This window comes from Chryseobacterium salipaludis, assembly GCF_022968825.1.
Classification (GTDB): domain Bacteria; phylum Bacteroidota; class Bacteroidia; order Flavobacteriales; family Weeksellaceae; genus Kaistella; species Kaistella salipaludis.
This window is the reverse complement of the sequence record NZ_JALHKS010000004.1, coordinates 173,014-222,997: the sequence shown is the minus strand read 5'-3', so window position 1 is coordinate 222,997 and position 49,984 is coordinate 173,014. Positions and strand designations below refer to the sequence as shown.

The 49,984-nt window shown below is 44.0% G+C and carries 45 protein-coding genes and 2 pseudogenes (1 of these 47 cut by a window edge); 28 read left to right on the top strand and 19 right to left on the bottom strand.

Going from position 1 to position 49,984, the window contains the following annotated elements; genetic code table 11:
• A pseudogene (locus tag MVI27_RS08795) lies at positions 1 to 323 on the bottom strand (hypothetical protein); the annotation flags it as partial.
• A 119-nt stretch (positions 324 to 442) separates the two neighbouring features.
• Between MVI27_RS08795 and MVI27_RS08790 the strand changes: the two are divergent.
• The 4 genes from MVI27_RS08790 to MVI27_RS11865 all read left to right on the top strand — a co-directional run bounded on the left by MVI27_RS08790 (position 443) and on the right by MVI27_RS11865 (position 3,718).
• Positions 443 to 1,036 (top strand): master DNA invertase Mpi family serine-type recombinase, encoded by a 594-nt coding sequence (locus tag MVI27_RS08790; RefSeq protein WP_246960908.1) that lies wholly within the window; start codon positions 443 to 445, stop codon positions 1,034 to 1,036.
• Positions 1,037 to 1,063: 27 nt separating this feature from the next.
• On the top strand, positions 1,064 to 1,978 hold the full coding sequence (locus tag MVI27_RS08785) for a DUF5655 domain-containing protein (protein ID WP_246960905.1): 915 nt from the start codon (positions 1,064 to 1,066) through the stop codon (positions 1,976 to 1,978).
• 328 nt (positions 1,979 to 2,306) lie between these two features.
• Positions 2,307 to 3,179 carry a hypothetical protein gene (locus MVI27_RS08780; protein ID WP_246960902.1) on the top strand — a complete coding sequence of 291 codons (873 nt, stop codon included), beginning with the start codon at positions 2,307 to 2,309 and terminating at the stop codon, positions 3,177 to 3,179.
• Positions 3,180 to 3,586: 407 nt separating this feature from the next.
• Positions 3,587 to 3,718, top strand: a complete 132-nt coding sequence (locus MVI27_RS11865; RefSeq protein ID WP_266213264.1) for a hypothetical protein — start codon at positions 3,587 to 3,589, stop codon at positions 3,716 to 3,718.
• A 388-nt stretch (positions 3,719 to 4,106) separates the two neighbouring features.
• Here the strand turns inward: MVI27_RS11865 and MVI27_RS08775 are convergent, their stop codons facing one another.
• Entirely contained in the window at positions 4,107 to 4,334 is a 228-nt protein-coding gene (locus MVI27_RS08775; RefSeq protein WP_246960900.1) for a hypothetical protein, read from the bottom strand.
• The gene (locus MVI27_RS08770) at positions 4,312 to 5,082 is read right to left on the bottom strand and encodes an HNH endonuclease (RefSeq protein ID WP_246960897.1); all 771 of its coding nucleotides are present in this window, start codon (positions 5,080 to 5,082) and stop codon (positions 4,312 to 4,314) included. The genes MVI27_RS08775 and MVI27_RS08770 overlap by 23 nt, the downstream gene beginning before the upstream one ends.
• A gap of 317 nt (positions 5,083 to 5,399) precedes the next feature.
• Between MVI27_RS08770 and dndC the strand changes: the two genes are divergently transcribed.
• The 7 genes and pseudogenes from dndC to MVI27_RS08735 all read left to right on the top strand — a co-directional run bounded on the left by dndC (position 5,400) and on the right by MVI27_RS08735 (position 10,819).
• The gene (gene dndC, locus MVI27_RS08765; protein ID WP_246960895.1) at positions 5,400 to 6,764 is read left to right on the top strand and encodes a DNA phosphorothioation system sulfurtransferase DndC; all 1,365 of its coding nucleotides are present in this window, start codon (positions 5,400 to 5,402) and stop codon (positions 6,762 to 6,764) included.
• 1 nt (position 6,765) lies between these two features.
• Entirely contained in the window at positions 6,766 to 8,847 is a 2,082-nt protein-coding gene (gene dndD, locus MVI27_RS08760) for a DNA sulfur modification protein DndD (protein ID WP_246960892.1), read from the top strand.
• Complete coding sequence (locus tag MVI27_RS08755; protein WP_246960889.1) at positions 8,840 to 9,232, top strand: DndE family protein; 393 nt, start codon at positions 8,840 to 8,842, stop codon at positions 9,230 to 9,232. The genes dndD and MVI27_RS08755 overlap by 8 nt, the downstream gene beginning before the upstream one ends.
• 48 nt (positions 9,233 to 9,280) lie before the next feature.
• Positions 9,281 to 9,694 carry an HTH domain-containing protein gene (locus MVI27_RS08750; RefSeq protein ID WP_246960886.1) on the top strand — a complete coding sequence of 138 codons (414 nt, stop codon included), beginning with the start codon at positions 9,281 to 9,283 and terminating at the stop codon, positions 9,692 to 9,694.
• A gap of 12 nt (positions 9,695 to 9,706) precedes the next feature.
• Positions 9,707 to 10,066: pseudogene (locus MVI27_RS08745) on the top strand (restriction endonuclease); the annotation flags it as partial.
• Positions 10,067 to 10,113: 47 nt separating this feature from the next.
• Complete coding sequence (locus MVI27_RS08740; RefSeq protein ID WP_246960882.1) at positions 10,114 to 10,596, top strand: nucleotidyltransferase substrate binding protein; 483 nt, start codon at positions 10,114 to 10,116, stop codon at positions 10,594 to 10,596.
• 4 nt (positions 10,597 to 10,600) lie between these two features.
• Entirely contained in the window at positions 10,601 to 10,819 is a 219-nt protein-coding gene (locus tag MVI27_RS08735) for a nucleotidyltransferase domain-containing protein (protein ID WP_343217662.1), read from the top strand.
• Positions 10,820 to 10,949: 130 nt separating this feature from the next.
• Here the strand turns inward: MVI27_RS08735 and MVI27_RS08730 are convergent, their stop codons facing one another.
• The 3 genes from MVI27_RS08730 to MVI27_RS08720 are packed head-to-tail and all read right to left on the bottom strand — an operon-like array spanning position 10,950 to position 14,303.
• Positions 10,950 to 11,723 carry a DUF2971 domain-containing protein gene (locus tag MVI27_RS08730; RefSeq protein ID WP_246960880.1) on the bottom strand — a complete coding sequence of 258 codons (774 nt, stop codon included), beginning with the start codon at positions 11,721 to 11,723 and terminating at the stop codon, positions 10,950 to 10,952.
• Complete coding sequence (locus MVI27_RS08725) at positions 11,710 to 13,941, bottom strand: DNA sulfur modification protein DndB (protein ID WP_246960878.1); 2,232 nt, start codon at positions 13,939 to 13,941, stop codon at positions 11,710 to 11,712. Before MVI27_RS08725 ends, MVI27_RS08730 begins: the two co-directional genes overlap by 14 nt.
• Before the next feature lie 17 nt (positions 13,942 to 13,958).
• Complete coding sequence (locus MVI27_RS08720) at positions 13,959 to 14,303, bottom strand: hypothetical protein (protein WP_246960876.1); 345 nt, start codon at positions 14,301 to 14,303, stop codon at positions 13,959 to 13,961.
• Between the two features lie 2,181 nt (positions 14,304 to 16,484).
• On the opposite strand from MVI27_RS08720, the gene MVI27_RS08715 reads away from it, so the two are divergent.
• The 3 genes from MVI27_RS08715 to MVI27_RS08705 all read left to right on the top strand — a co-directional run bounded on the left by MVI27_RS08715 (position 16,485) and on the right by MVI27_RS08705 (position 22,398).
• Positions 16,485 to 17,777: a redoxin domain-containing protein gene (locus tag MVI27_RS08715; protein WP_246960874.1), complete on the top strand. Its 1,293-nt coding sequence runs from the start codon at positions 16,485 to 16,487 to the stop codon at positions 17,775 to 17,777.
• A gap of 71 nt (positions 17,778 to 17,848) precedes the next feature.
• Entirely contained in the window at positions 17,849 to 21,037 is a 3,189-nt protein-coding gene (locus MVI27_RS08710) for a SusC/RagA family TonB-linked outer membrane protein (protein WP_246960872.1), read from the top strand.
• 11 nt (positions 21,038 to 21,048) lie between these two features.
• Positions 21,049 to 22,398 (top strand): RagB/SusD family nutrient uptake outer membrane protein, encoded by a 1,350-nt coding sequence (locus MVI27_RS08705; RefSeq protein ID WP_246960870.1) that lies wholly within the window; start codon positions 21,049 to 21,051, stop codon positions 22,396 to 22,398.
• 55 nt (positions 22,399 to 22,453) lie between these two features.
• Here the strand turns inward: MVI27_RS08705 and MVI27_RS08700 are convergent, their stop codons facing one another.
• Both MVI27_RS08700 and MVI27_RS08695 read right to left on the bottom strand, forming a co-directional pair.
• On the bottom strand, positions 22,454 to 22,768 hold the full coding sequence (locus MVI27_RS08700) for a hypothetical protein (protein WP_246960868.1): 315 nt from the start codon (positions 22,766 to 22,768) through the stop codon (positions 22,454 to 22,456).
• 300 nt (positions 22,769 to 23,068) lie between these two features.
• Positions 23,069 to 23,518 (bottom strand): MauE/DoxX family redox-associated membrane protein, encoded by a 450-nt coding sequence (locus MVI27_RS08695; protein ID WP_246960866.1) that lies wholly within the window; start codon positions 23,516 to 23,518, stop codon positions 23,069 to 23,071.
• Positions 23,519 to 24,108: 590 nt separating this feature from the next.
• Between MVI27_RS08695 and MVI27_RS08690 the strand changes: the two genes are divergently transcribed.
• A complete protein-coding gene (locus tag MVI27_RS08690; protein ID WP_246960864.1) occupies positions 24,109 to 24,312 on the top strand; it encodes a hypothetical protein in 204 nt (67 codons plus the stop codon).
• Between the two features lie 647 nt (positions 24,313 to 24,959).
• On the opposite strand, the gene MVI27_RS08685 is transcribed toward MVI27_RS08690, so the two are convergent.
• A complete protein-coding gene (locus MVI27_RS08685; RefSeq protein WP_246960862.1) occupies positions 24,960 to 26,162 on the bottom strand; it encodes an aminotransferase class I/II-fold pyridoxal phosphate-dependent enzyme in 1,203 nt (400 codons plus the stop codon).
• A gap of 157 nt (positions 26,163 to 26,319) precedes the next feature.
• Between MVI27_RS08685 and MVI27_RS08680 the strand changes: the two genes are divergently transcribed.
• Positions 26,320 to 26,781 carry an Lrp/AsnC family transcriptional regulator gene (locus MVI27_RS08680; protein ID WP_246960860.1) on the top strand — a complete coding sequence of 154 codons (462 nt, stop codon included), beginning with the start codon at positions 26,320 to 26,322 and terminating at the stop codon, positions 26,779 to 26,781.
• Here MVI27_RS08680 and MVI27_RS08675 read toward each other — a convergent pair whose 3' ends face one another.
• The 7 genes from MVI27_RS08675 to MVI27_RS08645 all read right to left on the bottom strand — a co-directional run bounded on the left by MVI27_RS08675 (position 26,782) and on the right by MVI27_RS08645 (position 33,556).
• Entirely contained in the window at positions 26,782 to 27,420 is a 639-nt protein-coding gene (locus tag MVI27_RS08675; RefSeq protein ID WP_246960858.1) for an alpha/beta hydrolase, read from the bottom strand. It lies immediately after the preceding gene.
• A 577-nt stretch (positions 27,421 to 27,997) separates the two neighbouring features.
• Complete coding sequence (locus MVI27_RS08670; RefSeq protein ID WP_246960856.1) at positions 27,998 to 28,750, bottom strand: acyl-CoA desaturase; 753 nt, start codon at positions 28,748 to 28,750, stop codon at positions 27,998 to 28,000.
• 97 nt (positions 28,751 to 28,847) lie between these two features.
• Positions 28,848 to 30,143 carry a tyrosine--tRNA ligase gene (tyrS, locus tag MVI27_RS08665; RefSeq protein WP_246960854.1) on the bottom strand — a complete coding sequence of 432 codons (1,296 nt, stop codon included), beginning with the start codon at positions 30,141 to 30,143 and terminating at the stop codon, positions 28,848 to 28,850.
• A gap of 130 nt (positions 30,144 to 30,273) precedes the next feature.
• A complete protein-coding gene (locus MVI27_RS08660) occupies positions 30,274 to 30,762 on the bottom strand; it encodes a CinA family protein (protein ID WP_246960852.1) in 489 nt (162 codons plus the stop codon).
• A gap of 57 nt (positions 30,763 to 30,819) precedes the next feature.
• Positions 30,820 to 31,359, bottom strand: coding sequence for a hypothetical protein (locus MVI27_RS08655; protein WP_246960850.1), 540 nt, complete (start codon positions 31,357 to 31,359; stop codon positions 30,820 to 30,822).
• A gap of 58 nt (positions 31,360 to 31,417) precedes the next feature.
• Complete coding sequence (locus MVI27_RS08650; RefSeq protein ID WP_246960847.1) at positions 31,418 to 32,977, bottom strand: Rne/Rng family ribonuclease; 1,560 nt, start codon at positions 32,975 to 32,977, stop codon at positions 31,418 to 31,420.
• A gap of 288 nt (positions 32,978 to 33,265) precedes the next feature.
• Positions 33,266 to 33,556 carry an HU family DNA-binding protein gene (locus MVI27_RS08645; protein ID WP_039346147.1) on the bottom strand — a complete coding sequence of 97 codons (291 nt, stop codon included), beginning with the start codon at positions 33,554 to 33,556 and terminating at the stop codon, positions 33,266 to 33,268.
• A gap of 47 nt (positions 33,557 to 33,603) precedes the next feature.
• Between MVI27_RS08645 and mutY the strand changes: the two genes are divergently transcribed.
• The 5 genes from mutY to MVI27_RS08620 all read left to right on the top strand — a co-directional run bounded on the left by mutY (position 33,604) and on the right by MVI27_RS08620 (position 39,533).
• Complete coding sequence (gene mutY, locus MVI27_RS08640) at positions 33,604 to 34,641, top strand: A/G-specific adenine glycosylase (protein WP_246960845.1); 1,038 nt, start codon at positions 33,604 to 33,606, stop codon at positions 34,639 to 34,641.
• Between the two features lie 73 nt (positions 34,642 to 34,714).
• Positions 34,715 to 35,269, top strand: coding sequence for a gliding motility lipoprotein GldD (gene gldD, locus MVI27_RS08635; protein ID WP_246960842.1), 555 nt, complete (start codon positions 34,715 to 34,717; stop codon positions 35,267 to 35,269).
• Positions 35,270 to 35,292: 23 nt separating this feature from the next.
• Entirely contained in the window at positions 35,293 to 36,213 is a 921-nt protein-coding gene (locus MVI27_RS08630; protein ID WP_246960840.1) for a PfkB family carbohydrate kinase, read from the top strand.
• A gap of 56 nt (positions 36,214 to 36,269) precedes the next feature.
• Positions 36,270 to 38,096, top strand: a complete 1,827-nt coding sequence (locus tag MVI27_RS08625; protein WP_246960838.1) for a peptidylprolyl isomerase — start codon at positions 36,270 to 36,272, stop codon at positions 38,094 to 38,096.
• A 66-nt stretch (positions 38,097 to 38,162) separates the two neighbouring features.
• Positions 38,163 to 39,533 carry a peptidylprolyl isomerase gene (locus MVI27_RS08620; protein WP_246960836.1) on the top strand — a complete coding sequence of 457 codons (1,371 nt, stop codon included), beginning with the start codon at positions 38,163 to 38,165 and terminating at the stop codon, positions 39,531 to 39,533.
• Positions 39,534 to 39,583: 50 nt separating this feature from the next.
• Here MVI27_RS08620 and MVI27_RS08615 read toward each other — a convergent pair whose 3' ends face one another.
• Positions 39,584 to 39,802, bottom strand: a complete 219-nt coding sequence (locus tag MVI27_RS08615; protein ID WP_246960834.1) for a hypothetical protein — start codon at positions 39,800 to 39,802, stop codon at positions 39,584 to 39,586.
• Between the two features lie 152 nt (positions 39,803 to 39,954).
• On the opposite strand from MVI27_RS08615, the gene MVI27_RS08610 reads away from it, so the two are divergent.
• The 4 genes from MVI27_RS08610 (at position 39,955) to MVI27_RS08595 (ending at position 43,015) form a co-directional block, all read left to right on the top strand.
• Positions 39,955 to 40,491 carry a DUF421 domain-containing protein gene (locus MVI27_RS08610; RefSeq protein ID WP_246960832.1) on the top strand — a complete coding sequence of 179 codons (537 nt, stop codon included), beginning with the start codon at positions 39,955 to 39,957 and terminating at the stop codon, positions 40,489 to 40,491.
• A gap of 49 nt (positions 40,492 to 40,540) precedes the next feature.
• Positions 40,541 to 41,545 carry a TlpA disulfide reductase family protein gene (locus MVI27_RS08605; RefSeq protein ID WP_246960830.1) on the top strand — a complete coding sequence of 335 codons (1,005 nt, stop codon included), beginning with the start codon at positions 40,541 to 40,543 and terminating at the stop codon, positions 41,543 to 41,545.
• Between the two features lie 9 nt (positions 41,546 to 41,554).
• A complete protein-coding gene (locus MVI27_RS08600; protein WP_246960828.1) occupies positions 41,555 to 42,001 on the top strand; it encodes a hypothetical protein in 447 nt (148 codons plus the stop codon).
• Between the two features lie 75 nt (positions 42,002 to 42,076).
• On the top strand, positions 42,077 to 43,015 hold the full coding sequence (locus MVI27_RS08595) for an NAD(P)H-dependent flavin oxidoreductase (protein WP_246960826.1): 939 nt from the start codon (positions 42,077 to 42,079) through the stop codon (positions 43,013 to 43,015).
• Between the two features lie 2,008 nt (positions 43,016 to 45,023).
• On the opposite strand, the gene MVI27_RS08590 is transcribed toward MVI27_RS08595, so the two are convergent.
• Positions 45,024 to 47,333 (bottom strand): polyribonucleotide nucleotidyltransferase, encoded by a 2,310-nt coding sequence (locus MVI27_RS08590; RefSeq protein WP_246960823.1) that lies wholly within the window; start codon positions 47,331 to 47,333, stop codon positions 45,024 to 45,026.
• Positions 47,334 to 47,682: 349 nt separating this feature from the next.
• On the opposite strand from MVI27_RS08590, the gene MVI27_RS08585 reads away from it, so the two are divergent.
• The gene (locus tag MVI27_RS08585) at positions 47,683 to 47,925 is read left to right on the top strand and encodes a GlsB/YeaQ/YmgE family stress response membrane protein (protein WP_246960820.1); all 243 of its coding nucleotides are present in this window, start codon (positions 47,683 to 47,685) and stop codon (positions 47,923 to 47,925) included.
• 69 nt (positions 47,926 to 47,994) lie between these two features.
• Here MVI27_RS08585 and rpsO read toward each other — a convergent pair whose 3' ends face one another.
• Complete coding sequence (gene rpsO, locus MVI27_RS08580) at positions 47,995 to 48,264, bottom strand: 30S ribosomal protein S15 (protein WP_246960817.1); 270 nt, start codon at positions 48,262 to 48,264, stop codon at positions 47,995 to 47,997.
• A 260-nt stretch (positions 48,265 to 48,524) separates the two neighbouring features.
• Here rpsO and MVI27_RS08575 point away from each other — a divergent pair, with 260 nt between their 5' ends.
• Together MVI27_RS08575 and MVI27_RS08570 are read left to right on the top strand one after the other, a co-directional pair.
• Positions 48,525 to 49,049: a pyruvate decarboxylase gene (locus MVI27_RS08575; protein ID WP_246960815.1), complete on the top strand. Its 525-nt coding sequence runs from the start codon at positions 48,525 to 48,527 to the stop codon at positions 49,047 to 49,049.
• 680 nt (positions 49,050 to 49,729) lie between these two features.
• Positions 49,730 to 49,984, top strand: the 5' portion of a protein-coding gene (locus MVI27_RS08570) for a single-stranded DNA-binding protein (RefSeq protein WP_246960812.1). The gene runs 75 nt beyond the window's last position; the window shows 255 of its 330 coding nt (coding positions 1-255); its start codon is at positions 49,730 to 49,732; its stop codon lies beyond the right edge, outside the window.

The window sequence follows — 49,984 nt, the reverse complement described above, 5'->3', positions numbered from 1 at the left end:
ACAGCGGGATACTTATCAATATCAATTTTTAAACTCGGAAAAGTTGTGATGATATATAAATCTGCGAACTCAAACGTATATCGCTTTATGTCACGGCCTCTAAGAATCGGTCGAATAATCTCGGCACTTTTAGCATCTTGCTCAATAAGTTCGTTTCGCTTCTCACCGGTTATAATGAAAGCATCATTGAATCCTGTTTTAATACCGTAATTAATGGAAATGTCCCAGTCTTTCAGCGGAGTGCCGACACGTTCAATCTTTTCCTTTATGCTCTTCTCGATTTCCGACAAAATCACCCAGGAATTTGAGTCGCTAAATGTCATAACAGAGCTATGCTGTCTAACAAAAACGCTGGTTTACCTTGTAGAAAAATAAGCTATGTTTTCTATGCGGCATTTTTGGTTTATTTTAATCAGATCTAACCCCTTTAAAATAAGCAATTATGATCTACGGCTACATCCGTGTAAGTACCGACAAACAAACAGTAGAAAATCAGCGATACGAAATCAATCAATTTTGCCAACGGCAGGAAATTATTGTTGACAAATGGATTGAAGAAACCATCTCCGGCGCAAAAAATGTGGAAGACAGGAAACTGGGTAAACTCCTGAAAAAAATGAAAAAGGAAGATGTACTGATTTGCTCAGAACTTTCGCGCCTGGGCCGAAACCTCCTCATGATTATGGGCGTGCTCAATGAATGTATGAACCGCGATATCCAGGTATGGACCATCAAAGATAATTACCGGCTGGGCAGTGACATCAGCTCAAAAGTGCTCGCCTTTGCTTTTGGTCTTTCAGCAGAGATCGAACGGAACCTCATCTCTCAGCGGACAAGGGAGGCACTGGCGCGCAAGAAAGCAGAAGGTGTCATTTTAGGACGGCCCAAAGGCAGTAAGTCCGCTAAAACCAAACTGACCGGCCAGGAAAAGAAAATTCAGGAACTGCTCGATAAGAAAGTTTCATATAGCGCCATCGCACGGATACTTAATGTGCATAGGTTAACTGTCTCAGCCTTTGTGAAGGAAAGATTATAATTGCTACATTTGAGAAACACAAATTCTATGCGGTTATTCAGGAACGGGAAAAGCATATTGTCTGAGCTACGGGAAAAACCTTTTAAGCTCGAAAAAGAAATACAGACTCTATTTGAACACAATCTGCATTACATCAGTGGATTACAACTTGTTAAATCTGAATTCACCATTCGGAATAACCGGATTGACACGCTGGCTTTTGATCCTGAAATTGGTGCTTTTGTGATTATAGAGTATAAGCGCGGGCAAAACTACAGTGTGGTTGACCAAGGCGTTTCTTATCTTAATCTCATGCTGGAGCATAAAGCAGAATTCATTGTCGAATATAATGAAACCCAGAATAAGGCGCTCAAGCGGCAGGACTTTGATTGGACCCAAAGCCGCGTGCTTTTTGTCTCGCCGGCATTTAATAGCTTCCAGAAACAATCCTCTAATTTTAAAGATCTCGCAATTGAACTGTGGGAAATTAAAAACTATGAAGGAGGAATTGTCGTCATTAACCCAGTTAAAAAATCAGGTTTTGCACCGAGTATAAAGCAGGTTCAGAAAAATGAATCAGCTGAAATAGCAAATGTGGTACGCCAAACTAAAGTGTACCAGGAAGAAGACCTCTTGAAAGGAAAATCTGACCACATCGTGGAGCTTTATGAAACCTTTAAAGAGGGAATTCTGCATCTCGCTCCCGACCTGGAGATCAGAGCAAAGAAAAACGAAATCGGTTTCACTGCAAAAGGTCGGGTTTTCGCGGACATTTGCCTGCAGAAGACAGCCCTTAAGATTTGGATTAACCTGAGAAAAGGAAAACTGGATGATGCGAAAGAGCTGGCAAGAGATGTTTCATCAGTCGGCCATTGGGGTAATGGCGATTATGAATTGTTGGTAAAAGATACAGAAAATCTGGAGTACATCATGAGCTTAATAAAACAGGCGATTAATAAATAGCGATACATACTGGAAGAAGTCTCAAAAGAATAAGCGAGGCTATTTTAATTTTTTAGAGTTCTAAGACATTAACAATAGTAATTTTCGGTAAGCAATTATCCTCCGGATGATAAGCACTTTGTAATTTTGCAGACCCAACTGAAATATTTAACTTAGATCAGTCAATAGTAGCGGCAATGGACCAATCGCTATCATTGTTAGATGATATTTTTAAACAGATTCCGGCGGAATTCGGATTAAGCAAGGCCGGAAAGGAAAAAGTTAGGGAGGTTTTGGCCGATAAGGTAAGAAATGCCAGGCTTTCAAAAATATATATAAATTACCGGAAATGAAATCTTTTTACAGCATCGTTCGATATGTAAATAACTCAGTTACTAATGAAAATTTAGCGATTGGGATCATTATGATTTCCGGCCATCGGCTCATGTATAAATTTTCCAAGGAAAAAATTGCCCTGACTTCAAAACTGAATAATAACAATTCCAGACTATTAGAGTACGCCATTGAAAATATCAGCTTCGGAATAGAGCAGGATTTGAAAAATGCAAAATCTCTTTTTGAGAATGAACATCATTATAACTTAGAGTTCCTGAAGAATATTTCAGTGTATTCTAATAATTTCCTGAAGTTTGATCATCCTGCAGCAATCGATATGGATTTTGATGAGCAGTCTTTTGCACGTTTTTTTGAAAGATTTATCGATATCGCGGCCAAGTCCAGACAGGAAAACAAAGAAGATAAGAGTTTTGTAAACAAAGTTTATTCGAAATTCATCAGTCCGTTAAAAGATATTATTGATACCAATTACAGGGTCAGGAAAGGAACGCTTCCCAAATTGTTTTTTGATTATACCTTGGATGGTATCGGGGTAAACGGAGTCATATACTCTGTCAAGTCGGTGGATATCAATTCCGATAAAGCCATTGACAGTTTACGCAGAGATATTTCAGAACTGGAGAACCTTACCTTGCGACTGGACAGTTTTGCAGACGAGCGAGGCATCGACTCAAATAAAAATAAGCATTATCTGGTCGTTGATCCCTATGCTGGTGAGAAGCATACGCATCACGATCTTTATGATCTGTTGACCGAAAATGCCAATTACGACGTACCGTATCAGATAATCAATACTTCAGACCTTCCTCAAGTGGTAGAGAAAATAGAACAGGCAAAGGCTCAGAAATTCTCCTCTATGTTTTAAAAGTTTGCGCAGCTGGGCTCAAGTTAGAACAGTTAGCGCAGCTAGGAGTATGTTAACCAGTTGTGACAGAATCAAAAACAGAAACAGATGGTTTCACACGAACCTACGTGTTTGATGGTCCACATAAGTTCGATTTATTCGCAGGTACAACACCCATGTCCGGCAATTGGCAATTGGCGAAAGAGATGCAATATTTTTTGGGCAGGAATCAGCGAATTTGAGGGTGGGTAAGATTAAGAATTAAATGAGATATTGAAATTTGAAGACAACTTCGCCCATAATTTTTATAAAAAAACCTTTGTGATTAGAATAATTAGAGCCCAATTCAAACATTTGTTGTGGAAATTATTTGAACGTTAATATGTATTTATTTAATTTGTATTTTAGCAATACTAAAGCACCGCAATATGGCACCAAATAGAGATGCAGAAACAGGAAAATATGTTTCTGAGGAATACGCTAAAAAGCATCCCAAAACGACTGTAAAAGAAGTTGATAAAAAGAATAAGTCAAAAGCTAAACCTCCGAAGAAAAAGTAGAGTTATTTTTTTTTTGGTGAGATCGGATTCTTAATTCGGTGTATAACTCTTAATCATCGCTTAAACCTCTTGGACCTGCACCTATTTATAATGAAAAATTTAAGGAAGCAAACTTTTTATTATACAGAAATTTAAATAAGTAAATTTGCAACGTCAAGTAAAATGTTGTAATCTTTAAAATGCAGCAGATTAAAAGAAAAAAAAATATAAAGGAGTGATGATGATATTATTGATCTTTATAGTTAAGAAGACGGGTCGCAACGCTCCTGGGTAATCGGTTTCAGTTGAGGTAAAGATTCAACAGTTTTACTCACTTTGGTATGGATTACACTCCAGCTGCACAAGCTGTCCTCACTTTGAGTCTGTACTTATCACTACTTTCCATTTGTTAATACTCATGCCACATCCTTTCTTCGCTGTCATCCAAAACCGGCAGCTGCACCTGCTCCGCATAAAAATACGCATCGTCAATCAGGATTCGGCGCAGGTCGCCATCAATCCCCTCCAGACTTTTACCGCTGGGATTTCTCAGGATGACAAAACCGAACGTTTTATAATTTCCGGCGTCGCGGAACAGGTAGCAGAGTTTAATGTTACGGGATAAATCTTTCTTCATAATGGTACCTTAGGAATTCAAGATCCGGCAGGAACTTTTGCGGCAGTATGATGGGCTTGTCGTGATATTTTTTAAAGTAATCAGTAGCGTGTTGGCTGCGGTCTTCCAGGATCTCGCCGGATACTTTCACTTTATATTCAGGAGTGATGGTGATTAGGCCCGCTTCAAAAGCTTTGTCGTGAAGCGCGTTGATCGCAATGCCATTCTCTGGGTTCAGCCGGTTCTTTTCGTCCAGCGCCCATGGTATTATGTGTCCTGCGATAAGCATCTGCGGGTAGGTGATGCCTGTAATACAACAAGTGTAATTGTACGCTGACATCACCGCACGGCGGAAAAATGTTTGATTTACGCGGGCTTTCACAGTTTGTTCGCGTTCTTTGCCTTCGCGTGGGAGCATTTGTTCCGTGATATCGCTCATTTCTTCTATGGGCTTGCCTTCAAAACTGGCCAGCAACTGTTCGCTTTCATAGGGCAGAATATCCCAGTGTTCATAAAACTCGTTCCACACTTCCGCGTCCAACTTGCTGGCGTTGGAAGCCCCTCTGATTCCTCTCGCTCTGAGGGCAGGGTCAAGGCTGGCCAGATTGACCAGCTTAAACGCCACCGAGCCGGGCGTACGTTCGAGCAATTCCCCAAGATGTACAACCTCCGGATTGCTGCGGTGCATTTTTCCGAACGGCAACTTGCAATACAGGTTCATTACAAGAATCAATTCGTTGCGGGTCCAGAGGCGTTGACCGGTTTTCATAGTGCTATATTTAATAACATAAGCATAATTCTGTGAACGATGCAAATGTAAGATACTGTATTTATTTGAGCGCATGTTTTCTTATCCTCGAGTAATCCTAGAAGATCTTATAAAAATAATTCTTGATTATCTGTTGTGAAATGAAGTGCACAGGTCTATATGACGCGGTTAAACTGTTGAGTTTAAAATATAGGTGGCTAAGACTGGGGTAATTTGTTTATTATCAATGTTTTAGATTGTTACTATAGTCTTGTGATTTTTGAACTAATTATTAGTAATTTTGACTGTTGAAATTAAACCTTAAATTGTAAGTATCCATGGTGAAGATTAAAAGCAGAAAAATTGAGGGTGTAATTGATGAAATCATTGATCAGTATACATATGCAGACAGGTCAGAGCGGCCTTGGATTATTGGATTTAGCGGAGGCAAGGACTCTACTGTACTATTGACCCTGGTTTGGATCGCGCTCCAACGGATCCGGGAGGAATTGCCTTTTCCTTTCCAGTTGAAGAGAAAAGTGTATGTAGTTTGTAATGACACAATGGTTGAAAATCCTGTTCTTGCTGATTACGTACAGGAGGTCTTGAAAAAGATTGATGAAGAAGCTAGGAATCAGGACCTTCCCATCTTTGTAAAAAGAACAACTCCGCAACTGGAAGAAACTTTTTGGACCAATGTAATTGGTAAAGGATATCCGGTTCCAAATAATTCCTTTAGATGGTGTACAGATAAGCTCAAAATTAGGCCCACATCTAACTTTCTTCTGGAGCAAATTGATGAAATGGGTGAAGCAATCGTGTTACTCGGCACTCGATATGACGAAAGCCTTACCAGAGAACGTTCTATTAGACGACATGAAGTCGCAGGCAGAAGGCTGTCAAAGCATAAGACCTCAGCTAATACGTATACTTATGCGCCAATCAAAGAACTAATGGTTGAGGAAGTATGGTATGTAATCAATACTGTCGCGTCGCCTTGGGGATATGATAATAATATTTTATTTCAGATATATGCTGATGCCAGCGCTGATGATTATGAATGTCCAACAGTGATCACCGATAAAAAACATACTTCTTGTGGCCAGAGCAGATTTGGATGTTGGACATGTACTGTCGTAAAAAACGACAAGTCTATGACCGCTCTTGTTAATAATGGCAGAAACTGGATGCAGCCTTTAATGGATTTTAGAAACAAACTGGTTGAAAATAGAAATCTTCCCGAAAATAGAATGGACCGCAGGAGAAACGGGCAATTGGCCAAAAATAAAGATGATGAGAATAACGGGACCTATAACATTAACTATAGATATCAGATACTTAAAGACCTGCTTACTGTTCAAAAACAAGTACAGCAAGAACGCCCGGATGTTAATCTTATTAATAACCAAGAGCTTATTGCTATTCAGGTATTATGGAACAGAGACGGATATTTTGATCATACTGTAGGCGAAGTATACAAAGCTATATATAATAAGGACATAAGTACAAACAACATTAAAACTTTAGATTATACCGAAAAAAGGATTATAAGAGAGGTATGCCAGGACGATGTTGAATACTACAATCTGATTGACAATTTGATTTCTCTTCAGGAAACGAAAACTTTGCTCATATCTAAGTATGGGCTACATAACGACATTGAGAGGAGAATTGAAAAATTTGCCACGGGAACCAACTTATAGGATGAAAATTAGCAAGATAACATTCGAGAATTTTAGAGTGTACAAAGGTGTCAATGAAATCATTTTTGACACAGTACCGTCATCAAAAAATATTAACATTATTGCAGGAAAGAATGGTTTCGGAAAAACCACTTTCTTAACAGCTATGATATGGTGTTTGTATGGAAAGATGATGCTTGAGGTTGAAGAGAAATACAAGAAAGATATTAAAAATGCGGGAGGATATGATAAGTATCTTATAACCTTGCTTAATCGTGCTATAAAAGACGATTTTGAGGCGGGGGAGTTGATCGAACCAGCGATGTCAGTTGAGTTGGAGTTAACTGGTGTAGCGATCCCCTCAATGCCGTGTGAACGCGTGCTGATTAGAAGGAGTTTCAGTATATACAAACAGCATGAGCATCTGGAAATCTATATAGATGGGCTGGAAAATGAGTTAACAAAGGAAGTAGGGTCAGAGCTGTTTATTAATGACTTCATTTTACCTAGAGAAATTGCTAAGTTCTTTTTCTTTGATGCCGAAAAAATTGTAACACTTGCCGAAGCAAAATCGAAATCTGAACTTAAGAATTTAAGTAGCGCTTACGCCGAGGTTTTGGGAATAAAGAAATACGAAGACCTTAAAAAAAATCTCGAAACGTTACTTATTAAGCTTCGCAGAAATGGCGCAAAGCCACATCAGAAAGAAAAGCTGCAGCAGTTGATTGACGAAGCAGCCCAACTGGGGCATCTCATTGAAATTAGTAGGAATAAATTAGACAGAATAGATATTCAGATTTCGGAATTAACTGTTCAAAGTGCGGATTATCAAGAAAAGCTTATTCGTGAGGGAAGCGGTATAACTTCTGAAGAATTAGCTGAACTTCGGATGGAGCAAAACTTGCTAAAGGAGAGTTCAATAGAGATCAGAGATCGGCTGAAAAGAATGATTGATCTGGTTCCTTTAGTTATGGCAGGTTCTAAACTGTTAGAATTAAATACTCAATTGGAAAAAGAAAGTTTTTCGGATACTCATTTTAATATCAATATTTCATCTGTAGCTACTTTAAAAACATCTATTCTTGAAAGATTAGAAACATTAGAGATTCCTACACAAATGGGTGCGCAAATAATCACTGTGTTTCAACAGACTCTGGAAGATTACACAATCAAAAACAATCAAAATACCGAAGTCTTGCTGGATTACAGCCCAGAACAAACCCGTACAGTTAAGAAAATAATCGACGATCTTAAGAATGGCTTCAACATAAAATTTCAGAGTATTGTCAGAGAGGAAAAAAACAATCGTCTGGCAGGATCAAGAGTCTACTATAAAATAAAACAAGCAGAAGCCCGAAAGACCAATGCAGTTTCTGAAAAACTACGAGATGAAAAAGCAAAGATAGATGCGGATATTCTTCGGCTATCTGAGGAGAGGGGTAGCATAATAGAGGAGTTAGGCAGACTTGAGAACGACATGGCTGCAAAACGCAAGGTTATCTCGGAATTCGAGAAGAAATTTAAATTCATAGAAGCAGATATAGCTAAAAGCAAAGTAACGAATAAGATTTTGGAAAAAATCAATCTTATTTCCTATAGAATAAAAGAGGAGAAAAAGCACTCGCTTCAAAAGGCCATTCTTTTAGGACTCAAAAAGATTATGCATAAAAATAACTTCGTGCAAAATGTAAGAGTTAACGTATATGAAGACGTGATGGATATCGATTTGTTAGACGCTAATGATCGGATTATTGATAAAGACTCTCTGTCCAAAGGAGAACAACAGTTATATGCAACGGCTTTACTTAAAGCCTTGGTTGATGAATCAGGTATAAATTTTCCCATTTTTATAGACAGTCCATTGCAGAAATTTGATAAACATCACTCTCAAAATATTATTGAGCAGTTCTACCCGCTTGTGTCAGATCAGGTAGTTTTGTTTCCGTTGCTAGAAAAGGAACTGTCGGAAGCAGAATACAACTCTTTAAAACCCTTTGTTAACAAAGTCTTCGTGATCGAAAACATGGCAGGCTCTTCATTATTTAAGCCTCTAAATGCAGATCAACTCTTCGAATTTAACGTCAATCAGAACAGCTATGTTTAAGACTATTAAAACCAGCGAAGAAAATAGGGATGTGGTAGCACAGCTTACCAGAAAGCTGAATTTGGGCGCTGAAAATCTCATTGCGCGTATGGCATATACCTATTCTCTTTCACAAAACAGAAAACTCCATTTAAAAGATCTGCAGGACTCAAGGGGAAAAGAATATTCCCGCACAGTGCTTTTTGGTGAATATGATGATATTTATTTAGGCCTAATCTGCGTTCATTATAATATTTATAAAACGCACAGGGATCTGTCGAAATATATCAAGTTGCATGTTGATGATGGTTTGCAATTAATCAACAAAGAAATTTTAAAAGCTCCCAATATTGACGGCTTTGACTTCTTAGTAGAGCTGGTTGCAGGTAAAATCAGTGAAATCTAAATTTATATTATCGCAAAATTTTTATTACCTTGTCTAAAATAGAAATTGATGACAATAAAAGATGCTGTTTTTTCAGTTCTGAATGATGCCGGTAAACCCCTAGGAGTTAAGGATATTTACTTGCGAATTGTCGAAAATCAACTTTATAATTTTAGATCGGATAATCCTGAGCATATCGTACGCACTTTATTAAGAAGACATAGTGATAACATAAATTTTCCTTCATCAAGGAAAGAAAGACATTTTACTTTCATGGCGGATGGTACTTTCTGGTTTAAGGATAGGGCGGCCGTGAATGTGCAGAAAACCAAGATCTTATCGAAAGAAAATTTGCCGTATAAGGAAATAATTGAATTACAAAAGAAATATAACTCCATTTTTAAAAAGTCAATTTTGAACCAACTTTCGAATATTGAACCCGAAGATTTTGAAGAATTTTGCAGACAATTATTGGTAGTGTAAGGTTTTAAAAATGTCAAAGTAACTCGCAAAACGAAGGATGGTGGTATTGATGGATATGGCGAACTAAAAATAGGTATTGCCACCATGCCGGTCGCTTTTGAATGTAAAAAGTGGCTCCAAACAGTTGGCCGACCTAAAGTAAGTCAGTTCAGAGGTGATATTCAAGGCAAATATCAACAGGGGATTTTTTTCACAACTTCTCAATTTTCTACTGAAGCAAAGGATATTTCCTTACAGCCAGGTGCTGTACCAATTGTTTTGATTGATGGGAGTGGAATAGTGGATTTAATGATGAGTAAAGAATTTGGTGTGGAAAGAATTGAGTTGCCTATTTATTCAAATGCTCTAGATTTGATCTTACAGAGAGAATAGCGACAAGTAAATGATCCATAAACTATAATACAACCTAATTCATTCAAATGAAAGATATACGTTGGGAACAAAGATTTGGTAATTACAGAAAGGCTTTAAAGAGACTATTAAATAATATTGCATTTGTAGTTTCTGGGGAGGATACAGAATGGGAGGATGACGAAGACATTGTCTTGGATATCCTTTTAGCAACGCCAGACATCATAAAACAAGGTTTAATACAAAGCTTTGAATTTACGCATGAGTTAGCTTGGAAAGTAATGAAAGACTATGCCGAGTTTCAGGGCAATACTGAAATTAAAGGCAGTCGTGATGCAGTGTTGTATGCGGCGCAGGTGGCTCTCATATCAAAAGCACATGTTTGGATGGAAATGATGAAAAGCAGGAACAGCACTTCACATACTTATAATGAAGATACGGCAAATGAAATCACAAAATATATTTTGTTTCAATATAAAGAGGAGTTCGTTAAATTTGAGTATAAAATGGAAAGCTTAAGAAGTGGAGAGCAGGGAAATCTTTTTGAATAAGAAAATGTTTGGATTAGCCCCCAGTGAAATTAAGATGATAAAAGGTGTATTTGAAAAGTTCCCTCAGGTGCATGAGGTGGTTATTTATGGCTCGCGTGCTAAAGGGAATTTTAAGCCCTACTCGGACATTGATCTTTCGTTGATAGGTAATGACTTATCGCAGAAAGTGTTATTTAGAATTGAATTAAGCCTTGATGATTTAATGTTACCCCTATGTCTTTGATCTGAATATCAACAGGAAAATTTCCAATGAAGAATTATCGGATCATTTTTTAAGAATGGGAAAAACTTTCTACAATAAAAATTCAATATAATTTAGGTTTAATTTTTCACCAATTTAATCTAACTGACATTTATACATAATCTTCTATATTGATTTTATATCTTTCTATATCCAAAACTGCTTGTCTATAAGACGGGCTCAAGCCAACAGCTTGACATTCTTTAATAATTTCATCTTTATCATCTTTTGACATTCGTGAACCAAAAATAATTTCCTTTAACGTATCTTGAGAAAATTTCCGGACGCATGGTTCATCAGTAACGATCCTATACTCATCCTCATACCTCCAATCAGCTGCCTTAGCAAAAAGAATTCTATCAACAATCTCCTCATCAGTATGCAGCCAACCCCAAATATCATCATAGTGAGATTGATACCTTACCCTTTTCGATTCAGCAAAGTAGTCTTGAGTAGCATCGAAGCCAAAGCAGACTCCTTGATGGTTAAATGTATAATGAGACCACATTAAAATATTATCATTTTTAGAACTTAAAGATAGTATACCTTTTTTGTCATGCAAATCCTGTATTCTTTCAATAATAGCATGCTTCTCAGTTTCATCTTCGACAAAAGCTTGGCTAAACTTCTCGTCTATTAGTTTATGTGCTTGGTCAAATGTTATACCTTCATATTTTTCTTCTTTCTTAAGTGCCATTGTATACTGCGAACGAATTTGAGCAGCTTTGATTTCATTTAATTTCCCATTAAAATGTAAAAATACTTTTCCGTCAAAAGGATCATTAAAATTATCAATATTAGAAAAGTACAGCTCCTGTTTGTTGATGATTTGCAGAACTCTTTCCTTTGATTCAGTATTAAAATTGCGATATTTATAAAGAATCATTCTCCGTAATATAAAAATGTTTAACAACTTGCTCCAATGCTATGCCGCCCAGCAGCTTTACTAGTACACTATGCACCTTGGGTGTTAATTGATCACCTGAATCAAATATTTCGGTAATAGTTTCAATATCTTTACTATTTAGATAATTATCTAAATCTGCATAGTCTTTTGCGATACTATATAATTGAAATATCAGATTTGAATCACCGTTCGCAATTCGGCCAAAAATCTCTTGCCCATACGATTTTTGCAGTTTATCTAACAGTCTATAGTATGAAGTACCCACAGTTCTATTGAAAATGTTTTTTCTCACAACAATAATAAGTTGAGAACCCTTTGTCGCATTTGCAAGACCTGGTTTCATACTATCTCCTTTCATGGTGATTTCCGACCACTGATTAAAGTCTGGAACATCATAGGATGGGGTGTCGAAGAATTTTAATTCTAAATGGTAATCACTGTTGAAAAACTTTTTCATTCCTAAATCATTAAGGAAATTTATGCTGTCATCAATGTTTATATTGTTCAGCTTGCCTCCTACCTCTTTGAGAAATAGAAATAACATTTCTTGTCCAACTACTGTTCTTAACAAGTTGTTCTTTTGTGTGTTCTCAAGATTTCCAGCCCATTCCGTTAGCACTCGCCTTCGGTTTTCCACCCCTTCCTCTGCTTCACTAAGGAAGGCCTTAATTTGTTTTTCTACTTTATCCGTTCTTCGTCTGATATTACTATCAACTTTTAAAGATTCGTGTGCATTAATTATAAAATTGAAAATTAGTTTTCTGTCATCAATTTCATGATTGAGAATCGAATCTTTAATTTGGGAAGTAAACCACAATCTATTATAAACACTTGAAAGTAATTTAATGAAAATTGAACATTTTTCATTTAGAATATTCGTAATTGTATCCGCGCTTAGCTCAAAAGCTGCATCTTTTGAACAATCTTGATTATAAATATTACCCAGTAAATTAATAAAGTCGGTACGGTCTTGATTCTCATCATCACTTGCTAACGCACCCATAAAAAACTCTCCTTGTGCTTGCTGTATTTCTTCGAGATTTTTTGCCTTTATTCGAATTAGAATTGTGAATATTTCTAGTTCAGAATCTGTTATTCCCGCATTTGTCAACCTCTCCATTAGATGACTTATTTTACGCTCATCTAGTTCTTCAACTGATTGTGAATTATTTATTTCATCCAAGATAGTGCTGTTAAGCAATAAGCAAATACTTCTAATATCTCTCATCTTATCCACATCAAAATATTTTAGTAAAATATTACCTAAAATATTTCTGTGAATTGTCATTATGTTTGATAACTCCCAGGGGAATAACGAATTGTGGTTTGTAAGAAACCCTCTGTTTTCCTCATCGTCCTTGCCTGATTCCTCTAAAAAATAACGATTTATGAAATCATTATTATTAATCATAAAATCATCTTCTTCCAACATTTTTTGGTAAACATCATCCTCTTCTATACCAGGGATATTTGCCCCCAAAGTTTGCGCGGTAATTCTCCTGTGAATATTCCGATCATCAATGAAAATTAATTTTTCTTCGGATACCAAACGGGGAGTATTGTTCACATCAATAAAAAGAGCCCTCGTTGCTTGAATTAAGTCTAAATCAAGGCTGTTTTTAAATATAACAAACGTTACGGGGATACTAATATCCTTATACGAACTTTCGTTTTTTGCTTCATAAAAACTCCTTATTGCGCTTACTCTATGTTGTCCATCAATAACTAGTGCGGAAATACCATTTTTGTCCCATTTTAATTCAATTGGGTGGTCAAAAATGAAATTTTCACTTTCATATGTTTTCTCTACAACAATACCCGAAATGCTGTCAAAAAATCCCTCAGAACTATTATATTGCTTACTGGGTTCGCCATTTGTTTTTGGCAATAATACAACTGTGATTGCTGGAAAGAATTTTATAGCTCTGTTGTGGGAGTCAAGGTATTCATTTCTTATTTCATTAACTCTTTTTGTAGAAATATTTCTTTGAATGATCTTATTCATTCCCCATCTCGCATCTCCTCTTAAATCATCAACTAGCAAGATATCTCGATTTTTCAGCAATTGCGCTACCGGAATATTCGATGTAAAGACACTTGTGTCGAATTTAGAATTCAGTCTTTGTATTGAATGAATACAGAAATAGTCGCTTGAGTAATTTAAGTTATTCTGTATTTTTATATTTAATTTTGCCATTGTATTATTTTTAACACTTAAAAGGGCTTTTCGTGCTTGTTAGCAATAATTTTTTCTTTAAATTCGGACACCTCTTTATCGGAAATATTACTGTAGGTTTCCCCAAAATCAATCATCGTAAATCCCATTGCTTCAACAATCAATATAATAGTAGTCATAGCGGATCTTGTTTTCCCATCAAATGCACTTGTGACTGTTGCTTTTCGCATTTCTCCGGCACTATTTAGGGCAATCTTCTCATAACTATTAACACGTTCTTTGCTATCGGTAATTCCTATTTGATCTTCTTTATTTCTTTGATGCAGCACGCGTAATGCAATCGCTATTTTGATTATAATTAATTCTTCACTCTTCGTAGTCATAACTGCAATTAACCACAATTAGAATTTTATTTCGGAACGGTATTGCGTACCATTGTTTTTTATTTTATATTTGTACTATAAGTTACGAATAAGTAATCTTGCGATACTTCAAAAAATATTAGAAGCTATTCGCTTAGAATCTCGAAGCAGAAAACTGGTAATTTTCAAAATAACAACGAGAGGATAAGCAGAAGGCTCACGTCCGCGGCGTGGCCTCTCTCTATCTGTTGTTATGGGTATACCAGTGCCTCTGCTCGGATATTGTAGAGTTCCATGCCGTTTTTATTTCCGGCAAGATCCCAATTCTAAGCACAGACATCGCACGACGGTAACGGCGCTCAACCCGCCGCGGCAGCAATGCCTTTGGGAAACATTCATTTTTCATTTCACTGTGTAACAGCCGGTACCGGCTGCGCTCACCCCGCAGCCACCCACCGGTAAACAAAAAGCAACGGCATGATAAAATTACTAACACATGACCACCTTACAATGACATCGTACGGTTTCGACAGAGCGTAAGTCCGTCATTGCGAGGAGGCGCAAGCCGGCGCGGCAAACCCCTGAGCGGCAGCACACCTCTGGAGAGACAACCCACCCCCGTCACTGCGAGGAGCGCACCAGCGCGACTCGGCAGACCCGTGAACGGCATCGCTCATTTTGTTCCTGCACCCACACCCGTCAGTTCGAGTGTTTTTTCACAGCAACGCGCAGAAAAAATGTATCGAGAACGCTTGTGGTTACTGCATTTTCACCAAACACTTCTCGATACACGCTCCTCACGTCGCGCACTCGAGGTGACGTACGCAGCCTCCCGGACAAGAAACTTTCGTCAGTTCGAGTGGTTTTTCGCAGTAACGCGCAGGAAAAATCTATAGGGAACCGCACCCGCACCCTGCACCCTACAGCTAATAACAAATAAACAGATAAACAAATAAACGACTAAACAACTTAACGACTAAACAACTTAACGACTAAACAACCTCCAATCTCCAACCGCTAACCCTCTACCTTCTAACCCTCTTATTTCCAACCTTCTTATTTCCAACCCTCATGAGTACTATACACCCTCCACATAAAAACGTCACCATTCCCCTCCACCGGAGGGGTGGGCCTTCCGGTCACGGAAGGGTCGGGGTGGTTACCGCAGATCCTGCACCCCGTCAGTTCGAGTGTCCGCCAAAAGCGGATGTATCGGGAACAGCGCGCCCTGCACCTTGCACCTAATAACAAATAAACAGATAAACAAATAAACAACTAAACAACTTAACGACTAAACAACCTCCAACCTCTAACCTCTAACTTCTAACCCTCTAAAATCTAACATCTAATAAAAAGATCCGCCCACCACGGGAAAGCCGCACTTTCTTCATAATCACCAACGGTTTTCCCCGGGCAGATCGACTAAGGAGTGAGGAGTGAGGAGTGAGGAGCAGTAGGGAGAGAAAAAAGAAAAAAGAAAAAAGGAAAGACCTAAAGATAATAGACTGATAGATAATAGACCTTGGCCTCCTGCCTATCGTTATACATTGTACATAATACATTATACAGAACCACCAAATGACCCTAAAAACTCAAACCTACCCGGTGCCTATAGCATACAGCATACAGCGTAAAGCAGATAACCTCCCGCCTATCATTATACATTGTACATAATACATTATACAGAACCACCAAAAAAACCAAACAGCATGAAAACCTAAAACCGAAACCACTTAAGGCGAATAGCCTAAAGCCTCCTCCTATCATTGTACTTTGTACAGAATACATTGTACAGCAAAAAAAGCCCTTTCCCTCCAGTTTTGCCGACCTTGGAAAAGAGCAAATTTTAAGTAATCAATAACCTAAAAACCTAAACAAAACCATGAACACCACTTCAACCTAACACTAAACAGTTCCGGACACAGGAAACGGAGGCGGTTAAAAATTGGGAATTATTTTCGTAAAGAAATTTACCTGTCCGAGTGGCGGCCAAAACCCACCATCGAAGACAAATATTTATTTCCGCCCGAGTTCGGTAAATTTTAGGAAATAATTTTCAATTTCAGCCGAGTTTCCAGTCCTTGATCTTTTGCTTCTTTTGCATCAAGGCAAAAGAAGAAAAAAGCCCTTTCCCTCCAGTTTTGCCGACCTCGGGAAAGAGCAAAATTTTAAGTAATCAATAACCTAAAACCAAACAAAACTATGAAAAAAAAGTTTTGCAGGGGCATCCTGGCCCTTACCTTCACCTTCCTCTGCCTCAAAATCCCCGCGCAGCAGGCCCTCAAAATCGGAGACACCCTCCCCGAATCCTTCTGGACCACGCCTTTACAAGTGGTCAACCATCCCGAAAAAACCATCACTCTCGACAAAGACCGCGGCAAACTCATTCTGCTGGATTTCTGGAATACCTGGTGCAGTGCATGCTTACTAAGCCTTCCTAAGATAATGACGCTCCAAAAACAGTTTGGTGATCGTCTTAAAATAATACCGGTCACAGATCAGAAACGATCGGAAGTAGAAAAGTTTATGGAGAGCAGGAATGGTCAGCGCTTTTCTGACCTGCAGTCTGTAATCGGAGATCATTTGTTGAAAACAATGATCCCTCGCCTGGGAGTGCCGTTTATTGCCTGGGTTAAAGACGGTAAGCTGCTGAATACGACAGACGCTGAACAGGTAACTGGGGAAAATATCAGCAAAATATTCAGCGGGGATGCTAATACGCTCCAGGCGGTTATTCAGATGGACAGGAGCAGACCACTATTTCTATCTGATGCCTATGATCGGCAAAAAAATACCTCGCTCCTCAATTACTCAGTTTTTATCAAAGGTTCCGTCCCTGATATAGGCTCGGGCGGAACTTATCGTTATGGTGCAGATAAAAAAGTACACGGCCGCCAGTTTACCAACCTTTCTTTGGCAGATATCTATTATGCAATCGCATATCAGCTTTTTCAGGCTGCAGAGGAAAAGGAAAATTTTTCCCGAAAACGGATGATTACTGAGATAAACAACCGTGCAGAGCTGGAAGGAGTTGTTCATGAAGACGGTACACTCGACGAAAAGTATCTCTACAGTTATGAACTTATTGTTCCTGCACACCGGGCCGACTCACTGTATAGCGATATGCTTCGGGACCTGAACCGCTACAGTCCGTACAGCGTAACAGTTGAGAAGAGAGCAGTGAAGTGTTTGGTACTGAAAAGAACTTCAGCCAAAGACAGGTTGGCAAGCAAAGGAGGAGAGCCACTTTCTACCTTTCCGCGCAGCCCGTCCGAACTTCGGAATATGCCACTGAAGGTAATGGTCAATATGCTGAACGGGAATACTGCTATTGAGCTGCCGGTCGTCGATGAAACAGCATATACGGGAAGGGTTGATTTGAAAGTTTCAGGCGTCAGTAGCCTAAGCCAGCTAAAGAAAGAACTTGCCGCCTACGGTTTGGATTTGGAGGAGAGCGTTCGCGATCTCAACATGCTCATCGTAAAAGACCGCTGATACCTCTCGAAAATTTAACAAAAGAAACAATTCGTAAACAGTTGCCGACCGGCACTAAAAATATTTTTGAAATGAATAAAACTTTAACAGCTGCTGTCTTATGCTGCGGTTTTTGGGCCAGCGCTCAGTATACCGTAACAGGACGCGTTACGGACGAGGTCACCTCCTCGCCGCTGAATCAGGTCGTTGTAGGTATACAAAACACAAAACACGTTACCGTCACCGACCAGAACGGCAGGTTTGAGATAAAATCAGAGGAGAAAAATCCTGTGCTTGTGTTTTCACGCGCAGACTTTGAACAGCAGATGATTCCGGTGAAAATGCCGATTACTGCTTCTTTAGATATCCGGCTGACCGGAAAAGTAGCTGAGGTGGAAGGAGTGGTCCTTACAACAGGATATCAGAAACTGCCTAAGGAAAGGGCTACCGGCTCTTTTTCTACTGTAAATAATGAGTTACTCAGTAAGCAGGTGACTGTCAGTATACTCGACAGGCTACCGGGCGCAGCCAATGGAATATTGTTGAATAAAGGACTTGGACAAGGCCCCGGCCAGTTAATGGTCAGAGGCCTGAGTACCATCAAAGGACCGCGGTCGCCCCTTATTGTTCTGGACAATTTTCCGTATGAAGGCGATATTAATAACATTAATCCAAACATAGTCGAAAGTATAGTTGTACTTAAAGATGCCGCTGCCTCCAGCATTTGGGGTGCGCGAGCGGCTAACGGTGTTATTGTGATCACAACAAAGAACGGAAGGCTGAATCAGCCTCTCACGGTTGATTTTAATACCTCCATAACACTCAGGGATAAGCCCGATCTGTACAGGTCGCCGCAAATGAACAGTTCTGACTTTATTGATGTAGAACGTACATTGTTTGAAAAAGGGTTTTATAACAGTCAGATCACTTCGACGCAACGGCCCGTGTTGTCACCCGTGGTGGATTTGCTGAACAAAGCGAGATCCGGCGTGTTGAGCCAGCAGGAAGCGGATGACATAATTGACAGGTTTCGAGCGGTAGATGTACGTGAACAATATCTGAAATATATGTACAGGCCCATGGAAAACCGGCTGTATGCTCTGAACATGTCTGGCGGATTTCCCACCTTTTCATGGTCTTCATCTTTGGGGTACGATGATAACTCCGGTAATCTGGACGAAAAATACCGTCGTCTCAACGTCAGTTTCCGAAATACATGGAAGCCATTGCAAAATGTAACAGTGAGTACCGGCGTCGCCTTTAACCAAACCCGGAATGAAAGCGGTCGAAGCGCGTACGGTACTGTAACTGTTAAAAATAACGGACTTCCGTATTTGAGTTTTGCAGATGAAAACGGAACTGCTGTGGCAGTGCCCAGACAATACAACCAGACTTATATCCACTCTCTGGGTGGCGGCAGATTATTGGACTGGAATTACTATCCCCTGACCGATTGGCAGCACAATCGAACATCCGACGAGAACGCGGAACTTATTCTTAACGCTTCCGTACAGTATAAAATCATAAAAGGATTGGATGCTGAAATGCGCTACCAGCACCATCGGCAAAACGGGCTTTCTGAAAACATGAGAGATATCGGGAGTTATTATACACGTGACTATATTAATCTCTTCACCAGCATCAGCCCTGCCGGCGCAGTAACCTATAACGTTCCCAAAGGTGACATTTTTGATCGGTCCTCGTCCCGGGTTTTAATCGACAACGTCCGCGGACAATTGAACTACAACCGCCAATGGGGTCGGCATCAGCTTTCAGCACTGGCAGGGGCAGAAAGTCGTATCTCAAACGTACAGTATATCAGCAATCGTTACTATGGCTATAACAGCGAAAGTCTCGCCTTTGGTACGGTCAATTTCAACCAGGCACTGCCGGTGATAACCGGCGGAACGCGATTTATTGAAAAGGGAACTTCTCTTAACGAATTCAATAACAATTTTGTTTCGGCGTTTGCTAACGCCAGCTATACTTTCAATAAAAGATACACTCTGTCGGCAAGTGCGCGCAGAGATGCAAGTAACCTTTTTGGACTTGCCACCAATGATCTTTGGAATCCCTTTTGGTCAGCCGGCGCAGCGTGGGAGGTGTCCAGGGAAGCTTTTTATAATATAAACTGGCTGCCATATCTGAAATTGCGGGGCTCGGTAGGTTATAATGGCAACATAGACCCATCAATGGTCGCAGTCACCACTATTAAATATTCCTCCTCTAATTCGCCGTTTACTAAAAGCCCGATGGCGCAGTTCAGCAATTATTATAACCCCAAGCTGCGGTGGGAATCCCTGCGGATGATCAATATTGCAGCAGAGTTTGAGAGTAATAATAAGAGGATTGGCGGCTACGTGGAATACTTTAAAAAAGACGGTGAAAACCTCTTTGGCTCTGCTCCTATGGATTATACAACAGGAATCAGCTCGCTGACCTGGAATGTGGCAGGCATGAAAGGGCACGGTTTCGATGTGCAGATCCGATCATTGAATATAGACCGTGCCCTGCGCTGGAACACTGTTTTGAATTTTAGCACTTATGAGGACAGGGTGACCAGGTACTATCTTGCTAACACATTCGGGCGGCAGTTCCTGCTCCCTACGGTTCCTGTCTCCGGTGTCGAAGGCTTGCCTGTGTATTCTGTGTTCGGATACAAGTGGGCGGGGCTTGATCCGGAAACGGGTGATCCCCGCGGGTATCTTAATGGTGAGGTCAGTAAAGATTATGCGAAAATAACGGGCACCGGTACGGATGTAAAAGATTTGGAATACTTCGGATCTGCTATTCCGACGGTTTATGGCAACCTTACCAACACATTCTCATACCGCCAGTTCAGTCTGGACGTGGGAATTTCATACAGACTTGGGTACTATTTCAGGAGATCCTCTATTAATTATACAGATCTCTTTACTGAATGGATAGGCCACAGCGATTATTCGCAGCGGTGGCAGAAACCGGGCGACGAAGCTTTTACTCAGGTGCCTTCCAATCTTTATCAGACCAATACCAACCGAGATGCTTTTTACGCCGGATCTGCTGTGCTCGTGGATAAAGGAGACCATGTACGCCTGCAGTACATAAACTTAACTTACCGGATCACCCGTAACATTTGGCAGAGTGCCCCTTTCAAAACCCTCGAATTGTATGCCAATGCAAGCAACCTGGGTATCCTGTGGCAGGCTTCCGCGAGCGGTATCGATCCCGATGTTAATCTTGGCTACAACACCGTGACTGACCGTCCCGCCTATACACTTGGTCTTAAAATTTATTTTTAAAAAAAAACATCATGAAAAGAATACTGTTAATTGCTGTAGTCACCGCACTACTCTTGCCGGCCGGCAGTTGTCGGGAACTTCTGGAGGAGAAATCTGATCTGAAACTGGCAACTCCGTCTACCGTGGAAGATAATCAGGCCCTTATCGACCAATACGGTTTTATGAATACGGATTTTGCCAGTATCGGCGAAACGAGTGCTGACGATTATTATATGACCGATGCTGATTACAACGGTTTATATTATGAACAGGATAAGAGGTTATATACCTGGATGCCGGATTATGTGACCAAACCTGTTTCTGCAGGAAATGCCTGGTCCAGATGTTATCGCGCAATTTATATCAGCAACGCTGTGCTGCATAACCTTGATACCTACAAACTCACCGGTCCGAAAGCAGATCACGTCAGGGGTCAGGCTTTGGCACTGCGGGCGGCCCGCTACCTGGATGCTTCGCAGCTATGGTGCCCGGCCTACCGAAAAAGTAGTGCCGGTACAGACTTGGGACTGCCTTTGAGGCTTGATCCGGATATGAATGTTGCCACAGTGCGTGCTTCCGTGCAACACACGTATGACCAGATTTTGGCAGACCTTCATGCGGCGCTTCCGCTGTTGCCTGCGCAACAGGTTTCCAAAATAAGAATTTCCGCAACCACTGTCCATGGCCTGCTCGCCCGCACCTACCTCTTTATGGGTGAATATGAAAAGGCGTTGCCGCATGCAAAACAGGCACTTGCACTACAGCCTGACCTGATGGATTTTAATACGATCAATCCGGATTCTGATTATACGATTGCTGATTTTAATAAAGAAATTACTTTTTGGGCCGCAATGAGTTATGAATATCACCTGATTCCTGCGAAAATACCACGAAGTATTTATGACTCCTATGAAACGAACGACTTGCGGAAGGAGGTCTATTTTACCGTCAGCCCTGCTGGTGAGATACTGTTCTCCGGATATTATAATAATGAAAATGGGCCTTCCGCAGCAGTGGCAGTTGATGAACTTTATCTGATGGCTGCGGAATGTTACGCCAGGCTTGGTCAGGTGCCGGAGGCTATGAATACTCTCAATCAGCTGCTTGTAACCCGATGGAAAGCAGGTACCTATGTTGAACGCACGGCTCAAAATCAGGATGAAGCATTAGCCATCATTCTTTCAGAGCGCAGAAAAGAATTGCTTATTCGTGGGTTAAGGTGGGCAGATTTGAAAAGATACAATCGTGATGGTGCCAACATCACCTTGACTAGGACGGTGAATGGCAAAGAATACGTCCTGCCGCCAAATGATCCGAGGTATGCTATCGCGATCCCGGAAGAAATAATTGAAATTACCGGTATTCCACAGAATCCCAGGTAAAGTCAGCAAACAAAAGAAGCTGGCCGATTGGCCAGCTTCCCTTTCAAAACTCCAGTTACGGACGTCTCTCGTCCGGATGGATGGCTAATACCTCGTCATTGGTTTTACCTCCGATCTGGTCATTCAGTGAACTGCCTTGCGGCACAACCATGCTGCATGGTCGTTTCCCGGTAGTAAGACAGGTCGGTTTAATGGCTGTGGTCCAGTTAGAAGCATTTGCAAAAGCACCTTCGCTTAGGTCACTGCTGTTATAGTAGTAAACCGTGTCTGCCTTATGGCTCTCAGCCACTTTAAAAGACATCGTGACACCTGCTGTAAGCAAGGCCACCATAAGCATAAAGTGGTTCTTTAAAAATGATATAGTTTTCATTTGACTGGTCTTTTTTATGTAAAAAAGATTACCGTAAAAACTTCAAAAGGTTAAAAAAATAAATAAAGCATTCTGCCTTTTGCAGACTCTTCGGCAACACAAGCAGAGATCAGCCTGTTGCGTTACTTCCTTGCAGCGCCTGAATTCATTGTGCTGCATCCCCTTCCGCCAATTGGTCCTGTGATTATGATTTGCCGGCTGTTCTCCTGTACGTAAGTGAAAAGACAGATCATCAGAATATTCAGCCTGATATCATATAAGGGAAACCAAAATCACCTGCTCCCGCTTTTCAGACAGTCATTATAAACGCTGACGGAAAATACGCTGCGGCTGTGGCTCCTTTCGCTTTTTTTTCGCCCCAAGGCTGATACCCGCCAGCAGAACCAAACCAAAATCGAGGACCATATTTTCTTTCCAGGTTAGTTTTTCAAAAAAACCGATGCACGCACAGGGCACCGGCTGCTCTGAACCTAAAATGAATACACTGTAAACCGCCAAAAGAGCAGCTGTACACAAAGCCAGTACCAGACCCCCTTGTCGCGTACGCGGCAGGCAGAGCAGCACAATGGCAACGGCATGGAGTGTTAAAAAAACCGTTGCCATCAGGACAGGGTGCTGCTGCCAGACCGGAGCCTGCGACAGCTGCTCAATAAAAATTTCCCGCTTCCACAGTTTCGTGATCAGCGAATAAAGCAGAATAGCCACAAAAATGGCGCTTACTGCTGCATGTACATAATGGGTCCGTTTCATAAATTCCGTATTTTAAAAACAAAATAGCAGTGCGACGAAGCAACCCCCTGCACGGCATCGCTCCCTTCAAATTACAATCCCCTCTATTCCTCTCCTGCGGAGGGGTGGGCTTTTTCGTCAGAAAAGGCGCGGGGTGGTTTACCTCACTGCAGCGCGCTCCACCTTTCCACCGCACACTCGTCATTGCGAGGAGGCGCCAGCCGACGAAGCAACCCCCTGAACAGCAGCGCTTCTTACAAACCACAATCGCACCTTATTCCCCTCCTGCGGAGGGGTGGGCCTTTTCATCAGAAAAGGCTCGGGGTGGTTCCCCTTCAATCTCTATTGTCCCTCAAGTCTATTTTCTCAAAGTCTATTATCTTTCCTCTTTATTCTTTCCTCCTTCCCCCTATCAAAGCCCAGTCCTAAGCATGGATAGTGCATGGATAATGCATGGAAAGGCATATCGGTACATCCATGCCGCTGCTGCCGTTTCTTCCGCTTTCTGCAGGCCTGCCCGATAGGTGGATAACTTTTCCCGCCGGTATACCGCCCAACTACCGGCAGCCCAACCAACCGAAGCACGAGCTTTACCTCATAAATAAAACATCATGAAAAAAAGAAATCAGCGTCTCTGCGTGTATCCTAAAGACATTCAGCGCATCACCGGCCGCAGCGACCGCTACAGCCGCCAGCTGTTGCATACCATAAAAAATCACTTCGGCAAGCAGGCCCATCAGGCGCTTTCTGCGGAAGAAGTCAGCACCTGTCTCTGCCTGACTCTGGAATCCGTCCGCGAAGCCTTATTGTACTAACCCCTGTTAGCGCTTGAAGCGCTAACAGGGGTCTCATTCCCCGAATATCACCGTTTCTGGTGCAACCTTGAAAACAATGATCTCACCGTCAATAAACTTTTCTCCTTTCTCCCCACTCAATTACTCAATCACTCCCTGCTCCCCCCAACTGGCCTCTTCAATCTCTCAGCTGCAAGTCTCTGCTCTTTCCTTTAGTATCTATTCTCTCAAAGTCTGTTATCTTAAAGTCTATTATCTATTGTCTTTCCTCACAACCCGGGCCTTGCACCTCGCATCCTGCACCCTGTGCCATCCAATCACTCAGTCTTTCACTCAGTCCCTGCCTCCCGGCTTCCATCTGCAATCGTTCATCATTGCCTTTCCTCTTTAGCACCCATTTTGCGCCACCGTCTACAAAACCGTACGCGCGTGCTGATTGACTTTCATTGTCGGGAAAATTTGGCGCTTTTCGCGACTGAAGCTTAAAAATGAAATTACGTTATAGCCTTATTTCTACCTTTACAATGTCTTTATTGTTAGGTGTTCTTATCTCGTGTAATATGTGTTGAGCCGCTTAAAATCGCTCACCTCCCCAACATATCCAACCCCAAAAAAATGCGAACCGCAACCGCCGTCCGCATTAAAATTATACAAGTCAACATTAATATCTACAAAACCCCCACTTGCTCCATACACGCCTTCATCTTCCGGTACGTTCTTTCAATATCGTCATCCAACCCTACGGACATCCGGATAAGGCCCTGCGACAGGCCCATTTCTTTTTGCTCGTCTTCCGGGATTTCCGAAGAGGTCGAGGTACCCGACACCGAGAATAAAGTTTTGTAGAAGCCGAGACTGACCGCCAGATATCCTAAGTTTTCGTTTTGCATCAGCTCCATCAGTTCATTGGCTTTTTCCACTGTGCCCACGTCCAGTGCGAGCAGGCCGCCATAGCCGTACTCCGGCATCATCATCGACTGATACAGCGCATGCTGCGGATGGTCCTTCAGGCCGGGGTATTTCACGATCAGGCCGTCCTGCTGGAATTGCTGCGCCAGGTACAGGGCATTCTCACTGTGCTTCTTCATCCGCAGGTGCAGCGTTCTCATATTCTTCAGAATACTTGCCGCCCGCAGACTGTCCAGCGTGGGGCCCAGCAGCATACATGCGCCGCTGTTCACGTCCTTAAGCGCATTGATAAATTCCGTACCGGCACAGACCACGCCGGCCACCGCATCGCTGCTGCCGTTGATGAACTTCGTCAGGCTGTGGATTACAATATCGGCACCCAGCTGGACCGGTGCCACCGCGAGTGGCGAAAAGGTATTGTCAACCACCAGTTTCAGCTGGTGTTTTTTCGCAAGGGCGGCCAGACCGCGCAGATCGGCAATCTCCAGCAGCGGGTTGCTCACCGTTTCGCAGAAAATAACTTTTGTTTCCGGACGGATGGCTGCTTCCACCGCCGCTAAGTCGGTGATGTCCACAAAAGAAGTGCTGATATGGTAACCGGGCAGAAAGTTTTTCATGAAGGCATACGTTCCGCCGTAAATCGTGCGGCTGGAAATGAGGTGGTCGCCGGTTTTGCAGAGTTGCAGCAGGGTAGAGGTGATCGCGCCCATGCCCGACGCCGTGACATTCGCATTCTCGGTGCCTTCCAGTTCTGCCAGCGCGTGTGCAAGGTACAGATTGCTCGGCGACGAATGCCGCGAATATAAATAACATCCCTCAGTGTTGCCTTCAAACGTGTCCGCCATGGTTTTAGCGGAGAGAAATGTGTAGGTGGAGCTGTCCGAAATCGACGGATTCACCCCGCCAAACTCCCCGAAATATTGCAGATCCTGAATCCGGTTGGCTGCTTCTGATTTTTTCATATCCTTCTATTTTAAGGAAATAAAAATGCAACCTTACCGATAAATAAACAAGATTCAGTACTTAATTTAGTTTTTAAATTGATGAAAGCCTTATTTAGCAGAACCATGTTCCGATATAGATGCTAAATCAGTAAATTCACCGAACAAAATTCAACCCATGCTCGACGAAAAAGACCAGCAGCTGCTCCGGCTGCTTCAAACGGATTCTAAAAAGACAACCCGCCAGCTCGCGCAGGAACTCAATCTCTCCGCTACGGCCGTTTTTGAACGCATCCGCAAACTGGAAAAGCGAAAGATTATTGAGAAGTATGTGGCGCTGGTGGATAAGGATTTACTGCAGAAAAGTTTTATCGTGCTCTGCCATGTGAAACTGGTGCAGCACCGCAAGGAATACATCGCACAGTTCGAACAGGAAATTACCCGGTTCCCCGAGGTGCTGGAATGTTTCCACGTGAGCGGTGATTATGATTATATCCTGAAAATATGCGTCCGCGACATTGCTGCCTACCGCGAATTTATGGTCAGCAAACTCACCAGCCTGCAGCATATTGCCAGTACCCAGAGTTCGTTTATGATAAAGGAAGTGAAAAACTCAACCGTGATTGAGCCCGGGAATTAATCAGGCATTGAAGAATTCCATCAGGTCCATATAATTTTTCTGGTTCACCGTATGGCCGCTCATATATTCCCGGAAGGTGAAGTAGGCGCCCAGGTCATAAAGCAGATCTGCCGCCTTACGTCCCCATTCCAGCGGGATGATCGGATCCTCGGTTCCGTGTGAGACGAAAAAGCGCAGTTTTTCTATTTTCTTTTTATCCTTTACGATGTCGGTGAGGAGTTTCTCTTCCGGATAGCAGCTCAGGCAGGCCACTTTGTGGAACAGTTCCGGATGGTGCAGCGACAGCGCATAGCCTAGGATACCGCCCTGGGAAAAGCCGGCCAGATGGGTCTGATTTTCGGTCAGGCCGTATTTGTTGGTCAGTGCCATGATGTTTTCAGTAATCATCTGCAGCGATTCGCGCGCCTGGGCGACATCGATCCGGTTTTCCTGGTTCATCAGGTCGATATCATACCAGGAGAATCCTTCCCACGCAGATTTCAGTGGAGCCCGAAAACTGACAATCAGCCAGTCTTCCGGCAGGGTCGGCGCAAAAGCAAAAAGGTCTTGTTCATTGCTGCCATAACCGTGCAGCAGCACGAGCAAAGTAGTTTCGGGGGTAATATTTTCGGGTTCGCGAACGAGGTATTGTAATTCCATACAACAAATATACGGATTTGCACCGGCGGAATGAGTATTAGTTTAAACGCAGGGAAAGCCAAAAGATTTTACAGTGATGCTTTCTTAAAAACCCAACACTTTCTGTAAGCGGTTCGATAATTTTTTCAACGAACAATATTTTAAACGCAAAGAACACCAAGGGTCTTTATTACCACGCCCTAATTAGGAACGCAAAGGGTTTCACTCAACAATGGCTTGCGCATCATAACTATTCTGCATGTTGTCAGAACCCTGCTTCTTCTCCAACTCCCAACTCCCGACTCCCAACTCCTTACTCCCGTCTCCCGGCTCCTTACTTCAAACTCCTTACTACTCATTCCCGACTCCCAACTCCCAGCTCCCAACTTCTAACCTCTGATTTCTGCCAAACGCTTTGAACGCAAAGGATTTTTATATCACTCTGCCCTAATTAGGTACGCAAAGGTATTTTACTCAGCAATGACTCGTTCCATCATAACTATTCTGCAAGTTGTAAAAAGCCTTGTCTTTTCTGTATCATCCGACTCCCGACTCCCAACTCCCAACTCCCAACTCCTCACTCCCGTCTTCCAGCCTCTCAATGCTCCCGAACCACAATCGCCACCGGCTTCAGCCTGATCAGCTTCATCTTGTCCAGCAGCACCATAATATAATACGTCACATCGATCTCATGCCAGCGCACGCCGCCGAAATTGGCACGTCCGCCATGGCGGTGATGGTTGTTGTGGTACCCTTCGCCCATCATCAGCCAGTCGAAGCGGAAAAGGTTTTTGGACGTGTCGCTTACCTTAAAGTTGGTGTAGCCATAGATATGGCCAAACCAGTTGATAATCACGCCGTGAATTGGCGCCATCAGGTAGGCTACCGGCAACAGCAGCCATTGCCACCACGCCGTCGCGAAGAAATAAAAGAAAACGGTGTACGCAAGAGCCCAGGCAATACGCGAACCCCATGAACTGGCGAACTTATCGAACTTTTCCCACTGCGGAACGTTCTTGGTGAACTTGTCCTCAATAGCAGCACGCTGCTCGTTAATGGAGGCATAGATCTTCTTGGTACGCCACATCATTGAGAACAGATTGTCATCGTATTTCGGCGAATGCGGATCTTTCTCGGTATCAGCGTAGGCGTGGTGCATCCGGTGCATAACGCCATACCCATAGGCAGACAGGTAGTTGGAACCCTGGGTAATCCAGGTCAGCACAAAACATACTTTCTCGCCGAAGCGTGACATATAAAAAGTCTGGTGTGCTGCGTACCGGTGCAAAAAGAAAGTCTGGAAAAACAGGCCCGAATACCAGAGTACCGCTATAAAAATAAGTATCGTCATTGTTTAAAATATAAGGGTGCAAAGGTACGCCGCTTTCGGCCAAAATAAAAGCCGGAACAGGTCCGGCTTCTGGTATTTACAGGTAGTTGCATAGCAGTTAGACTGCTTTTACAATAAAATAGTTTTTCTTTCCTTTTTGCAGGAGCAGGAACTGGCCGTCGATCAGGTCTTTTTCAGTTGCCTGAAATTCTTCGGTGATTTTTTCCTTGTTAATGGATATGGCCTTTTGCTGCAGTTCGCGGCGCGCTTCTCCTTTGGATTTCAGAAAGCCGGTTTGCTCGGACAGCAGGTCAATAATGTTTCCGCCTAGCACTTCAGCTTTCGGCAGTTCTTTCTGCGGTACACCATCGAAAATATCCAGGAAGGTAGCCTCATCGAGGTTGACCAGATCTTCTGCCGTAGAACGCCCGAACAGGATTTCCGAGGCTTTCAGTGCTTTTTCAAATTGCTCGCGGTTGTGCACCCACACGGTGACTTCCTCTGCCAGTTTCTTCTGCAGTTTTCTTTCGTGCGGTGCGGTGCGGTGCTCCGCGATCAGCTGTTCAATTTCTTCCCGGCCCAGGAACGTGTAGTATTTAATAAAGCGCTCTGCATCTTCGTCGCTCGCGTTCAGCCAGAACTGGTAAAAGCGGTAGGGCGAAGTGCGTTTGGCATCCAGCCAGTAGTTTTCGCCACTTTCAGACTTCCCGAATTTGGAGCCGTCGGCTTTTGTAATGAGCGGCACGGTCAGCGCAAAGGCTTCACCCTGCACTTTGCGGCGGATCAGTTCCGTCCCGGTGGTAATATTTCCCCACTGGTCGGAACCGCCCATTTGCAGTTTAATGTTTTTGGTTTTGTACAGATGCAGGAAATCATAACCCTGCAACAGCTGATAAGTAAATTCGGTAAAGCTCATTCCCTCGGCTCCGCCTTCACCGGTGAAGCGGCGTTTCACGGAATCTTTGGCCATCATGTAATTCACGGTGATGTGCTTGCCGATATCGCGGATGAAATCCAGGAAGGAAACATCTTTCATCCAGTCGTAGTTATTGACCAGCTCGGCGCCGTTCGGTTCGGTACCGTTAAAATCGAGGAAATGCGAAAGCTGGTTTTGAAGGCACTTCACGTAATAATTCAGTGTTTCCTCGTCCAGCGCATTGCGCTCATTAGACTTGCCGGAAGGGTCACCGATCATTCCGGTGGCGCCGCCTACCAATGCGATAGGCTTGTGGCCGTGCTGCTGTAAATGGGCGAGCACTTTGATCGGGATCAGACTCCCGATGTGCAGGGAATCTGCCGTCGGATCAAACCCGATATACCCGCTGGTCATCTCTTTACTGAGTTGTTCCTCGGTGCCGGGCATCATGTCCGCATACAGACCGCGCCATTTCAGTTCTTCAATAAAAGCATTCATTTTGAAAAAAATTAAAGACGCAAAGGTACGAAACACGATTGTGCTAATCCATCAATACAGCCGCTTTTATCAAGAAACGATGCTTTTTCTAAGGATAAGCAGGGCTGTTTATTAAACAGATGCCGGGATTTTACTGGACGGAGCTAAGAAACTGCGCCAGTGCTTTCTCTGCAAAAATATCCTGGTTGGCGCACAGGTCCTGCTCTTTGTTGCCGGTGATTTTTTCGGTGGAGATGATCTTTCCGTTTTTGGCAACCGCAATCCAGGCATAACAGTCCTGTACGTCTTCTTCGGGGACGGGTTGCGCAAAGCCGGTGATCGACAGGCCGACTTCGGCATTAAATAACTTCGCGACTTCCATCGCCATTTTTTCGGCAATTTCGGGCGCCACGGCATTGCAGGCTTCAGCGGCAATGGGATTTATGTTTAAATGTTTTGCTTTCTGTCCGATATTATACACGGTAATTCCGCCCTGAAAAAAGTTCATCACCTCTTCGGCGTGGGATAAATGATGCTGAATCAGTCCCGCAGTACAACTCTCGGCGACCGCGACGGATACTTTCTGCTTTTGTAAAAGTTGCGATATTTCTTTTAAAACCGAACTAAGTTCCTTTTCCATTATCTTTAAAATATTAAAGGATTTCCGGAAGGTAGCGGAGCAAAAACAATTCCGCTCTTATTTTATCTTGCTTATAATTTGCGGACTGAACCCCAGACGCATTTCCTTTTCTAAAGTCCAGATGTTAATCAGCGGCTGCTCATTGTGGTTCTCACTTCGTTCCGGGATGATCTCAATTTCCACCATCGCATTTGCCGCGACAGTAAGCTTGGGATCCTGCAGCAGATAACCGTCGACATACACCGGTGTGTCATTGGGCATTTGCAAAAAAGCACGAATTTCCGGTTGGGTTCTTGTCGCGATGTTCTCATCGCTTACCACGTTGATCCTTCCATACGGGCCAAACGGTGAACTGACAGAAAAAGAGGTCTGCTCTGCCGAAACTTTATCTTTATGAATCACCATGGTTTTTATGTTTTGCGGTTGCAGCTCGTTCAGCATCCGGGAACTGATGATGGTGCTGTCATTTAGAAAAACCGCCGGCGTATTTTTGCGCGACATCACCAGCGTCTGTGCGGATTGTGCCGCAACGGTGGACGCTATCAGGAAAAATGGTAAAATAATTCGGTACATGGAGAGGGATTTATAAACTTTCATTAAAAATAATAAAATATCCTCAATAAAAAAAACTTCCGCTTGCAGGCGGAAGTTGGTTTTAGTTTGAATAGCTGATCAGTTCTTCTTTTTTACCGTTCACTACTTTGTATTCCAGGTACTTGAAGGAATCACGTGGGATAATGGTGACCCACTTTTTGTATTTTAAATACCATTTCGTCTGGATGCTCATCAGGCCTTTGGTCAGGTAGGCTTCCACAAACGGATGCACATGCAGAAAGAGCTTGCCTTTTTCGGTCTGGAACAGATTGCGGATGGATTCTTCCATTCTTTCCACCACCACGATTGGCGCCAGGATTTCTCCATCAATATTCGGGTTTTCTTCTTTGGTTTTAATCTGAACCTCAGGCTTAGTGCGCTGTCGGGTAAGCTGGATCAGCCCGAATTTGCTCGGCGGCAGAATTTTATGTCTGGCCTTGTCGCGCTTCATTTCATTCTTCAGGTGCTCATACAGCTCCTTGCGGTGTTCGGCAATCACCATGTCGATAAAATCCACCACAATGATACCACCCATATCGCGCAGGCGCAGTTGCCGGGCGATTTCCGTAGCTGCCATTTTGTTCACATTCAGCGCGTGCTCCTTATTGGAGGAAGCAGAACCCGAGATATTGTTGCCGGAGTTCACGTCGATCACGTGCAGCGCTTCTGTGTGTTCAATCACGAGGTAGGCACCTTTGGAACTCGGAATATTCACGTGTTTGCCGAAGCTTTGCTTCATTTGCTTTTCCACGTTGTAATATTCCATCAGCGGCACCGGTTTGTCATAAAACTGAACAATATTTTTGCGTTCCGGCGCGATGACCTCAATATAGTTGCGCATATCGTCCACCATCTGCTCATCATCACACACGATGCTCACGAAATCTGCATTAAAATTGTCGCGCAGAATCGCCGAGGCTTTATCTTCCTCGCTAAGTACACGGCCGGGTACTTTGTTCTTCTGGATGTTTTTAAAAGCGGTTTCCCACTTTTGTACCAGCTGGTTCATGTCATTATGCAGTTCCGCTACTTTTTTTCCTTCGGCCACCGTGCGGATAATCACGCCGAAACCTTCCGGTTTAATACTTTCAATGAGTGTGCGCAGTCTTTCCTTTTCTTCCGGATTGGAAATTTTCTTGGAAATAGACACGCTTTTATCAAACGGAATTAGTACCAGGAAACGCCCCGTCAGTGAGATCTGGGTTGAGATGCGCGGGCCTTTGGTAGAAATGGGCTCCTTGGTAATCTGCAGCAGCACGGTTTCATCCTTCGCCAGGACTTTATCAATCGTGCCGTTCTTGTTAATTTCTTTCTGAATTTCGAAATTTTTCAGCGAGGAGTTTTGCTGCCTTTTGGAAATTGTATCCTTCAAGAATTTCTTATAGGTCAGGAACTGCGGGCCCAGGTCCTGATAATGCAGGAACGCATCCTTTTCATAGCCGATGCTTACGAAAGCTGCGTTGAGGTTGGGTGCGAGTTTGCGTACTTTGCCGAGAAAAAGATCGCCGACCACGAATGCGCTTTTATCTTCCTGCTCGTGAAGTTCAAACAGGCGCCCGTCTTCCAGCAGGGCAATCTTGGATTGCTCATCTTCATGTGATATAATCAGTTCTTTCTTCATGCTTTATGGTAATAAAAAGACCAGCAACAACGGCGGCAGCAAAGCCAGGCGGAGGGAGGCAATGCCGTCGTTGGGGGCTGTATCTTAAAAACAAAAATATAGTCGGTGACCTTTTATACCTTATAAAAACACCAACTATATCGCTATATTGTAAGCCGCAAAAAGATTACTTTTTCTTGTGTCTGTTTGCTCTTCTTCTTTTCTTTCTTTTGTGAGTGGCAACCTTGTGTCTCTTTCTTTTCTTTCCGCTTGGCATAATTTAAATTTTTATGATAAATTGTTAATATTTTACTTCACTGCAACTTTGGTTTTCACCTTCTCCACGAATGTTTTGGAAGGCTTGAAGGCCGGAATATTGTGTGCAGGAATTTCGATAGCAGTATTCTTGGAAATGTTACGACCGGTTTTGGCAGCTCTTGTCTTGATGATGAATGACCCAAATCCTCTTAAATAAACATTGTCTCCGTTGTACATTGAGGTTCTGATCTCCTGCATAAAGGCTTCGATAACCTTCTGTGTTTCATTCTTTTCAGTTCCCAACTTGTTTGAGATGGTGTTCACCAATTCTGCCTTTGTCATTTCCTGTATTTATTTATATTTTTGGTGTGCAAATATAACAACTATTTTTGAAAACAAAAAAACAAGCGGCTGATTTTGTTCATGTTGGTGTCAGGCTGTTGGCATGGTTTCAGGAACACGGGCGCGATTTGCCCTTCCGCCACACCCGCGACCCGTACCGCATCTGGATTTGTGAAATTATTTTTCAGCAGACCCGCATTGCACAGGGCATGCAGCATTATCTCCGTTTTGTGGAGCGTTTTCCCGATGTTCAGGCGCTGGCCGACGCCAAGCCGGAAGAGGTCCTGCTCTACTGGAAAGGACTTGGTTATTATTCCCGCGCGCTCAATATTCATGCAGCCGCGCAGCAGATTATCAATGATTTTAATGGTGTTTTTCCGCGCAGCTATGAGGACGTGTTATCATTGAAAGGAGTAGGGAAGTACACGGCCGCCGCCATTTGCAGTATCTGTTATGGCGAGCCGCGCGCCGCCGTGGATGGGAATTTCTACCGCATCCTGTCCCGCCTCTTTGCTGATGATTTTGATATTGCTTCCGCCCGCGCGTTTTCTTATTTCGGTGAACTGGCCGCTCGCCTCATGCCTGCGGATAAAGCCGGTGAATTCAATGAAGCGATGATGGACCTCGGCTCCGAAATCTGCCGCCCGCAAAATCCTTTCTGCATGTACTGCCCGCTCCAGGAAGACTGTCTGGCTTACAATACCGGCACCATCGCGCAGTTTCCGGTTAAGTCGAAAAAGACGAAAACACTGAACCTGGCATTGACCTATTATTATGTAACCGCCGGTGAGAAGTTCCTTGTACGCCAGCGCGGAACCGGTGATATCTGGAAAAAACTCTACGAATTCCCGTCTGACCTTCCGGAAGACCTGAAAAAATATCAGGTCAGTGAAACCACCGTTTCCCATAAACTGACGCACCGGAATTTGCTGATTACCATAAAACAGATAGAGCTGCCGGACACGCTGCTAAATGATATGGCCAAAGGCCATGGTTTTGAAATCGTAAATACCAATGCAGCCGCGGAGAAGGCCTTTCCTAAACCTTTGCAGTCCTATTATGAAGGTGTTATTCGGGATAAATAATGCCGCCTTTCAGCCGCATCTGCCCCTGTCTTTCACTGACTTAAAATAGAAAACTAATTTGTATTTTTGCGGAATGTTTAAAAAACTCGCTTTCACGCTGTTGGCAGCGTTGGCTGTTTCCTGTGAAAAAGATGTCTTACCCAAGCCCGGCGGCGAACTGCGCCTGGAATATCCCGCGGCAAAATACCAGCCTTTTCACTCGCCCTGCAATTTCGGCTTCGAGTATTCGGCCTTTGCAAAGGTGAAGCCGGCCAAACAGGAGTGCTGGTACTACATTGAGTACCCCGAAATGAAAGCGAAAGTGTTCCTGACCTATTTCCCGATTAAAAATGACTTCGCTCTCCATGTAAAGGAATCCGAGAAAATGGTCTATGAACACACCATTAAAGCCACGGCAATTGACACCAAAAGTTTCAGCTATCCCGAACGTCAGGTGTACGGAAACTTTTATGAACTGAAAGGCCCCTCCGCCTCCAACCTCCAGTTTTTTGTGACGGATTCCACGAGGCATTATGTCACTGCCAATTTGTATTTCAATTCACGGCCGAAGCCCGATTCGCTGGCTCCGGCGGTAGCATATATTAAAAATGATTTGCTCCACCTCATCGATACGTTTGAGTGGAAGTAAACCCCTAAAAATAAAAACATTCTATGAAATTATTAGTTGTAGGCTCCGTTGCCTTTGATGCCATCGAAACTCCTTTTGGAAAAACCGATAAAATTCTGGGCGGTGCGGCTACCTATATTACCCTGGCTTCTTCTGTCCTTGGCGTAGAATCCGGTATCGTTTCGGTAGTCGGCGGCGACTTTCCCGATGAAGACCTGAACATGCTGCAAAAGCGCGGCGTGAACACCGACGGTATTGAAATTATTCCCGACGGCAAGACTTTCTTCTGGAGCGGAAAGTATCACAACGATCTGAATTCGCGTGATACGCTGGTAACTGAAGTCAACGTGCTGGAAAACTTTGACCCGAAAATTCCGGTTTCCATGCAGGAAGCAGAAATCCTGATGCTGGGCAACCTGCATCCGGGTGTACAACTGTCCGTGCTGGAGAAGATGCAGGCGCGCCCCAAACTGGTCGTGCTGGATACCATGAATTTCTGGATGGATTCTGCCTGGGAAATTCTGGTGCAGATGATTGCCAAAACCGATATCATCACCATTAATGACGAGGAAGCCCGCCAGCTGAGCGGCGAGTATTCTCTGGTAAAAGCGGCCAAGAAGATCCACCGCATGGGGCCGCAGTATGTCATCATTAAAAAAGGTGAGCACGGTGCTTTGCTGTTCCATGACGAAAAAGTATTTGCCATCCCGGCGCTGCCGCTGGAAGAAGTATTCGACCCGACCGGTGCCGGTGATACCTTTGCCGGTGGATTCGTGTCGTACCTGGCGAAAAAGGGAACTTATGATTTCGAAACCATGAAATCCGCCCTCATCGTTGGATCAGCCATGGCGTCCTTTACCGTGGAAAAATTCGGAACCGAACGATTAAAAGAAGTAACCGAAGCAGAAATCGCCGAACGGATTCAGAGGTTTAAGGAACTGACAACGTTTGAAGTGGAAGTTTAACTTTCTGCGCGGTTGTCCATCTCTTTAGACAAAACAAATCCGATACACTATATAATATGAAGAAAATTTTCGGAACCCTCCTGCTGACAGCAGGTTCCCTGTTGTCTGCACAATATATGATCATTGGTAAAGACAGTATTTCGCTGAAGAAGTTTCAGGAAGAATACCGCTACGGCCTGGAAAATGCCGGCGTGGAAAGCACCGTGAAAACAGCCCAGAATTTTTATCTGTACCAGCAGTTTGCCGCGGACAAAAAAGCGGATACCACCACAGCCTTCCGTGAGAAAATGGCTGCTAAGGAAGCAGAACTTCGGTCGCGCTACTTCTTTCCGGCGGGAATCCTGGACCCGCTGATGAAGCAGTTTGTGGCGGATAACCAAACCGAGCGTCAGGTACAGGTTTTTCTGAAAGAGAAAACACCCGGCGATAAAACAGATTACCGCAAACTGTACCAGCAGGTGAAAGCCGGCGAGCTGACCATCGATCAGGCGATTTCCGGACACACTTCCGGCAGCGCGGAACCGATTTACATTAAGCCCGGCACCCTGGATAACGGTTTATACAGCGACATTAAAAAAACCGCCAACGGACAGCTGACACCTTTGCTGGAAGCACCTTCTTATTATGCTTTCGCCAAAGTCCTCAGCACGCGCCCAAGCCTGGGCTATCTGATTTTCGGTTCTGTTTCCTATCCCGATGATGCCTCTGCGGCAGATACCAAAGCGAAAATTTATGCTGCGCTGAAAGCTGGGAAATCTTTTGAAGAAGTAGCGAAAGAATTCGGAGCCAACGATCACGAAAAACAAAACGGTGGGGTGGTGCTGGGTTCGCCCACTTTGCCGGATGAACTGTATGCCGCTTTTAAAGGACAAAAGGAAAACTTTTATACACCGGAACCTTTGCTCTTCTCCGGGAACTACTTTGTTTTTAATTTATATAACGTGCAGCCGTACCAGCTGACCGAAGAAAACAAACAGTTTTTCCTGCGCGAACTGAACAACTCCCTGTATGCAGAATTGCTGCAGGACCGCATGGCAGAATATCTTAAAAAGGATAACACCTACAAGGAATTCCCAGCCTTTGCCAACGCCAGGAAATCCTATGCCGCTTTTGCTGCTGCCAAGGATACGGATGTGCTGTACCGTTTCAAAAACGAAGAAATTACCGTGGGTAAACTGCGACAGATGATGGGTGAAAACAGCAAGCAGGCTGCAACCCTGGCACCGGCCGTGTGGTCAGAAGTGCTGCAGGATGTGAACACCAAGGACGTGCTGCGTATATACAGCCGCAATTTCGCGTCACTCCCGCAGGTAAGCCGTGAAATGAACGACTTCCGGAAAGGATTGTATTCAGATTATATTTTCTCCATTTATGTAAAGGAACAAATGGCGAAACATCCGGAAATGCTGGATGATTTCTACGCAAAAAACCCGGACCGCTTTATGTGGGAGGAAAGAGCCAAAGGCCGCGTGGCCATTCTGAACGATCCGAAGCTGAAAAAGCAACTGGCAAAGGAAATGAAAACAGCCAAAAACTGGGAAGCGGTAAAAGCACGTTTTGCCGGTTTTAAAGCAGCAGATGGCAAGCCGGCGGTTACTTTTGAAACCGGCGAAATGGGGAAGGAAGCTGAAGTATTTACAAAATATAAAGTGCCGTACCGCACCGGTGTTCACGATACCCAGATGGGATCGCGCACGCTGGTAATCGCGATCGATGAACTGCTGCCATCAACGCGCATGACCCGTGAGGAAGCTGCCGAAGACCTGCAGGATGCTGTCAATGAACAACAGTTGATTGCCATTCTGGAAGAGCAGCGCGCTAAAACCAATATCGTAGTAGAACCTGCCTTCCTGAGCGGTTTGCAGCAGAACTTTAAGAAATAATTATAACAAAGCATGCAGCAGATGTCGATTAGAATGATAATTTTGCATGTCGTTTAAAAAACAAGTATGAACAAAAAGATGAAACTCTTTGCCGCGCTGTGGGCCGTGATCCTGTTTTGCAGCCAGACGGTGTACGGGCAGTCCAGCCTGAAACCGGGTGATCTGGTGGACGGGATTGCCGTGGTTGTGGGAGATGAAATTATTCTGGAGTCCGATATTGAGGACCAGGCGACTTTCGCAAAACAGCAGGGCGACCAGGTGTCGGACCGCTGTAGCTTTGTGGAAAGCATCGTAAACAATAAGCTTTTAATTTATGAAGCAAAGCGTGATACGCTGATTGATAACCGTTCGGCGGCGATCAAGGAAAATGCTTCGCTGAAGTATAATGAAATCCTGTCTCAGTTTCCTGATGAGCGTACCATGCTGAATACGTACAACTTCCGTACGTCTTATGAAATGAAAAATGCCATCGAGAAAATTGACTCCGATAATTATTACGGACAGGCAAAGTACGGCCGGATTACCGAAAAAGCCGACGTGACGCCGGACGAGGTAACCGATTTCTTCAATACCTATCAATATCAGCTGCCGGAAGTAAAGGATGAGGTCACACTCTCCCAGATTGTGATGTATCCCAAACTGACCAACGCCCATAAAGATGAAATCATAGCCCGGCTGAATAAGATCAAAGCCGATATTCTCGCAGGCGAATCGTTTGAAAGCCAGGCACGGATCTATTCCGATGACAAAGGCTCGGCTTCGAATGGGGGACTGTATAAAAACATCAGCCGCGGGAAAATGGTGAAGCCGTTTGAAGCGGCGGCCCTCAACCTGCAGGAGGGCGAAATGTCGGATCCGGTCGAATCTGAGTTTGGGTATCACCTGATTCAGCTCGTCAAAAAAAGCGGGAGAAATTACGATGCGCGCCATATTCTCTTAAAAGCAGAACCCAATGCAGATGAAATTGCTGCGGCCCGCAAGGAACTCGACAGCATCCGTACGCTGATTGTCAACGGCAACCTGACCTTCAAGGAAGCTGCGTACCGTTTCTCCGATGACAAGCAAACCAAATTTAACGCCGGGACTTTAACCGCCCGGGACGGCTCTGACCGCCTGGAAAGACTGGACCTGCCGGCGACGATTTCCTATCAGATTGCCGGTCTGAACAAAGGCGATATGACCGATGTCTTCCAGGAGTCCACTCCGGATGAGCGCACCACGGTAGCCATCGTGAAAGTGGATGATATCATTGATGCACACAAACTCGACATCGCCACCGATTACAACCGGATCAAACAGATGGCGCTGAATAAAAAGAAAAACGAGATGGTGGAAAAATGGGTAAAGAACAAACTGCCCGATGTGTTTATCTCCATCAATGACCGCTACAAAAACTGTACATTCAAAACAGACTGGCGCAAAACCGCCGCTAACTAATTTTAAATCTCTGCTTCGGCGGAGATTTTTTTTATCAGGCAGCAGGACGGTTACGCTTGTTTGACAATCTGGTCGCGCTGTCCGCTGTATCTTTTGCCGCGGCGCTTGCGCGACGCGACAAAAGGATGCCGCTTCCATCGCGGCTGGGTGGCCGGCCTGTATTTACATTTAAAAATAGCGAGCGCTGACAGTGTCGCTGCTGTGCAAATTCTCCTGACTTCGCGCACTACCCAATGCTGTGCAAAGTCTCCCGACTTTGCGCTTTCCATTACTACGCAAAACTTTCTTACTTTTTGCCGATGCATGGCGAGTCCCTGCTATTCTAAAAAAAGGGCGGCCGCTGCTCCTTCGTCCAAATCTTTCAGCGACAAGCCAGCGTTCCTCTAAAAATTCCTAACTTTTTCGAACATAAAATATTGATATGGATAAAATATTTTTCGACAGCTGGGAGAGCATCGTGCGGACTATAATTATTACCATCCTGGCCTATATTTCCCTCGTTATTCTGCTGCGGATCTCCGGCAAGCGGACGCTTTCCAAAATGAACGCCTTTGATTTCATTGTCACGGTAGCCTTAGGTTCAACGCTTGCGAGTGTGCTTTTAACCAAAGATGTGGCGCTGGCAGATGGCGTGCTGGCCTTCATCCTCCTGATCGGGCTGCAGTATATCATCACCAAACTGGCCGTGAAATCCAAAACGGTATCTCAGTTGGTGAAAGGACAGCCAAGCCTTTTGGTGTACAATGGCGAACTTCTGCACCGCGCGATGCTCAAAGAACGCGTGAACCGGGACGAGATTTATGCTGCTCTCCGGGAAAACGGTGTCAGCGCCCTGAGCAATGCCACCGCCGTCATTCTGGAAACCGATGGGAGCCTGACCGTTCTTTCCTCCGACGACAACGAAAAGCCGGAAACGTTAAGCACTGTGCAGACCTGGGGCAAAACTTCTTCAGAATGAGATCGTGTTTAGAGCCGGAAAAAGCGTAGCTTCGTAAAAACAGTACCGAATGAAATCAACACTTTCTTCTCTTGCCTTTTTTTGTTGCCTGCTACTACTGAGCGCGCAGCGGTATCAAATCTCGGGAACTGTCAACGGCATGTCCGACGGCAGCTGGCTCCTTTTGAGCGACGTTACCACCGGCCAGTTTCAGCGGATCGATTCCGCGCAGGTACGGGGAGGGGTTTTTTCATTTTCCGGTCCGATGGCAATGAATCCCGTTCATTTGGCTGTCCATACCCAAGATTTGCGCAATCGTGCCACGTTCTGGGCAGAAGACAAACCTATACAGCTCCGGCTGAACATCGGCCACTTTAACCAAATCATGGTTACCGGCTCTGCCACCGATGCCATGAACCGCCAGTTGCAGGCGCAGCTGGAAAACAGCACAGATGAGGTTCAGCAGCGCACCCGGTTTATTACCAAGAATCCCGGCTCGGTTCTGAGTGCATTTCAGCTGAAAGGCTTAACAGGACAGCTGCTTACGCCTGCCCAGGCCGAGATATATTACAAACTGCTGGCTCCTGAGGTTCAAAAGAGTTACTACGGACAACAGGTGGCTGATTTTATCAGATATACAGGTGAGGCTAAGATCGGTGACCGGTATATCGATTTTCAGGCAAATAACCTTCAAGGTTCGCCTGTCCGTGTCTCTGATTACAACGGCAAGGTATTATTGCTGGATTTTTGGGGCAGCTGGTGCGAATCCTGTTTGGAAACATTTCCGCCATTGGTGAAAGTACATCAGCAGTTTCACGGGCAGGGCTTCGATATCCTGGGTATCGTGGTGGATTACAGGAAACCGACGGTAGAAAAGATGGTGCAGCAATATAAAATTCCCTGGCAGAATGTCAGCAGTTTTAAAGGAACCCGGGAACCGGCGGCGCTGATGTACAACGTTCATGCTTTTCCGACCAATATATTAATCGACCGCCATGGGATCATTGTTGCGCGCGATGTGGAAATAAGCGAACTCCCGGAGAAAATCAGCGACTTGCTTGAGAATTCACTTTAAAGCTATAGCATGAAAATACGTATCTTTTTGTATTTCTTCCTCCTTCTCAGTCTTCCAGCTTTTGGTCAGAAAATCAATACCTGGGAAGGAACCTATGCCCTAAAGGCTTTTGATGAAAATAAAAAATTGCAGACTATGGATACGCTGGTCATCAGATACCGTACGGATGGCGGTTTTGAGGCGATTTCCGTTTCGGACCCAGATGAGGAGCCGGTCAGCCTGCAGCCATTTAAATATGAACCAGACGAGGGCGCAGATGAGTATGAAGAGTTTGGCTGGACACAGCGTTTTCTGCAGCATGAAATAAAATGCCTCAGTGCCGGACATTTCTTTATATGCAAAACAATTCCGGATACAACGGTAGATTTCGGTAATGGTGAGAAAATAAACAGCCGTAAGGGAATCTTCGGCATCACACTGCATTTTGGTCTGTTCTATCTCGACGTACTGGAATAGAAGACCGCAAATAGGTTCATTTACTTTAATTAAATTTACAGCTGACTTTTTTAAACAGCTAAATTTTAAAGGATCATGACAAACAACCGTATCACCGATTTATTTAATATACAATATCCCATTATCCAGGGTGGAATGATCTGGCATTCCGGCTGGCGCCTCGCTTCGGCAGTTTCCAATTGCGGCGGTCTGGGCCTGATTGGCGCCGGCAGCATGTATCCCGATGTTCTTCGCGAAAATATTCAAAAATGTAAAGCGGTGACCGCTAAACCGTTCGGTGTAAATGTCCCAATGCTGTATCCCAACATAGATGAGGTGATCAATATTATTCTGGAGGAGGGAGTGAAAATTGTTTTCACTTCGGCCGGCAATCCGAAAACCTATACTGAAACTTTGCAAAAGGAAGGGCTGAAAGTCGCCCATGTGGTTTCCTCCACTAAGTTTGCCCTGAAATGTGAAGCCGCCGGCGTAGATGCAATTGTGGCCGAGGGGTTTGAAGCGGGTGGCCATAACGGCCGCGATGAAACCACCACGCTGTGCCTGATTCCCAATGTGCGACGCCATATCTCCAAACCATTGATTGCCGCGGGCGGCATCGCGTTGGGCTCGCAGATGAAAGCAGCCATGGTCCTGGGCGCCGATGGTGTGCAGATTGGCTCCCGCTTCGCTGCCACTGCGGAAGCAAGCGCGCATGATATCTGGAAACAAAAAATTGTCTCGCTCAGCGAAGGCGATACCCATCTGACGCTGAAAGAACTGGCCCCGGTGCGGATGGTGAAAAACAAGTTTTATCAGGATCTTGAAAAATTGTACGATACCGGGCGGAACGTGGAAGCCTTAAAAGAAACGTTGGGGCGTGCACGCTCCAAGCGCGGCATGTTTGAGGGCGACTTGGAAGAAGGCGAACTGGAAATCGGCCAGGTTTCCGCACTCATCGAAGAGGTGCTGCCGGTGGAGCAGGTGTTTCAGCAGCTGCTGCGGGAGTTTGAGGAGGCGAAGGTACCGGTTTTATAAAGTAGTGCTGATGCGCCTGTGGCGATAGGGAAGTGTGCCTTACTGTAGCAGGGTAGGCTGATACATGGTATTTCCCAGTCAGCGTTTTCACTAAATTCTTATCGTCGCTTTGCCTTCTAGTGTACGAACGATACCGAATGGTACGCAAAAGGCGTCAGCTGTACCTGGCGTCTCAATGTTAACTTCGTCTTCAAAACGATTCTGCTAGAACCTTTCGCTGTTGTGAAAAATAAATTAACATCGGCTAAGTATTGTCCCAGGTCTTCTATGCTTAAGTAAAGATCTTTTTAGGTCAGCCATTGGATTGCGGGCGTTAGACCATATGGTTTTGCATTCTGTTAGTGCTTGAAGTGCTGACAGGGGTTCGGCAAACTGCGCTTTACCTGTAATAAGTGGCCATCAAGCCGGTAAATGTATCTGTTTCAATGAAATCATTTAAGCGACGCGCGGCAGGCAAAAACTGCAGTATGGCCTGGTCCTGCTCAGTTGAAAGCAGAAGTTCCTTCCGGCTCAGAACACAGGAAACGGAGGCGATTAAGAATTTTAAGTAAATATCCGTTTAAAATTCATCTGTTCGAGTGGCGGCAACAACTTAACATCGAAGACTCATCCTTATTCTCGCCCGAAACTAACGAAGTGGTTCGACGACCAACGGGAGTCAAACCAAACGAAGTGGTTCGACGAACGAAGAGAGTCAATTGTTGAATTTTATGATACGTTTTAAAATTTCAGCCGAGTTTCCAGTCCTTGAAATCGCAGATATTCCTGTAAAAATATTAAAATCGTAGAGTCATTTTTTGGTCCGTTTGCATCAAGGCAAAAGAACATATAGTAAATTACCTATCCCGCACACAGATCCCACAGATCTGCACAGACCATCCGCCACAATAACGACCTAGGAGCTTTTTACGTGAAGAAAATGACTGTTTCTTTAATCGTACACTGGCCTTCTATAACGTATTAAAAATCTCCAGTGTCCGAAGCGCGGGAAAAAATCAGGTTTAGGAGATCCCGTCTTCCCTCCGCGCAAGTTTGGAGATTTTCTTAAAAAGAAACAGACATTTTTAGTAAAAAGATCCAGTCTTGAATTTTTGCTTCTTTTGGTTCAAGCCAAAAGAAGTTAATAGGAAAAAAGCCCTTTCTCCCAGAGTTTACAAACTCGGACAATAAGCACACATTTAATAGAATAACAAGATAATAAACCAACACAAAACCATGAACAACAATTCACCTTAATGACCCAGGAGCATTTTGCGTTAGAGGTTCGCCGACTCCATTAAAAATATAAAAGTATGGAAGCAAAAATTAAAATTTCTTTTTTAACCGACCGTCCACTGGCACAACCTAAAAATTCCCGCTGTTCGAGTGGCGGCAACAACTTAACATCGAAGACTCATCCTTATTTCCGCCCGAAACCTAATGAATTGGTTCGGCGAACGAAGAGAGTCAGTTACGGGGAAACCTAACGAAGTGGTTCGACGACCCAAGCGAGTCAACCTCTTAAAGAAAGTTTTATTTTTTAGTAAAAAGATCCAGTCTTGAAATCGCAGATATTCCTGTAAAAATATTAAAATCGGAGAGTCATTTTTTGGTGCGTTTGCATCAAGGCAAAAGGACAAAGAAATAAAGTCTTATAGACATACTAAGGTCGAAGCACAAGAAAAATAATGTTTTGAAAATTCAGCCTTTTTTCCGCGCAAGTTCTGACGGGCCCGCTTTGCCGCTAATGTTCAGACAATAGTAAAAATCGCCCGAGTTTCACCCGGGCGATTCATAATTTATTTCTGTTAAAAGAACAGTTTAGTTCCCTGCCTTTACCTTCGGCCGGTTGATGCGGCCATCGATTTTCTTTGCAATATAGCCCAGCACTAAGGGCGCTACCCAGACCATCAGTTTTCGTAATAACATTCGTTTCATAACTTTTTATTTTAGGCCTGAATCAGCAATTTACACGCCACAAAAAAACCTGCAACATACGCTGCAGGTTTTAGTTATATAAAAGGAAATATTATTCCGTTGGAGTGTTTCCCTCTTCTTTAGAGCCTTCTCCGTTTGCCGGACGCTCCTGAGCGCCGCCGTTGTTTCTCGTGCGGTTGTTGTTATGCTCTCTGCGCTCGCCGCGGTTATTGTTGTCGCGTGGACCGCGATGATCACGGTTCGGGCGGTCGCCGTTTTGCGGCCGGTCTCCTTGCGGACGCTCCTCACGTGGTGGTCTTGGCAAAAGAACTTTACGGGACAATTTCATCTTCTTACGATCATCATACCCCATGAATTTCACTTCTACTTCATCACCTTCTGCATACGGTACTTTGTCCAGTCGTTTCCATTCGATTTCGGAAATGTGCAGCAGGCCTTCAGTTCCTTTTGCAATCGCTACGAAGGCACCGAAGTCCATTACTTTTACCACTTTACCGTTATATACTTCACCAACTACCGGTACAAAGGTAATCTCGTTGATGGCTGCAATGGTCGCGTTGATTTTCTCACGGTCGGTACCGGCAATCTCGATGCGTCCGATCTCGCCGATTTCTTCAATCGCAATCACGGTGTCAAAATCCTTCTGCATCTGCTGAATAATTTTTCCGCCAGGCCCGATAACAGCACCGATGAAATCTTTCGGAATTTCCAGGATTTCCATTTTCGGTGCGTGTGCTTTCACATCTTCGCGTGGTGCGTCGATGGTTTTCAAAATCTCACCCAGAATATGCAGGCGGCCTTCGCGCGCTTGTTTCAAGGCAGTTTCCATAATGTCCATGGAAAGCCCCTGGATTTTAATATCCATCTGGCAGGCGGTGATACCGTCTTTGGTTCCGGTTACTTTAAAGTCCATATCACCCAGGTGGTCTTCATCACCTAAGATGTCCGACAGTACCGTGAACTTTCCGCTTTCCGGATCGGTAATCAGACCCATCGCAATACCGGAAACCGGCTTGGCGATCTGTACACCCGCATCCATCAGCGCCATGGTGCCGGCACAAACGGTTGCCATAGACGATGAACCGTTCGATTCCAGAATATCTGATACAATACGGATCGTATATGGGTTTTCTGCCGGAATCATACGCGCCAGCGCACGCTGCGCCAGGTTTCCGTGTCCTACCTCACGACGGCTGGTACCGCGCAATGGGCGGGCTTCCCCGGTGGAGAACGGCGGAAAGTTATAGTGCAGGAAGAATTTTTGGTCGTAATGTGCTGCCACCGAATCTACCAGGTTCGCATCTTTAATGGAACCTAAGGTAACTGCGGTCAGCGATTGGGTTTCGCCACGGGTAAAGATGGCAGAACCGTGCGCTCCCGGCAGGTAATCAACTTCGGACCAGATTGGGCGGATGGTTTCCGGTGTACGGCCGTCCAGACGCACGCGCTCGTTCAGGATCATCTGGCGCATAGCCTCTTTTTCCACGTCATGGAAATATACTTTGGCAAAAGGTTTCACTGTTTCCAGTTCTTCCTCGCTGTACTGGGACAGGAATTCCTCCAGTACGGCCGCGAAATTATCGTGGCGCTCTTCTTTGCCGGCCGGCGTTTTCGCTACCTGATATACTTTATCAAAAGTTTCATCCCAAACTTTCTTGCGGATGTCTTCGTTGTGGTCTTCGTGGGAGTACTCGCGCTTTGGCAGGGATTTTCCTACTTTGGCAGCCAGTCTTTCCTGCGCGGCGATCTGCACTTTGATTTCTTCGTGTGCATATTTAATCGCTTCAATCATTTCCTGTTCGGAAATCTCATCCATTTCACCTTCTACCATCACGATGGAATCCTTGGTGGCACCTACCATAATATCCAGGTCGGCTTTGGCCAGGTTTTCCAGGCTTGGGTTAACCGACAGTTCTCCGTCGATACGTACCACGCGTACTTCAGACATCGGTCCGTTGAAAGGAATATCGGTAATCGCGATGGCGGCAGAAGCGGCAAGTCCCGCCAGCGCTTCCGGCATTACCTCCTTATCATAGGAAATCAGGGATATCATTACCTGGACTTCCGCGTGGAAATCGGACGGGAACAGCGGACGCAGTACGCGGTCCACCAGACGCATGGTCAGGATTTCCTCGTCAGAAGGTCTTGCTTCTCTGCGGAAAAAGTTTCCGGGGATTTTCCCCGTTGCGTAGAATTTCTCGCGGTAATCCACCGTCAGCGGCAGAAAGTCTACCCCTGGATTAGCTTCTTTGTTGGCCACTACGGTGGCGAGCAACATCGTGTTGCCCATTTTAACTACCACAGAACCGTTGGCTTGTTTCGCCAGGCGTCCTGTTTCGATGGTGATTTCTCGGCCATCTTTTAACTGAATAACTTCAGTGATTGCTTGTGGAGCATTCATAAAAAGTGTGTTTCGTCGGCACTCCGTATTGAGTGCGGTTAATATTTAATCTTTTTAAATTTTCGTTGGCGAAGTTACGGTTTTTTAGCGAGGCAGTAGGTGTGCGGCCGGGCTTTTTTCGGGTAATGGCTGTGAATTATAATGATTTACAACGGTGAAGGCCGGCAGCTCCTCGCGCTCACCTCCAGTTTTTTAAAATGAAGAAAACAACAGTTTAAATAATTCTAAACATTTGCTAGCCAGTCGTGTAGCAATGAACTGTACCACCGTACAGATAAAGATGTAAACAATTACGGCACAAAATTGGATTTACAGGGAACAGATTTATTAACATTAAAAATTTAAAATTATGGGAATTTTATGGACATTAATTATCGGAGCCATTGCAGGATGGCTGGGTGCACAAATTTTTAAAGGCGGCAGTCTCGGACTCATCGGTAATATTATCGTGGGCCTGATTGGGGGTGCCATCGGATACTGGCTGCTGGGCGGAACGTTTGGCGAAGGGGTTTTAGGTCAGATTCTGACCGGAGCTTTGGGTTCCATTGTGCTGCTGGCCATCATCAACCTGATCACCGGCCGCAGGGTCTAGATCTGCCTGCAGAAAATAAAAAAAAGCAACTTTCGACTGAAAGTTGCTTTTTTTGTGGTAATAAAAAGTTTATTTACGCAGACCCAGTTCCGCAATAATGGCACGGTATCTTGTAATGTCTTTTTTCTTCATGTAATCCAGCAAAGATTTTCTTTTACCTACCAGCGCCACCAGGGAACGCTCTGTAGCATAGTCTTTGTGATTTCTTTTCAGGTGCTGGGAAAGGTGGTTGATTCTGTAAGTAAACAAAGCAACCTGTCCTTCAGCGCTTCCTGTATCCGTTTCGGATTTTCCGTGTTTTGCGAAGATTTCTTTCTTCTTGTCTGTAGTTAAGTACATTCCAATATTATTTAATGATTATTATGTAACGGCTGCAAAAGTACAACAATTTTCCCGGTGCCGGAAGAAAATGTAGAGCCGACGTAAAAAAGTTTTTCAAATGTGTTAAAAAAAACTTAAAATAGCATTAGTTTTGCTGCATGTATGGCAGTATCTTTGTACTGCTTCGGGCCATGAAACATTTTTACCAGTTCTGCCATTCTTTTACGGTGTTCTTACTGCTCACAAGTTGTGCGGCAGCAGGGCAGAATTCCTTTTCTTTGCGTACAGACAAAGACTATCAGATCCTGTATTTTAATCCTGAAATATTTCCTGACATCGAAGAGATTAAGGATCCGACCTATGCCGCTTTTTTCTCAGCTTTATCCGATCAGGTGAGTGCGGCGCGCGCCGGCCGCCTCCTGCGCGTGGATTATAACATTGTCTATGATTCACCCAGTACCGACCTGATTGCTGAATTTTGTGAGAATAACAATGCGCAGTTTGCCGTGTTGCCTAAAGTGAAATATTTTAAAGTAGGATTGGGGAAATATGTCTTTTCAAATCAGGTGATTGTCAGCCTGAAAATATTTGACGCGGCCGGCGCGCTCGTGGCAGAAACTTCGTACGATACTTACCGGAAAGGCGGACGCATGCTGGGCTCGGCCGAAAATTCCATCAAGGCCGGCACTTTAGGCGCCTTGAAGGATATCAATAAACAACTGCGCAAAAAATACCGTTCCTCGGTAAAAGCCGCCGGACTCAATTTAAAAGATCAAAACCAGCCGGTGCTTACCGCGATTTAATTGCATCACAGAATTGTCATGAATACCAGCCTGCGCCTTCGCGCAGGTTTTTTTCTGGAAAATAAGGAGTTTATTGATTACATGTAAGAAATAATACCTATTTAAAGGCTACCTGTCAGCGAAAGAACATCTTTGTTCCGCAGGCGGACAATCACCTTTTAAGTCATTTTTTTGTTCTTAAATTAATGGAATACTACGGACTTGGAAAAGTAAGTTCTGAATTTTAATAGCCGCGATTTAAAGTTTTTACAGGGTTGAACCATACCAAAGGCATGGATAAAGCATGGATAGTGTATGGATAGTGTATGGATATGCCAACCTTAATGCATCAAACCTGCCTGGCCTGTGTATATCTTCCGCCTGGGGGCACAACTTTAAACCTGCTGTAAATACGCTTTAAATATCAGCTTACTGGATGATTTTGTTTATGAATAACGCTGGAAACCGTCTTTCTCTCACGTCTTTATTTACATATTCTCACAAAACATCTCGCTATTAATAAAATTAAGTTTAATATAAGATGTTAGTTATCAAAACATTATATGATACAAACGACTACAATCGATATTAAGTGGTTTTAAACCGGGTAACTTTTAACCACCGCTGCACCTTTGCTCCAGAGATTTGGGAAAAATCAGTGAAGCCCTTATCTGAACGTTTAATCACAAAAATTTAATGTCATGTCACTAAGAAACAAAGTAAGCCTCATTGGCCGCACCGGAAAGGAAGTTGAAATCGTACAGTTCAACAATGGAAGAATCGCGAAAGTAAGCCTCGCGACTACCGATTATTACACCAACGCTATGGGCGAAAAGGTGGAAGAAACACAATGGCACAGCCTGATCGTCAATGGCAAGCTCGTGGACATCATGGAAAAGTACGTCCAGAAAGGAAAAGAAATTGCCGTCGAAGGAAAAATTGTCTACCGCAACTAT

Bases quoted from the DNA above. Each gene is read 5' to 3' on its own strand.
- MVI27_RS08685 (WP_246960862.1), bottom strand. From the start codon at position 26,162: ATGAAAAAATCAGAAGCAGCCAACCGGATTCAGGATCTGCAATATTTC.
- rpsO (WP_246960817.1), bottom strand. From the start codon at position 48,264: ATGTACTTAACTACAGACAAGAAGAAAGAAATCTTCGCAAAACACGGA.
- MVI27_RS08730 (WP_246960880.1), bottom strand. From the start codon at position 11,723: ATGATTCTTTATAAATATCGCAATTTTAATACTGAATCAAAGGAAAGA.
- MVI27_RS08670 (WP_246960856.1), bottom strand. From the start codon at position 28,750: ATGACGATACTTATTTTTATAGCGGTACTCTGGTATTCGGGCCTGTTT.
- MVI27_RS08770 (WP_246960897.1), bottom strand. From the start codon at position 5,082: ATGAAAACCGGTCAACGCCTCTGGACCCGCAACGAATTGATTCTTGTA.
- MVI27_RS08785 (WP_246960905.1), top strand. From the start codon at position 1,064: ATGCGGTTATTCAGGAACGGGAAAAGCATATTGTCTGAGCTACGGGAA.
- MVI27_RS08690 (WP_246960864.1), top strand. From the start codon at position 24,109: ATGAAAAAAAGAAATCAGCGTCTCTGCGTGTATCCTAAAGACATTCAG.
- MVI27_RS08775 (WP_246960900.1), bottom strand. From the start codon at position 4,334: ATGAAGAAAGATTTATCCCGTAACATTAAACTCTGCTACCTGTTCCGC.
- MVI27_RS08590 (WP_246960823.1), bottom strand. From the start codon at position 47,333: ATGAATGCTCCACAAGCAATCACTGAAGTTATTCAGTTAAAAGATGGC.
- MVI27_RS08780 (WP_246960902.1), top strand. From the start codon at position 2,307: ATGAAATCTTTTTACAGCATCGTTCGATATGTAAATAACTCAGTTACT.
- MVI27_RS11865 (WP_266213264.1), top strand. From the start codon at position 3,587: ATGGCACCAAATAGAGATGCAGAAACAGGAAAATATGTTTCTGAGGAA.
- dndC (WP_246960895.1), top strand. From the start codon at position 5,400: ATGGTGAAGATTAAAAGCAGAAAAATTGAGGGTGTAATTGATGAAATC.
- MVI27_RS08725 (WP_246960878.1), bottom strand. From the start codon at position 13,941: ATGGCAAAATTAAATATAAAAATACAGAATAACTTAAATTACTCAAGC.
- MVI27_RS08650 (WP_246960847.1), bottom strand. From the start codon at position 32,977: ATGAAGAAAGAACTGATTATATCACATGAAGATGAGCAATCCAAGATT.
- MVI27_RS08645 (WP_039346147.1), bottom strand. From the start codon at position 33,556: ATGACAAAGGCAGAATTGGTGAACACCATCTCAAACAAGTTGGGAACT.
- MVI27_RS08695 (WP_246960866.1), bottom strand. From the start codon at position 23,518: ATGAAACGGACCCATTATGTACATGCAGCAGTAAGCGCCATTTTTGTG.
- MVI27_RS08625 (WP_246960838.1), top strand. From the start codon at position 36,270: ATGAAGAAAATTTTCGGAACCCTCCTGCTGACAGCAGGTTCCCTGTTG.
- MVI27_RS08620 (WP_246960836.1), top strand. From the start codon at position 38,163: ATGAACAAAAAGATGAAACTCTTTGCCGCGCTGTGGGCCGTGATCCTG.
- MVI27_RS08720 (WP_246960876.1), bottom strand. From the start codon at position 14,303: ATGACTACGAAGAGTGAAGAATTAATTATAATCAAAATAGCGATTGCA.
- MVI27_RS08790 (WP_246960908.1), top strand. From the start codon at position 443: ATGATCTACGGCTACATCCGTGTAAGTACCGACAAACAAACAGTAGAA.
- MVI27_RS08705 (WP_246960870.1), top strand. From the start codon at position 21,049: ATGAAAAGAATACTGTTAATTGCTGTAGTCACCGCACTACTCTTGCCG.
- MVI27_RS08600 (WP_246960828.1), top strand. From the start codon at position 41,555: ATGAAAATACGTATCTTTTTGTATTTCTTCCTCCTTCTCAGTCTTCCA.
- MVI27_RS08710 (WP_246960872.1), top strand. From the start codon at position 17,849: ATGAATAAAACTTTAACAGCTGCTGTCTTATGCTGCGGTTTTTGGGCC.
- MVI27_RS08630 (WP_246960840.1), top strand. From the start codon at position 35,293: ATGAAATTATTAGTTGTAGGCTCCGTTGCCTTTGATGCCATCGAAACT.
- MVI27_RS08610 (WP_246960832.1), top strand. From the start codon at position 39,955: ATGGATAAAATATTTTTCGACAGCTGGGAGAGCATCGTGCGGACTATA.
- MVI27_RS08675 (WP_246960858.1), bottom strand. From the start codon at position 27,420: ATGGAATTACAATACCTCGTTCGCGAACCCGAAAATATTACCCCCGAA.
- dndD (WP_246960892.1), top strand. From the start codon at position 6,766: ATGAAAATTAGCAAGATAACATTCGAGAATTTTAGAGTGTACAAAGGT.
- MVI27_RS08755 (WP_246960889.1), top strand. From the start codon at position 8,840: ATGTTTAAGACTATTAAAACCAGCGAAGAAAATAGGGATGTGGTAGCA.
- MVI27_RS08680 (WP_246960860.1), top strand. From the start codon at position 26,320: ATGCTCGACGAAAAAGACCAGCAGCTGCTCCGGCTGCTTCAAACGGAT.
- MVI27_RS08615 (WP_246960834.1), bottom strand. From the start codon at position 39,802: ATGGAAAGCGCAAAGTCGGGAGACTTTGCACAGCATTGGGTAGTGCGC.
- MVI27_RS08660 (WP_246960852.1), bottom strand. From the start codon at position 30,762: ATGGAAAAGGAACTTAGTTCGGTTTTAAAAGAAATATCGCAACTTTTA.
- gldD (WP_246960842.1), top strand. From the start codon at position 34,715: ATGTTTAAAAAACTCGCTTTCACGCTGTTGGCAGCGTTGGCTGTTTCC.
- MVI27_RS08735 (WP_343217662.1), top strand. From the start codon at position 10,601: ATGTTTGGATTAGCCCCCAGTGAAATTAAGATGATAAAAGGTGTATTT.
- MVI27_RS08655 (WP_246960850.1), bottom strand. From the start codon at position 31,359: ATGAAAGTTTATAAATCCCTCTCCATGTACCGAATTATTTTACCATTT.
- MVI27_RS08585 (WP_246960820.1), top strand. From the start codon at position 47,683: ATGGGAATTTTATGGACATTAATTATCGGAGCCATTGCAGGATGGCTG.
- MVI27_RS08595 (WP_246960826.1), top strand. From the start codon at position 42,077: ATGACAAACAACCGTATCACCGATTTATTTAATATACAATATCCCATT.
- MVI27_RS08750 (WP_246960886.1), top strand. From the start codon at position 9,281: ATGACAATAAAAGATGCTGTTTTTTCAGTTCTGAATGATGCCGGTAAA.
- MVI27_RS08715 (WP_246960874.1), top strand. From the start codon at position 16,485: ATGAAAAAAAAGTTTTGCAGGGGCATCCTGGCCCTTACCTTCACCTTC.
- MVI27_RS08605 (WP_246960830.1), top strand. From the start codon at position 40,541: ATGAAATCAACACTTTCTTCTCTTGCCTTTTTTTGTTGCCTGCTACTA.
- MVI27_RS08700 (WP_246960868.1), bottom strand. From the start codon at position 22,768: ATGAAAACTATATCATTTTTAAAGAACCACTTTATGCTTATGGTGGCC.
- tyrS (WP_246960854.1), bottom strand. From the start codon at position 30,143: ATGAATGCTTTTATTGAAGAACTGAAATGGCGCGGTCTGTATGCGGAC.
- MVI27_RS08740 (WP_246960882.1), top strand. From the start codon at position 10,114: ATGAAAGATATACGTTGGGAACAAAGATTTGGTAATTACAGAAAGGCT.